Below are 56,922 nucleotides of genomic sequence, written 5' to 3' on the forward strand. Positions count from 1 at the left end.
TCGCCACGCCTGGCCGCCTGCTCGATCATCTGCAAAAAGGCACCGTCTCGCTGGATGCGTTACAAACTCTGGTGATGGATGAGGCAGACAGGATGCTGGATATGGGCTTCAGCGATGCGATTGACGAGGTGATCCGTTTCGCACCTGCCGATCGCCAGACGCTGCTGTTCTCCGCAACCTGGCCGGACGCTATCGCCGCCATCAGTGGCCGCGTGCAGAAAAATCCACTCACCATTGAAATCGACAGTGTAGATGCGCTGCCCGCTATCGAACAGCAGTTCTTTGAAACCTCGCAGCAGGGGAAAATTCCGCTCCTGCAGAAGTTGCTGAGCCAGCATCAGCCGGCCTCCTGCGTGGTGTTCTGTAATACCAAAAAAGACTGTCAGTCGGTCTGTGATACCCTCAATGCCGCCGGGCAGAGCGCACTGTCGCTGCATGGCGATCTGGAACAGCGCGATCGCGATCAGACGCTGGTCCGTTTCGCTAACGGCAGCGCCCGTGTTCTTGTCGCAACCGACGTCGCTGCGCGCGGTCTGGATATTAAATCCCTTGAGCTGGTGGTGAACTTTGAGCTGGCGTGGGATCCTGAAGTGCACGTGCACCGTATTGGCCGTACCGCACGTGCAGGAAACAGCGGTCTGGCGATCAGCCTCTGCGCACCGGAAGAGGCGCAGCGCGCCAATATTCTCTCTGAGATGCTGCAGATGAAGCTGAACTGGATGAATGCCCCTGCTGGCGTCAGCCTGGTGCCGCTGGAAGCCGAAATGGCGACGCTTTGCATTGATGGCGGTAAAAAAGCCAAGATGCGTCCAGGTGACGTATTAGGCGCGCTGACCGGAGATGTGGGACTGGACGGAGCGGATATCGGTAAGATTGCGGTTCATCCGGCGCATGTTTACGTAGCGGTTCGCCAGGCGGTGGCCCATAAGGCATGGAAGCAGCTGCAGAACGGGAAAATTAAGGGTAAAACCTGTCGCGTACGTCTGCTGAAATAAAGCATCAAGCGTCTCAGAAGATGTTTCTGAGACGCTAATCGCTTACTTCACTTCAAGCACGTTCAGACGCAACTCTTCAAACTGATTGTCATCTTCTTCCGGCTGCCAGCCGGCTGGCTGCATGGGAATATCTTCCCGGTCAAACGCCAGATCGCCGCCATTCACCACGTCTGAGTCATGGTTGATGCCTTTGAAGTCGAACAGTTCCACATCCGCGAGATGGGAAGGGACAACGTTCTGCATCGCGCTGAACATAGTTTCGATACGACCCGGATAACGCTTATCCCAGTCGCGCAGCATATCGCCAATCACCTGACGCTGCAGGTTCGGCTGAGAGCCGCAAAGGTTACATGGAATGATCGGGAACCCTTTAGCCTGAGAAAAACGCTCAATGTCTTTTTCACGACAGTAGGCAAGCGGGCGGATCACAATGTGTTTACCGTCATCGCTCATCAGTTTAGGCGGCATGCCTTTCATTTTGCCACCGTAGAACATATTGAGGAACAGCGTTTGCAGGATATCGTCGCGGTGATGGCCCAGCGCAATTTTGGTCGCGCCCAGCTCCGTCGCGGTACGATACAGAATGCCGCGGCGCAGGCGAGAGCACAGAGAGCAGGTAGTTTTCCCTTCCGGGATTTTCTCTTTCACAATACCGTAGGTATTTTCTTCGACGATTTTGTACTCAACGCCCAGCTTCTCGAGGTATTCCGGCAGAATGTGCTCCGGGAAACCCGGCTGCTTCTGATCAAGGTTGACCGCCACCAGGGAAAATTTCACCGGCGCACTTTGCTGAAGATTACGCAGGATCTCCAGCATGGTGTAGCTGTCTTTACCCCCTGACAGGCAAACCATGATGCGATCGCCTTCTTCAATCATGTTGAAGTCTGCAATGGCTTCGCCCACGTTACGGCGCAGTCGCTTTTGCAGTTTATTCAGGTTGTATTGTTCTTTTTTGTTAATCTCTTGATTTTCTTGCATTGAGTACTACCTTCGGAGCCAGCAGGGGCAAAAATTGTATGCCGCGTATGGTACGGATTCCGGCGGCGAATACCAGCACGTTTTGCAGCGAGGTTATATCTGGCGTTGCAACACTGTCAGCGTGCGCTGTGGTTTCAAGGCCTCCTATAGCACATTACTCGTCCTGGTTTTCCATATTTGTTCTATGACGGGAGGAAACTTGTATGGCATAAGAGCGTTAAACGAACATCAAAAGGAATGACGTTATGTCGCTTTATGACCTCAAAACCGAAGCACTTGCATTACCGGAGGCCTGGCACTCTCATGTATTAGGCCGTATTGGAACTGCGAATCTCAAAGTTTTACGCATGGATGAACGCTCAGTGATTGAAGAGGTTCATGAGTATGACGAGGGGTTACTGGTCATTGATGGGCGTCTGGAGCTGAGCGTGAAGGGTAAAAAAATCTCTGTGACGTCTGGACAACTTTATGTAGCCAAAGCTGGCACTCCCCATACTGTCGAAACAGGCAGTTTTGGCACACTGGTTATCATTGATTTACCAGAAACGGAAGTGGCCTCGCTTTAAGCGGCTTGCGATGAAGTGTCAGGGTGTCGTTTTGATCTGGCTCTCAGTCTACCTGAAATTAATGAAAACGTATCAGCAGGGCTGCCATTCGGTGGCCTTTTATCTTTCCCCTTGATGATGTCGTTTATTGCGCCATGGGAGCAGACCAAATATTCGGGTCTGAATGAAAATTTTCGACGCCTGACATGGTAATTATTATGTTATCTACCATGATTAAGACGATGACAATTCAATCACTTCAGCATCGCTGAAGCGGTTACCTCACTCTAATCGAGAACCCTAAATGCGCCATGCATCTATCCCCGTAGCTGCAGCCACGGCAATATTTTTGCTGGGCGTTTTTATTATCAATTTACAGGTTTGGTATTCTGCACGGGCTGACAGCTTTGCAGGGGCGCACTATGTCGTGCGGAACATGAATGTCATTCTTAAAGAAGCTCGTCATGCGACCCAGATTGCAATGCAGCTTGCTGAGAATGAGTGTGATGCTGAAGGACAGTATCGGCTCGGCACTGAAGCGGCATTACAACCACATCTGAGAACGATCGTTATTCTGAAAAAAGATGCGGTCTGGTGCTCCTCCTTACCGGGAAACCGCGTGTTGTTGGTTAACGGCTCGGCGCTGCCTGAAGCAGCATTACTACTCGTTCCCGCGAAAAGTACGGTCAACGGCCTGCCGGTTCTCTTATACCAGACAAACCATGCCGGAAGCCGAATCATGGTGAGCATCAGTGACAGCCATATCCGGGATGCGCTGAATATGCCATTACGCGGCGTGGGATATTCACTGAACGTCGGCGATCGTATCTTAGGCCAATCAGGCGATGTGTTGACGGCAGCCCATTCGAACAAAGATGTACTGACGGTAAAAGATGCTGATTTTCCTTTCGCGATTCAATTTAACGCTCCGCCTCTTTTTAGCCTGACGAGATTATTCGACCAGGCCGGTGGGGTGTTGTTATTTCTGTTGCTCATTTCCTCTCTTCCTGCTTATCTTTTGCAGCGTTATCTCTCTAAGGATATTTCGCCTGAGGAATCTCTGCGTACTGCCATCTACAGAAATGAAATTATTCCCTATTACCAACCCGTCGTGAGCGGAAAAGAGGGCACCTTGCGTGGCGTAGAAGTGCTGGCCAGATGGAAGCATCCGCAATCGGGGTTTATTTCTCCCGCGTCCTTTATTCCTCTCGCTGAAAAATCAGGGTTAATTATTCCGTTAACTCAAAGTTTAATGAGACAGGTTGCAAAGCAGATGAATTCTATTTCAACGTTGCTGCCAGAAGGGTTTCACGTAGGAATGAACTTCAGCGCTTCTCATATCGTTGCGTCCACCTTTGTTGAAGAGTGCCTCCACTACAAACACAGTTTTATTCAACAGGATCTTAATCTTGTCGTTGAGGTGACCGAGCGCGAACCGCTCCACATCGATGAACATCTCGTTAAGACGCTGAATGAGCTGCATAACAACGGATTTGCTATTGCCCTGGATGACTTTGGTACGGGATACTCAGGTCTATCCTATCTGCAAGCGCTGCATATTGATTACATTAAAATCGACCAAAGCTTTGTTGCCAGGGTTAACGCGAACGAGGATTCAACGTTGATCCTGGATTCGGTGCTGGAGTTGGCAAAAAAACTTTCAATTAGTATCGTGGCGGAAGGTGTTGAAACAGAAGAGCAGCTTGATTACCTCACGCGCAATCATATCCGTTTTTTACAGGGTTTTTTCTTCTATAAACCTCTTCCTTTCAAGGAGCTGCTCAAAGTTCTCTTGTCGAAGCCAAAAGTTAAAGTGAGGGTGGAATGAGGTTTAACCCGCAATCAGCGTTTCAGCCTGAAACATTTCTAAGATAGCGTATACTCCCTCTTCCAAAACCGCTCAACAACCCGGTGGCTTGTGCTATGACCCTCAATCGCTTTTGTTACTTACTCCTGATCTTTGCTGCAATCGGTAGCTTTCTGGCCTCGAATCCTGTGGTGATGTGGTTTCTGCTGATCAATGTGCTGACGTTGGCTCTGTATGGCGCTGATAAAATGGCGGCGCGTAAAGGGATGCGCAGGGTACCGGAAGCTACATTGCTGGTATTTGGCGTGACAGGAGGTTGGCCTGGCGCCATTGTGGGCCAGCAGCTTTTTCGCCATAAAACCCAAAAGCAGCCCTTCAAAACCTACTTTTTCTTGAGCGTCGTGGTCAGCATCGGCATGATGGCGGTGCTTTACCATTTCTCTCCTGTTTCTTCTTTATGAACGTATTGACATCAAGTTAACTTGAGCTTTTAAGATGCCAGCACCACGTTGATAAGGGAGTAACATCTTAAAATGAAAGAGATTGATGTAGGTTTCACTCATGTCGCGTTTATGGTCAGAGACCTGGAAAAGAGTATTGCCTTCTATCGTCGCTATGCCGGTATGGAGGTCATTCATTTGCGTGAACCCGATATGCCTGATGCAAGAAAAGTGGCATGGCTTAGCGACCATACTCGTCCTTTTGCACTGGTTCTTGTACAGGCCGATACCGTGACCGATACGCCGCTGGGTAGCTTCGGGCATCTGGGTATTGCCTGCGCGACCCGCGAAGAAATTGACAGAAAAACCGCGATGGCCACCGCTGAAGGCGTGCTAAGGAAAGCGCCTGAGAACGTAGGCGATCCCGTCGGCTACTATGTCTTTTTTGCCGATCCCGATGGCAATACGTTAGAGCTGTCATTTGGACAGCGCGTCGGTCTGGAAGCGATTCGAACGATGAATCGGGATAAATAACGCGGGTAAACGTCCGGAACGAAGAAATGGGGCGCATCGCACGTCGTTAATTAATCCTCCATCACTGCCAATAGTAGTAGGACTATTCTTAAGTGGTTGCTGTTTTTTGCACAATCTGAATAATACGTGCAACAACAAGGAAGACAACATCCCATGAAAATAAATTCTATTATACTGGCAGTGCTGTCTGTCTTTTCTGCGCCTTCCTGGTCTGCTTTTCAGGAACGGGAATATAATACCTGGTATATCAAAAATGCGGTCCTTTATGATATGACACAAACCTCGGAAGGCTTTCCCGTCATGGTGAGTGTTTCTCAGCCAGGGCGAAAATCCGCTAACTTGCTGGTGTCATATATTACTGAAGGCCTTTGTGGTGATAATAACCTTCCGCTAAATGTGAATGGTAAAATCCTGCCCGCCAAATATGATTGTGTTCAGATAGGGCAGAACAGAATTGAACATTTTTCAGTGGTGGATGCGGACAGCGTCAATGGCATGGTGACGCATTTGAAATCTGATTTCACTATTCTCCTGCAAAACGATATCAAAATTTGGGCGGCAAATATCAAAACGCCAAAATACGGGCTGGCACCGAGATTCTAACGATGAAATGTCTGTCTCGCGACAGGTATTACTTCTATCATGGTAATCATTTATGAAATAATAGTGTCGTGGTGTTATTAATCAAAATAAGGAGTAAGTGGCCCTGTTTTTTTACGTATTGAAATGGACTGTATGCTAAACGGTACGAAACCGCACAAATAATCCTTTCTGACATTATGGATAAAGCTCACTACCAGACTTACGCTTGCTAGCGGCGTTTTAGTTGTTCAGCACATCTTTACTGGTAAGGAGCAGAATATGTCGCAACGTAATAGTCTGGATTTACTAAGCCGTAAAGAGGGAATGTGTCTGTTAGAGCAAAGCATGGGTTTTGTCTGGCAGGCAGCACTTCGGGCGGTCGCGGTATTAGGGGTCGCAGATCGTCTGGTTGAAGGAAAAAAATCCGTTACGCAACTGGCGGATGAGCTTAATGTCGATGGCGACTATCTTCATCGGATCATGCGCGTATTGTCCTCTCGCGGGGTGTTCAACGAATTATCTGAAGCTGAATACAGTCTTAGCCATTCAGCACAATTCCTCTGTTCTGAGCATGAATTTTCCTTGCGTGCGGCGGTGCTCATGCTGACAGACCCAACATTCTGGCAGCCAGCGGCTAAAATGGATGAAATATTGCAAGGCAAACCTGTTTTTAATGATTTGTTTGGCAAGCCTTTTTACGACTACTGGCAGCATGATGACACGATGACTGACAGCAACATTTTTCATGCGGGTATGGCCTCTATGTCATCCGTAGAGAATGAAGTCATCGCAGATAGCTATTCGTTCCCTCAAAACGCAGTCGTTGCCGATATCGCCGGTGGGCTGGGTAACTTATTGTTGGCCGTTTTACGTCGAAATCCGACCTTAACGGGGATCCTCTTCGATCAAAAAGACGTGCTTGAGCGGAATCGACTGCACCTGTTAAAGGATAATCGTCGATGGAAGACCGTTGAGGGGAGCTTTTTTGAAGCCTGTCCTGTAGCGGACATTTACCTGCTTAAATATATTTTGATGGACTGGCCTGATGGGAAGGCCAGTCAGATCCTTCAATGCTGCAGAAAGGCTATGAAAGAAAGCTCCCGGCTATTAATTTTTGAGCCGCTTATTAAAAAAGAAAATAATGAGCAGGGACGATTTGAAATTGACCTTCTTCTGTTAACAAGCTTTGATGGTGGACGGGCACGAACAGTGTCTGAGTATCATGCCTTGTTTGAACAGAGCAATCTGAAGTTGAACAAAATAATAGACACCCGTTCGTATCTGTCGATTTTAGAAGTCGTACCTGTCTGAGCTGTTTAAATAACATTCACAGAGCATATGTCCGGCATTCCGTTTTACCGTATTCCTGCTACGCTTGTCTGTTGTACCAGGAGCATGAATATGAAAAACAAAGATGAACAAACCGGATTAGTGGGGCTGGCGATTGGGGCCGCCGTTATTGGGCTGGTTTCAGCGCAGAAACCGATCCATCGCAACAGTATTGTCGATGAGCTGGTCAGGCTAGGCAGGCAAAAAGGCGATGGTGTAGAAGACGAGGTTTTCGTGAAAGCCGCCGAGCTGGTGAGAAAAGGGGTATAGCCTATGGCTGAATGTCGTAATGCGCAGTGCCATTGCGGTGCGGTGGCCTTTACCGTTGCGCTCACGGATGGCCTGAATACCGCGCGGCGCTGCAGCTGTTCTTTTTGTCGCATGCGGGGTGCGGTCGTCGTCTCTGCGCCGCTGTCAGGGATTACCGTGACAAAAGGTGAGGATAAGCTCACGGAGTACCGTTTTAACACGGGAACGGCACGGCACTTCTTCTGCTCGGTGTGCGGGATCTACACGTTCCATCAGCGGCGTTCCAATCCAAACGAATACGGCGTGAATGTTGCCTGCTTTGAAAACGTCTCACCGTTCGATTTCTCTGAGGTGAAGGTAATGGACGGGGTAAACCATCCCTCGGATGGAGACAGCGGGGTGTTTGGCTATCTCTCTTTTCGCAAGAAAGGGACAGTTGAGGCGTAATTGCCGCCTGGCCATTCTTTAATCAGCCTGGCTATAGTGGAGGGTGGTTATCTGAAACAGGAGAGACTATGCTCTGTGTTGAAAAAGACGATCCGCGAGAGGCACCTGAATCAGGTGATAAAAAGCCTCAACCGGTGAAAAAATAACGCGACCTGTGCGTTTATCCGCCACTGGCACTGCTGGTGGCTTTTTATTTTCCAGGAAACCCTGTTAACCGCCATCAAGGTGGGTTAACACAGCGCCGAGGTGCCCGACAATATCAGCAAAATCAAAAATTAACGCCATCCACAGCACGGCTAAAAGGGCAAGTACGGCAAGGGATACACGACCAAACAACGCTGTTATCCTTAGTGACGAAAGGGCTATCACCTGAGTTTAACCCGTTTTCTTTCAACTTACCTTCAACCAACCCTTTTCTGAAACTGTCTTTTGTGACTGACTTCAAAAAAATCGAGCCCGCATCATAATGCGGGCTCTGGCAATCAGAACTGGTAAACCAGACCTAACGCGACGACATCATCCGTGCCGATGCCGTTGTTTTTATAGAAGCTGTCATCTTCATCCAGCAGGTTAATTTTGTAATCAACGTAGGTGGACATGTTTTTATTGAAGTAGTAGGTCGCGCCTACGTCAGCGTATTTAACCAGATCCTGATCGCCCTGACCGTTGCCCAGATCCTTACCTTTAGACTGGAGGTATGAAAGGGTCGGACGCAGGCCGAAGTCGAACTGGTACTGCGCGGTCACTTCGAAGTTCTGGGTTTTGTTCGCCACGGCGTCGGTGTTATCACCGTACGGCGTCATATTGCGGGTTTCAGAATACATTGCCGCCAGATAGATGTTATTGGCGTCATATTTCAGGCCCGCAGTCCATGCATCCGCTTTGTCGCCGCCCGCTGTGGTATGCATCACCTGCTCGTTGGTACGGTCAGAAGAGGTGTAGGCTGCACCCGCAGTAATGCCCATGCCGAAGTCATAGGTAGTAGAGATACCGAAGCCGTCGCCGTTCTCGTGACGCGTGTCGCGACCGTTGTTGGTACCTTCCTGATTGTTGCTGGCGTCTTCATTTTTGCCCTGATACTGCAGCGCAAAATTCAGACCCTGCACCAGACCATAGAAATCGGTGTTACGGTAGGTGGCCACGCCGTTGGCACGGCCGGTCATGAAGTTGTCGGCTTTAGTGTAGGAGTCACCGCCGAACTCAGGCAGCATATCGGTCCAGCCTTCAACGTCGTACAGCACGCCATAGTTACGACCGTAATCAAAGGAACCGTAGTCGCCCACCTTCACACCAACGAAGGCCAGACGCGTCCAGGACTGGTTATCAGACCCTTCGGTGTTATTGGCCTGAATGTTGTATTCCCACTGTGCGTAGCCGGTCATCATGTCGTTGATCTGGGTTTCGCCTTTGAAGCCCAGACGCATATAGGTTTGATCCCCGTCAGCGCCTTTATCATCGGAGAAATAGTGCAGACCATCTACTTTTCCGTACAGATCTAATTTGTTGCCGTCTTTATTATAAATCTCTGCTGCATGAGTTGCGCCAGCCATTAACAGAGCCGGAATCATCAGGGCCAGTACTTTTCTTTGCATTGTGATATTCCTTTGCAGTTGTTTTTATTTAATTACCTGTTGAACTTCCCAAGTGAGAAAGTTGTCTCATGCTAAATCACTCCTGTGTAAGAGTAATAAATTATAATTGTTACGAACTAAGTAAAATCTAAACCGAATAAATCAATGGTAATGGTCATCTGTTTGATGAATGTATTAATGCAAAACATAATAAATTAAAATTATTAATCAGGCATTAGTTAAGCTATTCTTGGCGGCGTTATATGCCTTTAAGATTATTTATCCATAATTCGCGTGAATAATATTTAGGAAACTAAATAGATATTTATTGATTATCTGGATCCGCCCGGCGTGTCCGGGCTTTTTTATGGCAAAAAAAAGCCCGGACACGCCGGGCTGAGAAACTAGTCGCTGGTCGATTTTTCGGCTTTACCCGCCAGCTGCGCCAGGAAATCATAACGTTTTTGCAGATCGGCCGCGGCGTCTTTCCAGAGCTGTTCGGCCACTTCCGGCTGCTGCGCGTTAAGGCGACGGAAGCGTTGTTCCTGCATCAACGTCTCGGCCAGGGCATCTGACGGCGGACGTGAATCCAGCGCCAGCGGTAACTTACCTTCGTCCGCACGGCGCGGGTCGAACCGGTACAGCGGCCAGAAGCCGGTCGCGGTCAGCTGACGCATCTGGTCGTGGCTGAGTGCCAGGTCGTAGCCGTGCTCTTCACAAGGGCTGTAGGCAATGATCAGCGACGGGCCTGGATACGCTTCCGCTTCCTGGATGGCTTTTACCGTCTGGTTAAGCTGGGCACCCAGCGAGATTTGCGCGACGTAAACGTGACCGTACATCATCATGCTCACACCGAGATCTTTGCGCGCCTTGCGTTTTCCGTGTTCACCGAATTTCGTCACAGCGCCTAACGGTGTGGCTTTCGACGCCTGGCCACCGGTATTGGAATAACACTGTGTATCCAGAACCAGGATATTGACGTTTTCGGTCAGGCTCAACACGTGATCCAGTCCGCCAAAACCGATATCGTAAGCCCAGCCGTCACCGCCGATCAGCCAGATCGATTTTTCAACCAGCGCGTCTGCGTCGGTCAGCAGCTGTTCAGCGCCCGCCACGCCCTGAAGCGCCTGACGTAGCTCAGCAACCTGCTCACGACGTTCTTCAGGCGATGCGTCCGCGTGAAGCGCGTCATTGAGCCCGGCAGGGATCTGCCCGGCAAACTGTTCCAGCAGGCGCATCACGCGTGCGCGGTGCTGGTCAACGGTCAGGCGGAAGCCCAGGCCGAATTCGGCGTTATCCTCGAACAGCGAGTTTGCCCACGCGGGACCGCGACCGTTGCCGTCAGTAGTGTACGGTGTGGAGGGCAGGTTACCGCCATAGATAGACGAACAGCCAGTAGCGTTGGCAATCAGCATGCGGTCACCGTACAGCTGAGTAAGCAGCTTGATATACGGCGTCTCACCACAGCCGGAACAGGCCCCGGAATACTCAAACAGCGGCGTAATCAGCTGTGAAGTGCGAATATCAATGCGTTCCAGTTTGCTACGATCGATTTCCGGCAGATTCAGGAAGAAGTCATAATTGACCTTCTCCTCTTCAACGTGCTCCAGACGCGACATCATATTGATGGCTTTGATCTCCGGATCCTGCCTGTCTTTCGCCGGACAGACCTCGACGCAGAGGTTACAGCCGGTGCAGTCTTCCGGCGCGACCTGCAGAACATATTTCTGTCCGCGCATATCGCGAGATTTCACATCCAGCGAATGCAGGCTGGCTGGTGCAGTTTCCATCTCTTCCGGTGCAACCACCTTGGCACGAATGGCAGAGTGCGGGCAGGCCGCCACGCAGTGGTTGCACTGGGTACACAGCTCTTCCTTCCAGATGGGGATCGCTTCGGCGATGTTTCGTTTTTCCCAGCGGGTGGTGCCCATCGGCCAGGTGCCATCTGGCGGCAGCGCAGAGACGGGCAGGGCATCACCCAGCCCGGCCAGCATCGCCGCCGTCACGGTCTTCACGAAATCAGGCGCCGCATCGGACACGACCGGAGGGCGGTTCGGACTTGCGGCATTGACCGGCTGCAGCGGGACTTCGAACAGCGACTCGCGCGCCAGCGCCAGCGCCTGCCAGTTACGTTCGACCAGCTCCTGGCCCTTGCTACTATAGCTTTTAGCAATCGCACCCTGCAGTTCTACCAGCGCGCTGTCGCCCGGGAGGATATTGGTCAGATGGAAGAAGGCCATCTGCATTACGGTATTAATACGTGCAGCAAGGCCACATTCGCGGGCAATTTTTGCAGCGTTAACCACATAGAAACGGGCTTTTTTCTGGTTCAGCACCGCCTGCACTTCCTGCGGCAGGCGCGCCCAGACTTCGTCCGCGCTGTATGGCGTATTCAGGAGGAAAATACCGCCGGGCTTCAGGCGCTCGGCCATCTGGTATTTATCGATAAACTGCAGCTGGTGACAGCCAACAAAATCAGCCTGAGAAATCAGATACGCAGAGCGGATGGGCTGTTCGCTCACGCGCAGGTGGGAAACGGTCAGACCGCCGGCTTTCTTGGAGTCATAGACGAAGTACCCTTGGGCATACCACGGCGTGGAGTTACCGATGATTTTGATGTTGTTTTTGGTTGCGGAGACGCTGCCGTCGCTGCCCAGACCATAGAACAGCGCCTCAAGTTTGGCGGTTGAGGGCAGGGTGTTTTCCGGCAACGACAGGGACAGATTCGTCACATCATCATAAATGCCGACGGTAAAGCGCGGCTTGGGCTTCGCTTCGCTGAGCTCGTTGAATACCGCCAGCACGCAGTCCGGACCAAACTCCTTGGACGATAACCCATAGCGACCCCCGATCACGCGCGGCAGCGTTTCACGTTCGCCGTGATTAAAGGCCTCGGCCAGGGCAGTCATCACATCCAGATACAGCGGTTCCGCCTGGGCGCCCGGCTCCTTGGTGCGATCGAGCACCGCAACGGTACGCGCGGTCTCCGGCAGCGCAGAGAGCAGATGTTTCGCCGAGAACGGGCGATAGAGACGCACTTTAAGCACGCCAACTTTTTCGCCGCGCGTCAGCAGCTCATCAACAACTTCCTCGCAGGTGCCAATGGCCGAGCCCATCAACACAATGACCCGTTCCGCCTGCGGATGGCCGTAGTACTCAAAGGGTTTGTATTCCCGGCCGGTCGCGGCGGCAAAGTCATTCATCGCCTGTTCAACATGGTCGTAAACCGCGTTGTACCACGGGTTCGTGGCCTCGCGGGACTGGAAATAGGTATCGGGGTTCGCCGATGTGCCGCGAATAACCGGGTGTTCAGGGTTAAGGGCCCGGGCGCGATGCGCGTCGATGTCCGTCTGCGGAAGCAGATTCAGGATAGTATCGTCGGCCAGCGGGACGATTTTGTTGATTTCGTGAGAGGTGCGGAAACCGTCAAAGAAGTGAATAAACGGCACGCGGCTTTTGAGCGTGGCAATATGCGAAATTAAGGCAAAGTCCTGAGCTTCCTGAACGCTGCTGGCGCACAGCATCGCGCAGCCGGTCTGGCGTACGGCCATCACGTCAGAGTGATCGCCAAAGATAGAGAGCGCGTGGGTGGCAACGGTACGCGCCGCGACGTGCAGAACGAAGGGGGTCAGTTGCCCGGCGAGTTTGTACAGCGTCGGGATCATTAACAACAATCCCTGAGAAGAGGTAAACGACGTGGAAAGCGCGCCGGTCTGAAGCGCGCCGTGCACCGTGGCAATCGCACCGGCTTCCGACTGCATTTCAACCACTCGCGGGACATCGCCCCAGACGTTTTTTAACCCGTTACCCGCCCAGGCATCCGCCTGCTCAGCCATGGTAGAACTTGGCGTAATTGGGTAGATGGCGATAACTTCACTGGTGCGAAACGCGACTGAGGCAACTGCACCATTACCGTCAATAGTTTGCATAGGACAACACCCTTACATTGCGCAAAAAATAGGGGTCTGTATTACGGCAACAAACCCTGAATATTATCTGTGTATTCTAGCAAATGGGTGATTTTACGATTTTCGCTTTTGTGTCCTCGGTATTCTCGCCATCAATGAGTAGATCAAACTTTTGGCGAAAAAATTGCGAGAAATTGTTTCTGAAGCGCATAAATACGCACTTTCGCTCTCGACGACACGGGATGTGATGCCTATTATGCATAGGTTTCGCTTTATTCATGGGGGAGAGAGCATGCGCTCAGCATTTTGGTTAGGGTGTGCCGCATTATTGTTGTCGGCATGTAGCAGTGAGCCCGTTCAGCAGGCAACGGCAGCCCACGTGGCGCCGGGAATGAAAGCGGCGATGTCCAGCTCGGGTCAGGCTAACTGCGCAATGATTGGCGGTTCGCTGTCGGTTGCCCGTCAGCTGGATGGTTCTGCTATTGGGATGTGCGCCTTGCCAAATGGCAAACGCTGTAGCGAACAGTCGCTTGCCGTTGGTAGCTGCGGTAACTACTGATTATTCTGCACGCTTAAACATCAGCGTTTTATCGGCCGTGGCCAGCGTTAACTGGTCTTCAGTCAGGTCGACCTGCGCCCCTTTGCGCAGCATGTCGCCGATGGCCTGATCCAGCTCATTCAGCTGTGGTTCAGTACATAGCTTGCGCGTCATGGCCAGCGTTTTAACCTTAAGCTCGCCTTCGGACAATTTCCCCTGTCCGTTGAAGCGGTTACACATCTGGCCAGAAATGCTGATGTTATTAACCAAGCTGATATCTGGCAGCGCGCTAAAACCGATCTCAGGTTGCGTTGTCGCACTCTTCACTGCCTTACCGTTTACATTTTCCAGCACAAAGCGGTGGTTCTGAAGTTGCTCCGGCTGAACGGAGGCTTTACCCGGATTAACGCAGCCGGTAAGGACAAGACTAATAACGCTTAACGCAATGAGCTTTTTCATTTTTCTTCTCAAACTATTAACACTGTGAATCTTTTTCCAGTGTAACGATACTCTGCCGTGCGTTAATGGGGTTTATCTGAAAGTGCGGGGGGAGGTACCGGGCAACGCAGCGGTTGCCCGGGATGACGTTAATGCGATTTAAACCCTGCCGCCGTCATCAGCATACGGAAGAGCATACTGACCGCAGCCAGCGCCAGTACGCTGCCGCCCCAGATAATGACCAGCCACAGCAATCTTTTCCAGACCGGTTGTTGCATCAGTGATAACCCTCCCCATGCTGAACTTTGCCGCGAAACACGTAGTAGCTCCAGAAGGTGTAGACCAGAATAACGGGAATGATCAACAGCGCGCCGACCAGCATAAAGCCCTGGCTTTGCGTCGGTGCGGCCGCCTGCCACAGGGTGATCGACGGTGGAATGATATGCGGCCAGATGCTGATCCCCAGCCCGCTAAAGCCGAGGAAGATCAGCCCCAGCGTCAGAATAAACGGACGGCTATGGCTGTCGGGATTATTCAGGCAGCGCCACTGGTACAGACTAAACATCACCACCAGCGCCGGGACGGGCAGCAGATAAAACAGATTCGGCAGCGTAAACCAGCGCGCAGCGATGGCCGGTTGTGCCAGCGGTGTCCAGAGGCTGATCGCCGCAATAAACGCCAGCAGCACGATTAACAGCGTTTTTGACACCTCACGCATCCGCTGCTGCAATGCGTTTTCGCTTTTCATCACCAGCCAGGTCGAGCCTAACAGCGCATAAGCCACCACCAGCCCCGCGCCGCAAAACAGGTTAAACGCGGTAAACCAGTCAAAGGGGCCGCCGGTATAGGCCCGACCGGTGACGGCAAAGCCGTTAATGACGGCGCCTACCGTCACGCCCTGGGTAAACGTCGCCAGAATTGAACCGCCTATAAACGCCTTATCCCAGAAGGGACGGTGAGCCGGGGTGGCTTTAAAGCGAAACTCAAATGCCACCCCGCGGAAAATAAGTCCGATCAGCATTAACGTCAGCGGAATGGTCAGGGCATCAACGATGACCGCATAGGCCAGCGGAAACGCGCCGAACAGGGCGGCTCCGCCGAGCACCAGCCAGGTCTCATTTCCGTCCCAGACCGGCGCGACGCTGTTGACCATCACGTCGCGATCGTCGGCGTTTTGCGTTGCCGGGAACAGAATGCCGATCCCCAGATCAAAACCGTCCATGACGATATACATCAGCGTGGCAAAGACGATGATGACAAACCAGATAATGGAAAGATCGATACCCATTATGGCTGCTCCTTGTGTTCAGTTGTGACGGCAGAAAGCGGGCGCGCCGGACGTCCGTCGGACTCGGTGGCGAAAGATTCATGCGGCTCCGGGCCTTTTCGGATGAGGCGCACCATATAGCTGTAACCCACGCCGAATACCGAGGTATAGACGACGAAGAAGGCCAGCAGGCTCACGCTCATGTGCAGATCGCCATGGGCAGACACCGCATCCTTCGTTCGCTGGAGTCCGTAGACCACCCACGGCTGGCGGCCCACTTCGGTGGTGATCCACCCGGCCAGGATGGCAATCAGTCCGGATGGTCCCATCAACAGCGCAAACCACAGGAAAGGTCGGGAAGAATAAACGCGCTTTTTATAGCGCAGCCAGAGAGCCGTCACCCCAAGCAGCAGCATCAGCATGCCCAGACCCGCCATAATGCGGAACGACCAGAAGACGATGGTGGAGTTCGGGCGGTCTTCCTTTGGAAACTCTTTGAGCGCCGGTACCTGTTTATCCAGACTGTGCGTCAGAATAAGGCTGCCGAGCGCGGGGATCTCCAGCCCAAAGCGGGTGCGCTCCTGCTCCATATCCGGCCAGCCAAACAGCAGCAGCGGGGTTGGCTCACCCGGCGGGTTTTCCCAGTGGCCTTCAATGGCGGCAATCTTGGCGGGCTGGTGCTTTAAGGTGTTCAACCCGTGCATATCGCCAACCATGGCCTGGATGGGGGCGACAATCAGCGTCATCCACAGAGCCATCGAAAACATCGCGCGGATGGCAGGGGTATTATTGCCGCGCAGCAGATGCCATGCCGCCGATGCGCCCACAAACAGGGCGCTGCTCAGGAACGCGGCTATCGACATGTGCAGCAGGCGGTAAGGGAAGGAGGGGTTAAACACCACCGCGAACCAGTCTACCGGTACCACCTGACCGTTGACGATCTCATAGCCCTGCGGGGTCTGCATCCAGCTGTTCGAGGAGAGGATCCAGAAGGTGGAGATGATGGTCCCCAGCGCTACCATGCAGGTAGCGAAGAAGTGCAGTCCCGGCCCGACTTTGTTCCAGCCGAACAGCATTACGCCGAGGAATCCGGCTTCGAGGAAGAAGGCGGTAAGCACTTCATAAGTCAGCAGCGGGCCGGTAATACTGCCCGCAAACTGCGAAAAGCCGCTCCAGTTGGTGCCAAACTGGTAGGCCATCACCAGCCCGGAGACCACGCCCATGCCAAAGTTGACGGCAAAAATCTTCGACCAGAAATGGTACAGGGAGCGCCAGACCGGATTTTTAGTTTTCAACCACAGCCCTTCGAGTACGGCAAGGTAGCTTGCGAGACCAATGGTGATGGCCGGGAAAATAATGTGAAAGGATACGGTAAAGGCAAACTGTATCCGTGCAAGGTGAAAAGCATCTAAACCAAACATGCAAAACTCCGCGATGTAATTATGTCGATGCCATTCTAAGCCGCGCCAGCTCTGGGTTGCAGAAACAGACCCGGCATATTTACCTATAACAGTTTGCCAGTGTATTATTTATAGATGTGCTTAAAGTCCGCTTTCCGTTAATGACTTTGCTCGAGTAATTGCTCCAGCATTAAATATGGGGTGCTCGTAGCGATCGGTTACGTCACTCACGCGGTAAATTTTCCACTTTCCGTCTTCACGACGCATATAGACTTCAAGATTAAGAAACCCGCCGTTCTCAATACCAATCCTGACAGGAAGAACTTCGCCATTGATGAACTGATGCGCCACACCAACCTCAAGCCGCTTCACCCAGGAGGGATCATAATCCTGAATATAAGCGAAATAATCTGACCCCAGGATTTCCTGTTCAGGAATCGACTCTATCTCGTTAAGTCGGGATAGTGTATCTGCCGCAACGTACTCTCTAAGCTGAGGGTATTCACTATCACTTTCCGCAAAAAACGTCAGATATGTGGAATAAAATTCTTCCGCTCGTTCGGCAGCATTCTGCTGAGGTACGCACGTACAAGCTGATAATAATAACGGCAAAGTAATTATAATCCCCCTCATCATCTACTCATCCTGTAAATCTTATAGGTTGGTTGTGCGCGGCGGTAACCCGGCCCGGGGTACATACTGAGCTGGGTAAAATCTGAGATCCACCGGGTGCCGTCGAACATTGTCATATGGCCGCTTGAATTTCCCCCAGGATAGGGCTGTATTACAGCGACATCTCCGCTAAGCAACGTCGAACCGGGAGGAACCTCCCTAAAACCTGCACGCAAAAGTTTTGGTCCATAATCCTTCGCATCATGTGTGCGTTCAAGCGTAATGCCGCCAGCGATTATGGCACGACGTGTAAACTTCGCGCATTCGTTATGAGAGTGTCCAAGCGCATGCGAGCGGAGGTAAGAAACAGCCGCGTTTTTATTCCAACTCATTGATAATTCCTTTCTGTAAGGTAAGGGCGCAATTCCTGCTTGAGCAAGACAAGTATCAGAGTGTTCATTAGCCTGTTGTTAATACTCTGTGGTTGGTGAGATGAGTAGGCAAAAAATGTTATATATTATGTTTATATTTCATGTGGTTATGTATGTATGGTCGAGGATTGTAAAGATCAATATTTAAAAAGCTGGACGAGCATCAGGGAATAAAAACATTCTTTTTATGAATTTTCCGCATTAAACCGCTTGCTTTGTCGTCAGCGCCGTGCGTTAATGGTCTTCTGGTTTTGAGTCCAAATAAATATCTGACGTAGTTTTATAAAGCAGTTCTCATCACGTTGTGCCTCTCCGCAGCCTCTCTTGGGTCTTTATCTACATTCCGATTCGTTTTGTTTAAAACCATTATGCCCAATCGGCCCATTAGTAATTTACGTTTTAACGTTTCAGGAGAATCCTATGACTTCTTATATCCATTTTCGCTGCCCATGCTGCCATGGTTCGCAGTACCGTACCTCAGCCTTTGATGTGTCTGAGAAAAACCCGTTTGGCGCGAAATGCATTTTTTGCAAATCGCCGATGATCACGCTCGACCACCTGGCCGCCGCGCATTCCGCTCAGAGCCACGTGACCGAATACCGTAAGTAATTCATCTTCCAGACTATAACAGTTAGCTAAATCTTCTCTTTTTCTCCTGCTGATATACACTGTCGGTCATAAGGAGAATCTGATGAAAAAATACCAGCGTCTGGCGCAACAAATTATCTCGCAGATTGAGCTTGGCGTATGGCTGCCGGGCGATAAGCTGCCTTCCCTGCGAGAGCAGGTGGCAAGCAGCGGCATGAGTTTTATGACCGTTGGCCACGCGTATCAGATGCTGGAAAGTCAGGGGCGCATTGTCGCCAGACCGCAGTCGGGCTATTACGTTGCCTCGCGCCCGACCGCACACCAGCCTGCGCCACCCGCTCAGGTGATGCGTGACGAAGCGGTGGATATCAATACCTACATCTTCGACGTCTTACAGGCCAGCCGCGACCCGTCCGTTGTTCCTTTTGCCTCCGCGTTTCCCGATCCCCGTCTTTTCCCGCTTCAGCAGCTCAACCGCTCGCTGGCGAACGTCAGTAAAACCGCGACGGCGATGAGTGTGATTGAGAACCTGCCGCCGGGTAACGTCGATCTTCGCCACGCCATTGCCCGTCGCTACGCGCAGCAGGGGATGAACATCTCCCCGGAAGAGATCGTGATCACCGCAGGCGCGCTCGAGGCGCTGAATCTTAGCCTGCAGGCGGTGACCGAGCCGGGTGACTGGGTGATTGTCGAAAACCCCTGTTTCTACGGCGCGCTGCAGGCGCTGGAACGCCTGAAGCTTAAAGCGTTGTCGATTGCGACAGACGTCCGCGAGGGGATCGATCTCAACGCCCTTGAACAGGCGCTGAATGAGTACCCGGTTAAAGCCTGCTGGATCATGACCAACAGCCAAAACCCGCTCGGCTTCACGCTGAGCGCGGAGAAAAAAGCGCAGCTTGTCGCGCTGTTAACACAGCACAACGTCCCGCTGATTGAAGATGACGTCTACAGCGAACTCTATTTTGGCCGCGACAAGCCGCTCCCGGCGAAAGCGTGGGATCGTCAGGACATGACGCTTCACTGCTCGTCCTTTTCAAAATGTCTGGTGGCCGGTTTTCGCATCGGCTGGGTGGCAGCAGGAAAACACGCGCGGCGCATTCAGCAGCTACAGCTGATGAGCACGCTCTCAACCAGTTCTCCCATGCAGCTGGCGCTGGTGGATTACCTGGCGACCAAACGCTACGACGCTCACCTGCGCCGCCTGCGGCGTACGCTGGCCGAGCGAAAGCAGCAGGCCTGGCAGTCACTTCTGCGCCATATGCCTGCCGGCGTCAAAATTCACCATAACGACAGCGGCTATTTTTTGTGGCTGGAGCTTCCGGCACAGTTGGATGCGGGGCTGCTGAGCGAAAAGGCCTTAACGCACCACATCAGCATTGCTCCCGGAAAGATGTTTTCCACCTCTGACGCGTGGACGCCATTCTTTCGTTTTAATACCTCCTGGGCCTGGGGAGAGCGGGAAGAGCAGGCGGTCATTCAGTTAGGAAAATTAATTAGCACGATGCTGGAATAATGCTTTCTCCGTTATTTAAATAATCAATTCTTATCCTGATGACGGCACTGCGAATATTTCGCGGTGACCTGTCATAGGAAATCTGCATACCGTCTCTCGCGCCTAACTCCTTGTCTATAATCCAGTTAACGGGGAATGCGCCCTCGGTCACACCTTGATGAAATTTCCTGAAGCCGTACGGTGCGGCGCATTTGCGCGGTCTACGTTTAATAAGGGAGATATTTTTACGGCACGGCTGCCGCTAAATTTCATTGCGACAGGAGTAACTCTTATGAGCAAAAATTTTGCCCGCAGCAGCCTGTGTGCGCTCGGCATGACTATCATGACAGCGCAAGCCGCAGAACCCCCCAAGGCCATTGGCGATGGGGAAGGTCGACTGGATATTATCGCCTGGCCGGGATACATCGAGCGGGGACAGACGGATAAAAACTACGACTGGGTCACCCAGTTTGAAAAAGAGACCGGGTGTGCGGTCAACGTCAAAACGGCGGCCACGTCGGATGAAATGGTCAGCCTGATGGCGAAGGGGGGATACGATCTGGTCACCGCCTCGGGTGACGCCTCCCTGCGGCTGATCATGGGCAAACGCGTCCAGCCGATTAACCCGGATCTTATTCCCAACTGGAAAACCCTCGACGAACGGATTGTGAAAGGAGAATGGTTTAACGTCGGGGGCAAGGTCTACGGCACGCCGTACCAGTGGGGGCCAAACCTGTTGATGTACAACACCAAAACCTTCCCGACGCCGCCGGACAGCTGGAGCGTGGTCTTTACTAAACAGGATCTGCCTGACGGTAAAACCAATCAGGGACGCGTACAGGCGTATGACGGCCCGATTTATATCGCCGATGCGGCGCTGTTCGTCAAAGCCACGCAGCCGCAGCTGGGTATCAAAGACCCGTACCAGCTCACCGAAGCACAGTATGCCGCCGTGCTTAAGGTGCTTCGCGACCAGCATGCCCTGATCCACCGCTACTGGCACGACACCACCGTCCAGATGAGCGACTTCAAAAATGAAGGCGTCGTGGCCTCCAGCGCCTGGCCGTATCAGGCGAATGCTCTGAAGGCCGAGAACCAGCCCATTGCCACCGTCTTCCCGAAAGAGGGGGTGACAGGCTGGGCGGACACCACCATGCTCCACGCGCAGGCTAAACACCCGATGTGCGCCTACAAATGGATGAACTGGTCGCTGACGCCGAAAGTGCAGGGCGATCTGGCTGCATGGTTTGGTTCCTTGCCTGTGGTTCCGGAAGGGTGTAAAGCCAGCACGCTGCTGGGCGATAAAGGCTGCGAAACAAACGGTTATAATGAGTTCGACAAAATCATGTTCTGGAAAACCCCCATCGCAGAAGGCGGCAAATTTGTCCCTTACAGCCGCTGGACGCAGGATTACATCGCCATCATGGGCGGTCGTTAATTGCCCGGGAGCAGAACATGACGTACGCGGTCGAGTTTAATAATGTTTCCCGCCTGTACGGCGACGTACGGGCGGTGGATGGGGTCACCATTGCGATTCGTGACGGAGAGTTTTTCTCCATGCTGGGGCCTTCGGGCTCCGGCAAAACCACCTGCCTGCGCCTGATAGCCGGTTTTGAACAGCTGTCAGGCGGGACGATCTCTATCTTCGGCAAAGAGGCGAGCGAGCTGCCTCCCTGGGAGCGGGATGTGAACACCGTGTTTCAGGACTACGCGCTGTTCCCGCATATGTCGATCCTCGACAATGTCGCCTACGGGCTAATGGTCAAAGGCGTCGACAAGAAAAAACGCCATGCCCAGGCCCGTGATGCCCTGGAAAAAGTGGGCCTCAGCTTTGCCGTTGCCCGCAAACCTTCTCAACTTTCCGGCGGCCAGCGTCAGCGTGTCGCCATTGCCCGCGCGCTGGTGAATGAACCGCGCGTCCTGCTGCTGGACGAGCCTTTAGGGGCGCTCGATCTCAAGCTGCGGGAACAGATGCAGTTTGAGCTGAAGAAGCTTCAGCAGGAACTTGGTATCACCTTTATTTTTGTCACCCACGATCAGGGCGAGGCCCTTTCCATGTCAGATCGGGTGGCGGTGTTCAATAACGGGCGCATCGAGCAGGTGGATACCCCGCGCGATCTCTACATGCGTCCACGCACGCCGTTTGTTGCCGGTTTTGTCGGCACCTCTAACGTCTTCGATGCGGGCCTTGCGCAGAAAATATGCGGCATGGAAGGCAGCTATTCCCTGCGCCCGGAACATATTCGCCTTAATGAGGGCGGAGACGTTCAGGTTCAGGGCGTCGTGCAGGCCGTTCAGTATCAGGGGGCGGCCACGCGTCTGGAGCTAAAGCTCGCCGATGGTGCCAAACTGCTGGTGAGCCAGGCTAATCTCAGTGAAACCTCGTCGCTGAGCGGCATTGCGCCGGGGCAGGCGGTCATGGCGTCATGGTCACGCGAGGCGATGATTCGCCTGCACGAGGAGAGGTGAAATGGATATGAGTGTCGCGCATCCTCCCGCCTCGCGCGGCCGCTTAAGCCGCATGACCGCACTGTTCTGGCGCAAGCCGTCGCTCGGCCTGTTCCTGCTTCTGCTCGCGCCGCTGATGTGGTTTGGCATCGTCTATTTAGGATCGCTGCTGACGCTGCTGTGGCAGGGGTTTTACACCTTTGACGATTTCACCATGGCCGTCACGCCGGACCTGACCCTGGCGAACATTCTGGCGCTCTTTAACCCGGCAAACTACGACATCATCCTGCGCACGTTAACGATGGCGATTGCGGTGACCATTGCCAGCGCCATCCTCGCATTCCCGATGGCCTGGTACATGGCGCGATACACCAGCGGCAAGTGGAAGGCTTTCTTCTATATCGCCGTGATGCTGCCAATGTGGGCGAGCTACATCGTCAAAGCCTATGCCTGGACGCTGCTGCTGGCTAAGGACGGCGTGGCGCAGTGGTTTCTCAGCCATCTCGGACTGGAGCCGATTCTGACCTCAATCCTGACGCTCCCGGCAGTGGGCGGTAACACCTTGTCCACCTCCGGGCTGGGACGGTTTCTGGTGTTCGTCTATATCTGGCTGCCGTTTATGATCCTGCCGGTTCAGGCGGCGCTGGAACGCCTGCCGGCCTCGCTGCTTCAGGCCTCAGCCGACCTCGGCGCGCGTCCCCGTCAGACGTTCCGCTATGTCGTTCTGCCGCTGGCCATTCCGGGCATTGCGGCGGGCTCAATCTTCACCTTTTCTCTGACGCTGGGAGATTTCATCGTTCCGCAGCTGGTGGGGCCGCCGGGCTACTTCATCGGTAACATGGTCTACTCGCAGCAGGGTGCCATTGGCAACATGCCCATGGCCGCCGCGTTCACGCTGGTGCCCATCGTGCTGATTTCTCTTTATCTGGCGTTCGTGAAACGTCTGGGAGCATTCGATGCACTCTGAACGCGCACCGCTGTTCCTGAAAGTGGCAGCGTGGGGAGGCGTCATCTTCCTGCACTTCCCGCTGCTGATTATCGCGACCTACGCCTTCAACACCGAAGACGCTGCCTTCAGCTTTCCGCCGCAGGGGCTGACGCTGAAGTGGTTTAGCGTGGCGGCGGGGCGCGGCGATATTATTGAATCCGTGACGTTGTCACTTCAAATTGCGGCGCTATCTACCGCAATTGCCCTTGTGCTTGGCACGCTTGCTGCAGCGGCGCTGTGGCGAAGCGAGTTTTTTGGCAAGAATGCGATTTCGCTGTTGCTGCTGTTGCCGATTGCATTACCGGGGATCATCACCGGCCTGGCGCTGCTGACGGCCTTCAAAACGATCAACCTTGAGCCGGGGTTTTTCACCATCGTGGTCGGACACGCCACCTTTTGCGTGGTAGTGGTGTTTAACAACGTGATTGCCCGATTCAGACGCACCTCCTGGAGCCTGGTGGAAGCGTCGATGGATCTCGGGGCCGACGGATGGCAAACCTTCCGCTATGTGGTGCTGCCCAATCTGGGTTCCGCGCTGCTGGCCGGGGGAATGCTGGCGTTTGCCCTGTCGTTTGACGAGATCATCGTCACGACATTTACCGCGGGACACGAGCGCACGTTACCGCTGTGGTTGCTCAATCAGCTCGGGCGTCCACGCGACGTGCCGGTCACCAACGTCGTTGCTCTGCTGGTGATGCTGGTGACAACTCTCCCCATTCTGGGAGCCTGGTGGCTCACCCGCGACGGCGAGAACATCGCTGGTGGCGGGAAATAACTTCGATTTAAACAGGACAACGCTATGCAAAACCAACTGCTGATTAATGGTGAACTGATTACTGGCGAAGGGGAAAAGCAGCCGGTTTACAATCCCGCCACCGGAGAAGTGCTGCTGGACATCGCTGAAGCCTCTGCCGCGCAGGTCGATGCTGCCGTTCGGGCTGCCGATCGTGCCTTTATCGAGTGGGGGCAAACCACCCCGAAAGCCCGTGCAGAGTGCTTACTGAAACTGGCTGACGCCATCGAAGAACATGCCGACACTTTCGCGAAGCTGGAATCCCTCAACTGCGGCAAGCCACTGCACTGCGCTCTGGGTGATGAAATTCCGGCGGTGGTGGACGTTTTCCGCTTCTTTGCCGGGGCGGCCCGCTGCCTGAACGGCCTGGCAGCGGGGGAATACCTCGAAGGACACACCTCGATGATTCGCCGTGACCCGGTGGGCGTGGTTGCCTCTATTGCACCATGGAACTATCCGCTGATGATGGCGGCGTGGAAGCTCGCGCCCGCGCTGGCGGCAGGAAACTGCGTGGTGATTAAGCCCTCAGAGATCACCCCGCTGACCGCGCTGAAGCTGGGAGAACTGGCAAAAGATATCTTCCCCGCAGGCGTTCTGAACGTGCTGTTTGGGCGGGGGAAAACGGTCGGCGATCCGCTGACCGGGCATGAAAAAGTCCGCATGGTTTCGCTGACCGGTTCGATTGCGACCGGGGAACATATCATCGGCCATACGGCGTCCTCCATTAAACGCACCCACATGGAGCTGGGCGGTAAAGCGCCGGTTATTGTCTTTGATGATGCCGACCTGGATGCGGTTGTCGAAGGGGTGCGGACGTTTGGTTTCTACAATGCCGGACAGGACTGTACGGCGGCCTGTCGTATTTATGCCCAGAAAGGCATTTATGCCGCGCTGGTGGAAAAGCTGGGCGCAGCGGTCGCCAGCCTTAAAATGGGGGCACCGGAGGATTCCTCTACCGAACTGGGACCGCTCAGCTCGGCCGCCCATCTTTCTCGCGTCTGTCAGGCCGTCGATGACGCGAAAGCGCTCGGCCATATCCGGGTTGTCACCGGCGGGAGCAAAAAAGAGGGGGCAGGCTACTACTTCCAGCCAACCCTGCTGGCGGGGGCAAAACAGGACGATGCCATCGTTCAGCGCGAGGTGTTTGGCCCGGTGGTGAGCGTCACCGAGTTTGACGATGAGGCGCAGGTGCTGGCCTGGGCGAACGATTCGCAATACGGCCTGGCGTCATCGGTCTGGACCAAAGACGTGGGGCGCGCCCATCGCCTGAGCGCGCGCCTGCAGTACGGCTGCACCTGGGTGAATACCCATTTTATGCTGGTGAGCGAAATGCCGCACGGCGGCATGAAATTATCCGGCTACGGCAAAGATATGTCGGTCTACGGGCTTGAGGATTATACGGTCGTGCGGCATGTTATGATTAAACACTGAGCCCGTCATGCCTGGTCGTATTTGCGGCCAGGCGCTCTCCTTGCCCGCCACCCGTGTTACGTAAGATACTCAATTGTTATTAGCCATAGTTTTTAAGTGGTTATTCTGTAACGAAAAAACTTGATCTGTGTCAACATATGACGCATATTGCGTGCGGTTATTTTTTCGGCTCTGGTATACAGAATGACGTTGTATCAAAAGATGTTGGTTTTTTACGCAATCATGGCTTCCATCTGCGCATTAATTACCTGGTTCCTCTCCAAAGACCGCAAACGTATCCGCCTGCTCAGCGCTTTCCTGGTGGGGTCAACCTGGCCAATGAGCTTTCCCGTTGCGCTGCTGGTATCGCTTTTCTGAAGCACGCTTCCAGTTTTAAAAGATGAACATAGCATTCCTGATGTGATAACTGTATAAATACACAGTGCATCATAAAAGGAGTGCTTATGAACAGTTTTTACTCGCAGCAGGCCGGTTGCACCGTGCGCTGGCACGACTTGCCCGGTACCGGCGATCCCGTGGTGTTCATTCACGGACTGGGCTGCGCCTCTTCCTATGAATATCCCCGCGTCGTTCGTGACCCGCTGTTTGGCGCGCGCAGAGCGATTCTCATCGACTTGCCCGGCAGCGGCTACAGCGATAAGCCTCTGCACTACAGCTATAAAACCACTGACCAGGCCCACGTCGTCGCGGAGCTGATTGACCATCTTGAGCTGGATGCCTTCTGGTTATACGGCCACAGCATGGGCGGCAGTATTGCTATCGAAACGGCGGGGCTGCTGGCAACGCGCGTGAAGGGACTGATGGTGTCAGAGCCCAATTTTCACGCGGGTGGGGGCATGTTCAGCCGGTCTATAGCGGCGCAAACCGAGCAACAGTTTCTGGAGCAAGGTTATGACGCCATGCTCAGCGCAGAAAAAACGGCGTGGGCAGGGTGCCTGCAGAGCAATGCCGCTTATGCCGTCTGGCGCGGTGCATCCAGTCTGGTGGCGGGCGTTGAACCGGAATGGGAAGCGCAGTTTCTGTCACTCCCTTGCCCGGTGACGCTGATTTTCGGCGAGCTCTCTCTGCCGGATGACGATGTGGAAAATCTAGAGCAGAAAGGTGTTGAGGTAAAAATTATCCCTGCGGCGGGGCATTCAATGTCGTGGGAAAACCCGTCTGCGCTGGCACAGACGTTAGCTGAGTGTATGGCGGTGTGATCGTTGTGCAATTTATTATCGTTGCAAAATGTAGGCCGGGTAAGCGCAGCGCCACCCGGCAAGAAGGGCGGCTACTTTATTAATGCCCGCAGTGCCTGACGTGCGTCAGGCTGAACATCATGCGGATGCTGGTAATCAATGTTCTCTATCGCGCGGCTATAGAGGGCGACCAGCCAGTCGTAAACGTACGCGGTGGCCGCATGCACAGGCTGTTCTCCCAGGCGCGTCAGACGAGGCTCGGCGCTACTGACCACTGGCGTGACGAAGATGGCCTGGCCCTTGCGGATGCGGCTTGCCGGACGCGTCGCCACGGGCGTCTGGTCGTAACCCAGCCAGCCAATGAAATTGCCCATCACGGCATGCAGTTGCGCAGCGCTACTTTTATCCGCTTCGACGATGCGCTGAAGCTGTTGAGGCAGATCAAGCCGGTAGCTGGTGGTCACCAGCACATCCGCGATTTGCTGTAACACCGCAGGTTCCAGCCCCAGACGGGCGGCCGCGGCCTCATTGCGGCTCCACTGGCGCAGATGATTTATCCACACTCTGTGCGCCAGTCGCGCTTTGTCTTTTGTCTGGAACAGGCCGTTGCTTTCCTGTGCATTCTCGGCAAACAGGTCAATGGTGTCCGTAAACAACCCGTTCACCTGCTCCTCGCGAGGCTGCTGAACGGCGAGCAGCGTTTCAAAGGCCTTCAGCGGCGGCAGCAGGCCTTCAAGCAGTTCGCCGTGGCGGGCGGCGCTGCTTTGCAGCGTGCGCACCATGTTTTCGGCCTGAGCACGTCTTGTCCCCGGCTCCTCAACCAGCGGCGTCAGATAGCTTTGCATCAGCGATGAGAGCTCCTGTCGCAGCAGGCCTTTCAGCGTGCTGAGACGCTTCTGTCGCTGCGCGGACAGCGTGGCCTGAGACAGCCACTCGATGACGCGCTGCATGCTGTGGCTGTCCAGGGCCTGCAGCGTGCCCCAGCGTAAGCCCGGCTTACCGAGCAGATGCTGTACGGCTTCGTCGAGGTTCTGCCGGGTAGTAAAGCGGGCGTCATGCGGGGTGATCGCCCACACCAGACCTGGAAGGGCTGACTCTTCAGCAGGCTGCGTCTCCTTCACCCAGTTCATCAACACTTTTGCTTTTTTGGCCGTCTGTTCGTGCTGCGCCGTCGCGTTACAAATCACCAGCACATCAGGTTGAAGCTGTTGACGGTAATGCTCGAGCAGCCACTGGGATTTCGCCTGGCGTAGCGGGTCGGCACGGTTATCTTCAAAAACCGGAATATCAATAATATCGACGTTGTCCAGCGCGCCGTTCTCAACCGGCAACACCAGCTCGCGGGTCAGGAAGGCCAGCACATCGACGGGGATACTGATGGCGTTAAGCATTTCACCGCCATTCAGCGGATGAAGCAGCGTCTCCTGCGCGTCCTGAAGGTCTAACGTGCCGTCGTGCGTCAGGAATCCTTCACCCGGCAGCCCAAAGCTGTCCACCAGCAGGCTAAGCGGGGCAGCAAGATCGCTGACATGGCTGGTCTGGTGCAGCACGTGGGCCAGTTTTAACCACTGCTGGGTCAACTCCTGCTGCTCGCCCCACAGCAGGGACCAGACGCTGGCCCGCGTGCTGAGATCGAGCGATGGCACCAGCTGGGCAAACTCATACCAGAGGGCATCATCAATTTGCTGTTTCGCTGCGGGTACGGTGCTTTGCCAGAAGCGGGCAATCGCTCCCACCTCCTGAGCAGTGATACCGGGCACGCCCTGCGGCTGGCGCAGCCCGCGCCATTTCTCCAGACGTGTCTCAATGACCGCCTTATCCACTGCGCGCATCTGCGGGTGCAGGGTCGTGCGGGCAATAAACAGCTGTACCAGCTCGGCCTCGGTGACCAGACGCAGACGCAGCGGGAACGCCTCATCAGCCACCTCCGGGGTTTCCCGGGTGAAGCGGACGGCCATGTTGGTCAGGGCATGTCCCGGATTGATATGCGAAAAATAGTCAAAGGTGCGCTGGCCTGGCGTTACGTTAAGGCGTCCATTGCCGCTGCCGCACAGAGACAGCAGCAGGTGCGCTTTCGCGCTCTGCGAATGACCGTAAAGCCCAATGCTGCTCTGGCGAGTCATGGCGCGTTCAATGGCCTGCTCCCGCGCCTGCACCGCGTTGATGCGAGCAAGCAGGGCGTCAGCATCGTTATCCAGCACTGGGGCGTTCAGGCGCGTCTCATTAATCCACCCGATTAAGGCCTGAGTGGTGGTCGTGGTCGCTGTCATTTCAGGTATACGCTCCCGCTGTCGATCCAGTAGTGGCTGCCGCTGTGTCGGCGGTCGGCCAAAGTATTCAGTTTGAAGGTTAGTGCGTCAGGCGCAACCGGCGTGCCGTCCTGCAGCCAGGCATCGCTCAGCTCGAAGGCCTCCGGGCCTTCCTGCTTGCTGCCGCCGCAGAGTTTCAGCCGCACGTTCAGCACGCCGTCACCGGCAATGGCTTTGGCCAGTTCAGCCGAGTTAATGCTGAGCGTGTAGAGCGGCGTGGCAGGCCAGCGCGCGTTCGCCAGTTGGCGGAAGCCGAGGGTGACGTTACCGCGCAGCGGGAAGTGCAGACGCGCGTCAAGCTTAGCGCCGGGCTTATCGAGATCGATATCCTGATACCAGACGTTTTCCTCGCGCAGGGTATTGACGGTGTTATCCAGCACGCCGAGATAGCGCACGGTGGAATACGCGCCAATGTCCGCGGCTTTAAAGTTGAAGCGCGGCAGACGCAGATCGAGCGCCAGGCTGCAGAGCATGGCGCCCACCGCGGCTGTCGATTTAGGGTTGCCAATGCGCCCCTGCTGGCTGAACGGATACCACTCGTGCACCTGGTATTTATCCAGCCAGACGATGCGATTGACCGGCACCGGCTGCAGGTGGCGAATGAGCGCCTGAACCCCAGGCAGGCAGCCGGGGCGTCCGGTGATCAGCAGAATATCGCAGCTGTAATGGGAAATCGCCTCACACACCGCGTGGAGCGGGGAGGCCAGCGTAAACTGCCCAGCCAGCATCGCATCCTGCATTTCGCGGAAGTTCACATGCAGCGGCACCGCGAACAGATCGAAAGCGTCTGAACCCGCAGGCAGGGCATGATCGATCGCCTGCTGCAGGTAATTCATCACGTTGCGGGTCGGCTTCTGAGGCAGCAGATCGCCAAAGGTGGCATGCAGACCGGCCAGCGGATCGTCAACGTCGCTGGATTCCCATCCGGCAAGAATAGCATGGCCAATTGGCATAAAGAGCTGCAGCGCCGTTTGCTGGCGCAGCACGGCCTGGGTATCAATGCGCCCGGAGTCACCGAACAGCGAGGCCATCAGCAGCGAGGCATCCGCGATACCGGATTTCTGCAGCTGCGTTTGCAGAGCGGGCAACACGTAGCGCTGAATCACGTCCAGAAGCGTATCGTCACCCGCGACCTTAAAGCCTTCACGGAACAGCAGCTGCGGGGTGATTTTGACGTTATTGCCGGAACCGTCGTCCAGCTGGTAATGGGTGATCGCCATATCCGTTGTCCCGCCGCCGATGTCGATGGACGCGACGCGCAGCGCGCGTCCCGGCTGGCTACCCGGCTCAGGCTCACGGTCCGGGCGGGCCAGGGAGGCGAAGAAGGCTTCGGTCTGACCGCCAAAGCGGGAGATGGCTTCGTTATACAGCCAGACCAGCTGACCGCAGCTGGCTTCATCCCACTCCATCTGGATTTCAGGTACCGGCACCACGCTTTTTTCCTGCTGTTTGCGGGTGACAAAATCCTCATCCTGCGGGTGCCAGCCCATCGCTTTCCAGACGATGGCGATGGCTTCAAACATGCGGCGACGGAAAATCTCGCGCTCCTGCTTTGGCATGGCCGAGGGCAGAGTCAGGATCAGGGTGCGCAGCTGGCGCGGCGACGCCGGGAAGCCCAGACGCAAGCGTGTGGCGACGCTGTTGATCTGTCCCAGCGCCTGCGCCAGCAGCTCGCACAGCATGTGCGTCATCAGGGTGCTGCGGCTGTACTGCGGCGAGAAGACTGGCAGGCGCTCGTCCTGCGGCAGCGTGAAGAGCGGCTCGCCGTCATCGTTCATCAGGTTCATCAGCGGGAATGCGGTGGCAAGCGGTTCACGCTGGGTTTTGCTGTTCATCTGGCTAAAGCGCCAGTCCTGCACGACCGGGGTTTCATCCCACAGGTAGCGACGCGGGCTGGAGATACCGCTGTTGCCTTCGGTTCCCAGACGCTGCATCGCCAGTTTGCGGGCTTCATCACCGACGCGCACAATCGACGGCCAGACAAAGGCATCTTCGCGACCGCTTTCAACCGAGAAGTGCTGCTTGCCAAAACGCGCTTCCGAAAACTCGAGACGGCTGGTGAACAGCGGCTCGTTCAGGAATTGCGGCTCGCTGAGCGAGCGAACCTGCAGCTCGGCGGTCTGGCGCAGCCCATCGTTCGCATCGCCGTGGTCTTCAATAATGACGCCGCAGGTGTGGGTATTACCCACGTCAAGGATCAGGTCAACCGGAATGGCTGGCGTGCTGAGCGTATGGGTAACAAATTTCACTTCCGGTACGGTGAGCTGTTCACCGAGCATGGTCAGCACGTTGAGCCAGTGGGCCTGATACTCAAATCCGCGCATCGCCTGCTGGAGATCGCGTTCTGAGCGGTTTTCAGCGCCGTCGGCATACTGGGTAAAGGCCTCGCGCAGCCAGCCGTCAATCCAGGTCTGATCGAGGAAACTTTCTACCTCGTTATCGCGCCAGGCCAGCGCGAAACGGGTCCCGTTGAGAATATCGTTTTCAACCGGGGACAGGGCTGACGTGGCGTGTTCAGCGATCTGGCTGTCAAGGGCGAGAGTGACGCGGTGCGTATTGCCTGCCGTATCGGGTGTATCAAGCCTGCGCACCTGAACGCGTGCCCAGTTATCCGGCCCCTCGACAAAGGTTCTCGGTGGGTTAAAGCGCAGGAACGGAACCGGAAGCCAGACGCCGTCCAGCACCGTCAGAGACTGATGCAGCGGGATGGTGGTTTCCGGTTTGACCACTTCAGGCTGGCCGCCGTTCGTTCCCGGCAGGGTATAGCGACCGTTGACCAGGTCGAAGTCGAGGCGCAAAAGCGGGCCGTTCGCGGTTTTACGTACGAAGCGCCCGTTGCTGGCGGTGTCCTGCGGCGTCAGACCGAAATCAAGGAACTGCACGCCGCTGTTGGCAATAAGCGTGACGCTTTGTTTATAGTCGCAAAGATTAACCAGCATAGGATCAGGCACCTGCTTTCTTGAACGTCAGTGGGACGACGGTGTTGGCATCATAACGGGCGCGACATTCCGCGATATCGCTGGTGCCGGCTTTACAGGCAACCTCCGGCATCGGGTAGCGGGAACCGTCGGTGCAGCGGGCGGTTCCGCGACTTTTAATCATCAGCTCGCCATTGCTGTGCAGCCCGGAAAAGACCTCCGCACGGCAGACCACGTTATCGCCATGGACAACCCGGGCGAAACCTTTATTGTTCTGGATTTGATAGCGCATTGATGGCGGCTTGCCGGTGACCGGATCTTTCACGTCGAGAACCGCACGCCAGGTGCCGTTCAGGAAACGCGTCGATCCCGCTTTTACCTGATTCGCTTCCATCACCATGGCATCTTTCGGGATGGCGACAATCACCACCGGAGCGGCTGTTTGTGCAGGCGCCGGAACTGCTTCTTTTTCTTTGCTGGCCACGACCTCTGCCTGATGCAGCGGTAATTTCATCGCCAGTGGCTCAACCGCTTTGATCGGTTTTGGCGCAATCTCGACGGGCTCTGGTGCAGGCGCTGGAGCGGGCTCAGCGGAAGGCGACTGTTTTGGCCACAGCAGTGGAGCGGCAATGGCGGCGACGATCACGGCGGCAACCGGCAGCGTCCACAGGGGGACGCGGCGCTTTTTCGCGACAATCGCCGGGGGCGTTTCCTGAACGACTTGCGCCACGACCGGGGCCGGTTCAGGCTCATACAGATCTTCCGGCGTAATGCGCACCACCGTGGAAGGGGCGATCAGCGGCTCGTCAGCCTGTTCAAAGGTCACCAGCGGTTCTGGCTCAGGTTCCGGTTCAGGATCTTCAATGACAACGGGAGCAGGCTCAGGGACCAGCGATTCACGCAGGCAGTCGAGGACATCGTCACGCGCACTCTCGTTCAGGTTTACAAACCCCCAGAAGCTGATGACCGGCTTTCCGTCTACCAGGAAGAGGAAGTTTTCACCCGGGAACTGAAACGCCTTCGACAGCAGAGAACCAAAAAGCTGCTGCGCGGTTTTGGGCGACTGCAGGCATTTCTTGCTCAACGACTCGACGCTGGCGAGCGTGTTTTCCAGATAGCGCAGGGCGCGATAACGGTCATCTTCATCGGCCGCTTTCCAGCTGGTTACGCTCCCTTCGACAGGGGAATACCAGTCCACGCGGTCACCGCTGTCGTTGACCTGAGGAATTGCCAGACAGTCGACGATGGCCTGTTGTTTGCGCAACCGGAGCGCTTCCCGGATTTGTAACGCTGATTCGAAAACGGCTTGTCCGCCGCCGCCAACGGCCTGAAAGTCATCCAGATTACCGCTGCGTAAAAGAGTTTTTGCCACGATTTGATCCCATATACTTCTTCACACCGTTACTTTAACGAAACGAGGAAGCAAACAAACGGAGGAAGAGACGCTAAAAGCGCCGATTTCTTGCGGCATAGAAAGTGACGGTTGTGCTTGACGAATAATGGCCCTTAAGGCAAATCACCTTTTTGGACGCTGGCGGTTAAAACAGCAAAAAACGCGGCTTTAGAATAACCTGATAGTGTTTCGTTATTTGCCAGGTCAAAACGCCTGTGCTGTTATTACTGTCCTATATAATAAAACTGTCAGGGTTATAACCATGTCTACAGGGAAAACACTGCTCGCCCTTGCGCTGAGCGCGCTGTTACCAGCCGGTGCCGCATGGGCGGCAAACAACGACACGCTTATTTACTGTTCTGAAGCGTCCCCCGAGTCCTTCAACCCGCAAATCGCCAGCTCTGGCCCATCTTTTGTGGCCAGCTCTCAGGTACTGTACAACCGCCTGATCAATTTCGACCCGGTGAAAAACACTCCGGTGCCGTCGCTGGCGGAGTCCTGGACGATTTCACCGGACGGCAAGACCTATACCTTTACCCTGCGTAAAGGGGTGAAGTTCAACAGCAACAAATACTTCAAACCGACGCGCGACTTTAATGCCGATGACGTTATTTTCTCGGTCATGCGTCAGAAAGACCCTAAACACCCGTACCACAACGTGTCGCAGGGCAACTACGAATACTTTAACGATGTGGGTCTCGATAAGCTGATCCAGGACGTTAAAAAGGTCGATGATTACCACGTTCAGTTCACCCTGAGCGAGCCCAACGCCGCGTTCCTGGCCGACTGGGGGATGGATTTCGCCTCGATTCTCTCCGCTGAATACGCCGACGCGATGCTGAAAAAAGGCACGCCTGAAAACGTAGACACCTGGCCGATTGGTACCGGGCCTTACGTGCTGCAGCAGTACAAAGTGGATTCGCTGATCCGCTACGTTGCGAACCCGAACTACTGGGAAGGTGAAGTGCCGACGAAGCATCTCATCTTCTCCATTACGCCAAACGTGGAAACCCGCCTGGCGAAGCTGCAGACCAACGAGTGCCAGATTATTCCTGCGCCGTCCCCGGTTCAGTTTGACGCCATCAAGAACAACAAAGACCTGACGCTGCACTCGGTCGATGCGCTTAACGTCGGTTATCTGGCGTTTAACACCGAGAAAAAGCCGTTTGATAACGTGCTGGTGCGTCAGGCGCTTAACTATGCGACCGACAAGAAGGCCATCGTTAATGCGGTCTTTATGGGATCGGGCGCGGTGGCAAAATCGCCGATCCCGCCAAATATGCTGGGCTTCAATAAAGACCTGAAGGACTACAGCTACGATCCTGAAAAAGCGAAAGCCCTGCTGAAGCAGGCGGGCCTGGAGAAGGGCGCGGAAGTCACGCTGTGGTCAATGCCGGTTCAGCGTCCGTATAACCCGAACTCGCGTCGTATTGCGGAGATGATCCAGAGCGACTGGGCCAAAGTTGGCGTGAAGGCCAAAATTGTCTCCTACGAGTGGGGCGAATATCTCTCCGGAATGCGTAAAGGTGAACATGACTCCGCGCTGTTTGGCTGGATGTCCGACAACGGCGACCCGGACAACTTTGCCGACGTGCTGCTCGGCTGCAACAGCATTAAAACCGGCTCAAACGCCGCGCGCTGGTGCGATAAGGGGTATGATTCCCTGGTACAAAAAGCGAAGCTGACCAGCAGCCCGGCCGAGCGCGCGAAGCTCTATAGCCAGGCGCAGGAGATTTTCTACCAGCAGGCGCCGTGGATCGCGCTGGCCAACGGGAAAACGTTCTACGCGACCCGCAGCAACGTGACCGGGTACAGCGTAAGCCTGATGGGCAGCGATTTCTCGAAAGCGAAGCTGAACTGATCGTGTGCCCGGTGGCGCTGCGCTTACCGGGCCTACGGTTCCCCCTGTAGGCCGGGTAAGGCGTAGACGCCACCCGGCAATTCACAAGGAGTGACAATGTCACATTTAAACGAAGTTACTGCCCGCGTCGATGCCGCCATCGAAGAGAGCGTCATCACCCACATGAACGAACTGCTGATTGAATTAAGCGATGATGCAGAGCTAAGCCGTGAAGATCGCTACACTCAGCAGCAGCGTCTGCGCACCGCGATTTCGCATCACGGTAAGCAGCATAAAGAAGAGATGGACGCGCGTGAGGAACAGCTGACGAAAGGCGGTACCATACTGTAACGATCAAAACTGGCGTCGCGCCACCAGCCAGGCCCCCACGACCAGCATCACCGCGCCGCACACCGGGCCAATCAGGGCGCGAAGCGGAATACCATGGCTCCTCAGCACGTCCAGCACCAACCCGCCAATCAGCTGGCTTGCGACCAGCACGGCGATGGTCGTCGCCGCGCCAACATTCTGATAGCCGCTGATGCTGGCAAACACGAAAAACGACCCCAGCAGCCCCGGGATAAGCGTCCACCAGCGCACCGTTGCGGCCAGCTCGCTGAATCCGGCCACGCCCTGTTTCAGCAGCAGAATACTGACAAACAGCACAATGCCGACCAGCGAATTCAGCAGCATCGCGATGAGAATGGTGGAGGAGGACTGGGTGATACGCACCATCAGGGTGTTTTGCACCACCAGACCGATGCCCGCCGCCACCAGAAACGCCAGCGTCAGTGACTGATTCATGGGATAGCGTCCGGATCGCTGCGCTCGTCCAGCTGCAGCTGCATAAAGGTTAAGTCCAGCCAGCGGCCAAACTTGGTTCCCACCTGCGGCATTTGTCCGGTCGTCACAAAGCCGAGCGTCTCATGGAGATGAATCGAGGCATGGTTTTGCGCTTCAATGCCGGCCACCATCACGTGTTTACCGATAGCGCGGGCCTCGTTAATCAGCGCCTTCATTAGCGTGCGGCCAATCCCTTTACCCTGATGGGCCGGGTGGACGTAGACCGAATGCTCAACCGTATGACGGAAACCGTCGAAGGCGCGCCAGTCGCCGAAAGAGGCGTAACCGGTGATGACACCGTCTTCTTCGCTCACCAGAACCGGATAACCCGCCAACGTGCGCGCCTCAAACCACGCGATTCGGTTATCGGTATCGACGGTTTTATCGTTCCAGATCGCGGCAGTATGCAGCACCGCGTGGTTGTAAATCTCGCCTATCGCAGCGCAGTCTTCTTTGCAGGCATGACGAACGATCATGATGAAGCCTCTGTGTGTTGTTCACTATAGTATTACGTTATCGCTACGATATTACACAACTGTATCCCCCGATCGCTACGGCATAAGCCATATTTTTTTGTTATCAAAAGCCCATTGAAATGCCGTTCATACACTATAGTATGACGTCATGAACACCATAACAGACACGATGAATCAACGGATTAGCGCAAGAATTCGCCTTGAACGCGAGTCTCGCGGGTGGTCCCTCAGCGAGCTGGCGGACCGGGCAGGGGTCTCACGCGCGATGATCCACAAGATAGAGCGCGGAGACAGTAGCCCGACGGCCACCTTGCTTGCCCGCCTGTCTGGCGCGTTTGGCATCAGCATGTCAACGCTGATTGCCCGGGCCGAAATGCAGGAGGGCAAGCTGCTGCGCCTGGCAAACCAGCCCGTCTGGCGCGATCCGCAGACGCACTACCTCCGCCGCCATGTTTCTCCCCGTACCGATCTGCCCATCGACCTGGTTCAGGTGGAACTGCCTGCGGGCAGCGATGTTCCTATGCCTGCCTCTTCTTACGCGCTGGCACGTCAGCTTATCTGGCTGCAGTCCGGTGAGCTGGTGTTCCAGGAGGGCGATACGCGCCACGAGATGCACGCCGGAGACTGTCTCGAGCTGGGGCCGCCGAATGACTGCCGGTTCATCAACGAGACGAATGAAACCTGCATCTATCTGGTTGTACGCCTCAACCAGTCTGGCTCGTAATGCTAATGCGATAACGCTGAACGTGAGCCAGGCTGTAATGACATTTGTACCAGAAGGAGATCCTGATGAATCACTCTGTTTCGCATAACCGCCGCTGGGTGCTGGCCTCTCGTCCACAGGGCGCACCGGTCGCGGAAAATTTTCGTCTGGAAACGCAGCCTGTTCCGGAACCGGGTGCGGGGCAGCTTCTGCTTCGTACCGTCTGGCTGTCGCTGGATCCTTATATGCGGGGTCGCATGAGCGACGCGCCATCCTATTCACCGCCGGTTGAGCTCGGTGCGGTGATGGTGGGGGGAACGGTCAGCCGCGTTGAACAGTCAAACCATCCAGAATTCAAAGCCGGTGAATGGGTGCTGGGCTACAGCGGCTGGCAGGAGTATGAACTTTCGGACGGCAGTGGCCTGGTGAAGCTGGGCGAAAATCCGTCTCATCCTTCCTGGTCGCTGGGCGTACTGGGCATGCCGGGCTTTACCGCCTATATGGGGCTGCTGGATATCGGGCAACCGAAAGCGGGTGAAACGCTGGTGGTGGCTGCGGCGACCGGCCCGGTTGGCGCGACAGTAGGGCAGATCGGCAAAATCAAAGGTTGCCGGGTGGTCGGCGTGGCTGGTGGCCCAGAGAAATGCCGCCATGCCGTTGAGGTTCTCGGCTTTGACCTGTGTCTGGATCACCATGCGGCGGATTTTGCCGACCAGCTGAAACACGCCTGTCCGAACGGTATTGATGTCTATTATGAAAACGTCGGCGGGAAAGTGTTTGATGCCGTGCTGCCCCTGCTGAACACCTCCGCGCGCGTGCCGGTGTGTGGCCTGGTGAGCGGCTATAACGCGACGGGCCTGCCTGACGGGCCGGACCGCCTGCCGCTCCTGATGGCGACCCTTCTCAAGAAACGCATTCGTATGCAGGGCTTTATTATCGGCCAGGATTATGGACACCGCATTCATGAGTTCCAGGAAGAGATGGGGCGCTGGGTGCAAGAGGGGAAAATCCACTATCGCGAACAGGTGACGGACGGGCTGGAAAACGCCCCCGAGGCGCTGATTGGCCTGCTGGAAGGACGAAACTTCGGCAAAGTCGTGATTCGCGTCGCGAGTGACAATAAATAAAGCGCACAATGGCGGGGTTTCCCGCCATATTTATTTGTGAAGATACGATATATTGTCTTTAATTACTGGACAGGGTTTTTCGCGCCATCATCCCGGATGAGGCCGAAAACGATAAAAAAATGATGTTTGCTTTTTTTGGCTGTTTTACGTACTTCCCACCACCAGGCATGACGATACAGGATATATCGTACCGGCGCCGTTTTATTAAAACTGGCGTTTAAAAATAGCATTAAGTTTTAGCTACAGGAATTCCACATGCTTGATTTGGATCACTTAGAAAAAGCCCAAAGGGTTAGCCTTACCATGCAGGTTGAACACAGTTTGAAAGGGGCGTTAATTACAGGCTCCCTCAAACCAGGAGCACGACTGATTACGAAAGAGATTGCTGATAAATTAGGCACCAGTATTACGCCGGTCCGCGAAGCGCTGCTACGTCTGGTCTCCTCAGGCGCGCTTCACGCCACGCCAGCGCAGGCATTTCTGGTCCCTGAGGTGACGCTGGAGCGTTATAACGAGATTAACGCCATCAGAAAACAGCTTGAGCCGATGGCGGTTGCTGCTGCATGCCAGAATATGTCAGACGGCAAGCTGGAGGCGTTGCGCAAAATGTCAGAGGCCTTCCATGAGGCTATGCGCAATGGAAACGTTCAGCAGGCATTGCATGCAAATCGCATCTTCCGGTTTACGCTTTATCAATATGCGGAAATGCCTACGCTTAATGCCTTAATTGAACAGTTATGGGTGCGCATCGGACCCTGTATGAACTACCTGCATCAGGAACTTAACGACATCAAAACGTCAACGTATCACTATGATGAGCTTCTTTCAGCCCTTGAGCGGAGAGATGTGGATGCCAGCCAGAAGGCAATTGATAAGTTGATTGATGAAGCGGATTTTCTTTTACAGCGACAATATTTTAACTGAGAGATTATTTAACAGAGCGACTATATACTGCGCCTAATTATTTATTTGGTGAATAACTCCTGATGGCTTATTGCCATCAGGAGGGTTATTTCATTAATAAAATAAACTTTTCTTTTTCTTACTCGAAGCGATAAGAGACCGACAGCCCGACGCCATAGTTACGGCCTGGTGCAGGTTCGTAATAACGGCCGTTGGACTCGTTGACAATAACCGAGCCCGCGTACTCTTTATCGAACAGGTTATCGACGCGGCCAAAGACATCCATTCCCCAGTTGCCGTAGTTAAACTTATACCCGGTATTCAACCCGACTACCGTGTACGACGGCGCTTTCGCGGTGTTTTCGTCGTCGGCCATGATGTCGCTCATGTAACGCACGTCCGTGCCCGCGTACCAGCCTTCCTCCGGCTGCCAGCCAAACGAGGCAAAGCCCATGTTGCGCGCAATCCCCGGCATGCGGTTACCGTTACAGTCTGCGTCACTGCAGACGTTAGTCCGGTAGGTGGCATCCAGGTACGTCCACGCCATCTTCAGCTTCCAGTTCTCAGCGAACTGCTGATCCAGAGAAACTTCAACACCCTGACGGCGTGTTTTCCCGGCATTTTTATAGGTTGTGCGGCCGCCGGAACTGGAGTCCACCACGATCTCATCATCCGTATCGGTGCGGAACAACGCCGCCGTCAGCAGGCCGTTGCCGATGCGGGTTTTGCTGCCCACTTCATAGGTGTTGTTCGTGGATGGCTTCAGGCCAATATTCAGACCGCCCTGATTATCGGCACGGTAGGAGAGTTCGTTGATGGTTGGCGTTTCAAATCCACGCCCTGCGGCAGCGTAGAGGTTCCACCCGTCAGTCACCGCATACTTAACGGCGCCCGCCGGGAGCCACTTGTGATAGCTCGCGTCACCGCTGTCGTCGCCGTTGCCCGGCGTAACGTAATGGTCGTTGGAATCAAACCAGACCGAACTGTAGCGGACACCCGCATCGACAGAGAGTTTCTGCGTCAGCTGCCAGCTGCTCTGCAAATAAGGATCGACGTTCCACATCAGGTTACGTTCGTCACGACGTTTATCGCCTTTGACGCCGTAGTCCGGCACGCCGTTGCTCATCACAAAGTTCTCGTAGCCGCGACGATCTTCACTCAGGTTTTCGTAGTTCAGACCGGTGGTAAAGGTCACCGGAACCAGCAGCTCGCCGCGGTGCGTCCAGCGGGTATCCACGCCCTGATAGTGGCGCTGCATATCAATCACCCCGCCGGAGTGAGTGGCTTTTAGCTGCGGCTGATACGGAATCGACTGGTACTGCGTCATTTCACGCTCGCCGGCGTACATCATTACGCTGAGGTCGTCCTGAGCGCTGAGCTGGCGATCGTAGCGCAGGCCGGCCTGGGTCTGTTTGATGGTCTTACGGGTGTTGTACTGATCGCCACGCGGAGACTGACGCGGATTATTCTGCCACTCCTGATAGCTCAGACCGCCCGGATCGTTGGCCTTCATGTCTACGCTGTTGAAGATTAGCGTCAGCTTGCTGACGTCATCAATACGCACGCCCAGCTTGGCGTTGGCCAGATTCTTCCGCGCGCCGCTGTGGTCGCGATAGCCCTGGGTGGTGAAACGGGTGGTGGAAACGGTGTAGTCCACATCGCCTGCGTGGGTGCCGTCGCCCATCGCGCCGGTGGCCTTCATGCCGTAGCGCCAGGTACCGTAACTGCCGTAATAGCTGCTGGCTTCAATGGTTGGCGGCTGCTGCCCGGTCTGGGTGTTGATGTTAATCACGCCGCCAGAGGCGTTGCCATACAGGGCAGAGAAGGGGCCGCGCAGCACTTCAACGCTCTCCACGCTGGAGAGATCGATGTTGGAGGTCTGGCCCTGTCCGTCCGGCATGGTGGCAGGGATACCGTCGACGTACATACGGATACCGCGCACGCCAAACGTTGAGCGGGCGCCAAACCCACGCATCGAAAGCTGGAGATCCTGAGCATAGTTCTGGCGGTTCTGAATTTGCAGTCCCGGGACGCTGCCGAGGGATTCAGACAGGTTGATGCGAGGCGCGGCGTGGCGCATGTCATCGCCATTGACGACGCTGACCGCGGCCGGGGTATCCAGCTCCGATACGGTTTGCGGCGTGGCGCTGACGATCATGGTCTGTTCCTCCGCGCTCATAGCGGTGAGCGGCGCGAAAGTAACGGGAACCAGCAGCAGCGGGAGAGAGGCCTTACGGGCAGAAATGATTTTCATGAATAAAACCGGTTGTGGTGTATAAACGAACCAAATGGAACATGTCCATACATGTTAAAGGTTTTGTAAATGTTTTGAAAACTATAACCGCACATTGCGTTAATGAAAGGTGGTGTGGGAAAGAAAAACTCCACATTCAGTTGATTAATGATTACTATTCTCATTATCAAAAGGCGATGCCATGACGTTGCCTGCCGGAAGTGATGTCAGCCCAAACCCCTCTTTTCAGAAAAGGAATTGTTATGTCTTTACGTCATCTGTGCTCGCCGCGTCTGAGCCTGTCACTGCTGTCTGCCACTTTACTGCTCGCCGGGACGTTCCAGGCGCATGCCGCCGAAGAGATGCTGCGTAAAGCGGTGGGCAAAGGGGCGTATGAAATGGCCGTGAGCCAGCAGGAGAATGCGCTGTGGGTGGCGACCTCGCAAAGCCGCAAAACCGATAAGGGCGGGGTTGTTTACCGTCTTGATCCGGTCACGCTGGACGTGACGCAGGCGATTCACAGCGATCTGAAACCCTTTGGTGCCACTCTCGACAGCGCGACGCAAACCTTGTGGTTTGGCAACACCATCAACGGCGCGGTAACCGCGATTGATGCAAAAACGGGCGACGTAAAAGGACGTCTGGTGCTGGACGGGCGTCAACGCAGCGAAACCGTCAAACCGCTGCAGCCGCGCCAGCTGGTGGCGGATGACGCGAGCAACACGATTTACATCACTGGTGTCGGCAAAGAGAGCGTGATTTGGGTCGTGGATGGCGCAACGCTGAAGCTGAAAGAGACCATTGCCAATACTGGCACCTACAGCACCGGTCTGGCGCTGGATGCGCAGGCGAAACGTCTCTATACCACGAATGCGGACGGTGAACTGGTGACGATTGATACGGCCAGCAACAAGATTATCAGCCGTAAAAAAGTGCAGGACGACGGGAAAGAGCACTTCTATCTGAACCTGAGCCTCGACGCTGCCGGTCAGCGTGCGTTCCTGACTGATTCAAAACAGCCGGAAGTGCTGGTAGTGAGCCTGAAAGACGGCAGCGTGATCGAGAAAATCGCCGCGCCGGAATCCCTGGCGGTCCTGTTTAACCCGGCCCGCAACGAAGCCTACGTGACCCACCGTGAAGCCGGCAAGGTGAGCGTGATTGATGCGAAAACGTATAAGGTGACTAAAACGTTCGACACGCCGGTCTACCCGAACAGCCTGGCGCTTTCTGCCGATGGTAAAACGCTGTATGTGACGGTGAAACAAAAATCCACCCGCCAGCAGGAAGCCACCCAGCCTGACGATGTCATTAGTATCGCGCTGTAAGATAAAAAAAGGGAAGGCATTTGCCTTCCCTTTTTAATGCTTTCTGGATGCTTAACGCGAGGTTTCTTCCACCAGCGGTGCGTCGTGTTTTTCATCGTCGTGATGAACCGGCGCGGTGCTGTGGATCTCGTGAACGCGCTTACGCACGCCGAACCAGCCGGCAATCAGCAGTACCGCCAGCAGCGGAATCGTCGCGATGGTGTAGGTACCGTTCGGATAGTCGAACGCCATCAGCACCAGCACGCTGAACAGGAAGAGCAGGGTGAGCCAGGAGGTCACCGGTGCGCCCGGCATCTTGAAGCTCACATCAGCCGCTTTGCCTTCTTTAATCGCCTTGCGCAGACGCATCTGGCAGACCACGATAAAGCCCCAGGAAGCGATAATCCCCAGTGCAGCCACGTTCAGAACGATCTCAAATACGCGGGACGGCACCAGATAGTTCAGGAACACGCCAAAGACGTAAACCACCAGCGTGGCCAGAATCCCTGCATAGGGAACCTGCTGCTTGCTCATCTTCGACATGAACTTCGGCGCGGAACCGCCCATCGACATGGAGCGCAGGATACGACCGGTAGAGTAAAGGCCGGAGTTCAGGCTGGAGAGCGCCGCCGTCAGGACCACGATGTTCATGATGCTGCCCACGTAAGGCACGCCCAGCTTAGAGAAGAAGGTCACGAACGGACTCTGGCCCGCCTGATAGGCAGTCCATGGCAGCAGCAGAACCAGCAGCACCACGGAACCGACGTAGAACAGACCGATACGCCAGATCACGCTGTTGATGGCTTTTGGCACCATCGTCTGCGGATCTTTACATTCACCTGCCGCGGTGCCCACCAGTTCGATAGAGGCGAAGGCGAACACGACGCCCTGAACCAGTACCAGCGCAGGCAGCAGACCGTGCGGGAAGAATCCGCCGTTATCGGTTATCAGGTGGAAGCCGGTGGCATTGCCATCCAGCGGCTTACCGCTGCCGAGGAAGACGGTACCCACGACCAGGAACACCACGATGGCCAGCACTTTTACCAGCGCAAACCAGAACTCCATCTCCGCGAACCACTTCACGCCGATCATGTTCATGGTGCCGACAATCGCCAGCGCACCAAGCGCAAACACCCACTGAGGCACATCACCAAACGCGCCCCAGTAGTGCATATACAGCGCAACGGCGGTGATATCGACAATACCCGTCATCGCCCAGTTGACGAAGTACATCCAGCCCGCAACGTAAGCCGCTTTTTCACCGAGGAATTCACGGGCGTAAGAGACGAAGCTTCCGCTGGAAGGGCGATGCAGTACCAGTTCGCCCAGCGCGCGGAGAATGAAGAAAGAGAAGATCCCGCACACCAGATAGACCAGGGCGAGAGCCGGGCCAGCCATCTGCAGGCGTGCACCAGCACCTAAAAACAGACCCGTTCCGATAGCGCCGCCGATGGCGATCATTTGAACCTGACGGTTGCCCATCGCTTTGTGGTAGCCCTCTTCGTGAGAGTTCAACCAGCGACGTTTAGCAGCATGATGATCGGCTGCGCTTTTATTGCTTGTTTTCATTGAGTTACCTGTTTGCCTGTCTGAACCATTATCGTGATAGTCCTGCCTGGCAGAAAGCAATACAAACGATTGCTTCTGCGCAAACACATGTCGCCTTCCCAGTCATTCTGCGTATGGATAAGGCGAAACATGGCGAGGCATCCTACCTGCAATTCATAAGCGACGCAAAATATAACCGTGCCGAAAGTGATGCACGTCGAAGGAAATCGTGTGGTCAGAGCAGACGGGGATCACAACACGCTGAATCGTGATGAGTTTTTAGTCAAAACAATGGCGAGGTTGATTATTTAATCATCAGATTCTCTTAATTATTACCAGATGGTATAAATTTTTGCTGCTGCAGGGCATCGAGAAGTAACCTGAACGCGGTTGTGTGCTGCCGACGGCTCGGATAATAGAGGTGATATCCTTCAAACGTGGGGCACCACGATTCAAGGACCCTGACCAGCCGTCCCTGATTTAGAGCGTCCAGGACCGAGGACTCGGGCACGTAGGCTAATCCGAGGCCATTTTCCGCGGCGTCGATACGCTGCGACAGGTTATTCAGCGTAAGCTGTCCGTCAACCCGCACGCGAAGCTCGCGCCCGTCGCGCTCAAATTCCCAGTCATATAATCCCCCTCGGGTGGGCAGGCGGAGATTGATACAGCGGTGTTCACCCAGCTGCTCCGGCACGAGCGGCACGCCAAAACGAGCCAGGTAATCCGGGGAGCCGACGACCGCCATGCGCATGTCCGGCGCAATCCGCACCGCAATCATATCTTTTGCCACCTGTTCACCCAGGCGAACCCCCGCGTCGAAGCGGCCATCTACGATATCTGTCAGGCCATTGTCGATCGTCACTTCAACGTTAATGTCAGGATACTGCAGCATAAAAGGCTTCAGTACCGGCCAGAGCACGGCGTCCATCGCGTGCTCGCCGGCGACGATGCGGATAGCGCCTGCGGGTTTGTCGCGGGTGCTGCGAAGTGCCGTGAGTTCCTGTTCGATCTCCAGCAGATGCGGGCTGAGGCGCGAAAAAAGCTGCTCACCCGCGGGTGTCGGAACCACGCTGCGGGTTGTGCGGGTTAACAGGCGAACGTCTAATCGCGCCTCAAGCTTGCGCATCGCATGGCTCAGTGCCGATTGCGAGACGCCCAGCTGCGCCGCTGCGCGCGTAAAGCTACGCTCGCGGGCCACCACCATAAAGGAGAGCAGATCGTTGAAATTATCTTTTAGCATCGTGGTTCTATTTATGAGTTTCAGTCATGTGTCCTATCTGATTATGCACCCTAATGCTCCCGAGTGCTTTGCGCTACTGTTAACGCAACAGTCAACGAGGAGCAAAAGATGAAAATTATCCGCAGCGGTTCAATACCTTCAGTACGAGGACCGGAAGCCTGGTTTACCGGGACTGTTCGGATTGACGCACCCTTTCAGGCGACCGAACCTGCCAGCGTCGGCGGGGCAACCGTAACCTTTGAGCCGGGCGCGCGCACGGCCTGGCATACGCATCCCCTGGGACAAACGCTGATTGTGACGCAGGGTCGTGGCTGGTTACAGGAGTGGGGCAAAGAGGCGGAAATCCTGAATCAGGGCGATATCGCCTGGATCCCACCCGGCGTGAAGCACTGGCACGGCGCAAATGCGCAAACGGCGATGACGCATCTTGCCATCGCCGAAGCGGTAAACGGCAGCCCGGTAACATGGCTGGAAAAAGTGACTGACGAGCAGTACCCGAACGGCTAACCGCCAAAAACGGAAATTGCCTGCTGCAGGCGCGTCGTCCGCTGCGTCAGGTGATTCGCAGCGTGAGTGACGTTATCCACCATCCCCGTATTGCTCTGGGTCATTGCGCCGATACGGGAGAGGGAGGCGTTGATCAGCGTCAGCGCCTGGGTTTGTTCCTGCGTGGCGTGGCCGATCTCCTTAATCAAGGTGGAAACCTGCAGAACATGGTCGATCATGACCGTCAGCTGTGATTCGGTTTGTACCACCTTCTCCACGCCAGCGTTGACGCTGGCAACGTTTTTCTCGATCAGCGCTTTTATCTCTTTCGCCGCCGTCGCGGAGTGTTGCGCAAGATTGCGCACCTCCGCCGCCACCACGGCAAAGCCGCGGCCGGCTTCACCCGCGCGAGCCGCTTCCACGGCGGCATTCAGCGCAAGAATATTGGTCTGGAAGGCAATGCGATCGATAACGCTGATAATATCGACGATCTGGCCGTTATCCTGCGACACGGACTGCATCATACCGATGGTCTCTTTCATCATCGCTTCACCGCAGTGGGCGCTGTCGCTGGTGCGATCCGCCATCTGGATCGCTTCATTCGCGGTTTCTGCCGTCTGCTTCACCGCGCTGGCGATCTCTTCCACCGCAGATGCGGTTTGCTGCAGAAAGTCTGCGGTTTCTTCAGAGCGCGTTTGCAGCGCCGCACCTTCTTTCGCGACCTGCTGGCTGATGGTGCCAATCCCGCTGATTTGCGCCCCGACATCGTCAACCAGCGAATTCAGGTTCAAACCTGATTGATTCACCAGGCGCATCATCAGCCCGATGTCATCGATCCTGTCAAAATGGTAATAGTCCGTTTTACGTCCTGAAACCACGCGCTGCATCTGTTGAACAATAGATTTTACCGGCCGTGCGATCTGCGCGTGAAGATAACAGGCAAGGGCAGAAAAGAGCAGCGCCAGACTCCCCGACTGCACAAGTTTATCAGGGAAGAAATACACCGCCAGGCAGGAGAGTAACGCTGTTGTCGCAATACCAAGATGGATTCGTTTACAGGTGCTGAGACATTTAAAAAGCGACATAAAGGAAAATAAACCGCGTCGAACCAACAGTCCTTTATAAAAACGATAATGTTTTAATTCGTTATTACGCACTTTTGCATACAGTCTTTCACTGGCTGCGATCTCTTCCCGTGCGGGGATATTTCGCACCGAAATATAGCCCGTCAGGGATCCACCCTGCCAGACCGGCGTCACGTTGGCCCGCACCCAGTAGTGATCGCCATTATGACGACGGTTCTTCACCAGCCCTGTCCAGGTCTCGCCCTGCTGCAGGGTAAACCACATGTCGCCAAACGCTTCGGCAGGCATGTCGGGATGGCGGATGAGGTTATGCGGCTCACCAAGAAGATGTTCTTCTTTATATCCGCTGGCTTCAATAAAAGCGGAATTAGCATAGGTAATATGACTTTTTGTATCGGTGGTCGACATTAACGTCGAACCATCGTTAAGCAAATACTCGTTTTGTGTAACGGGAGTGTTACGCCTCATGAGTAACTCCATGATGTTGTGCAAGAATAAAAAAACGTCCGGAAAGCACTCCGGCAAGATTAATGAGATTATTTTTATAACTGTCTGCTGCTTATTCTCTCTGAAATTTTGGCTGTCTGAAATACTCGCTACATATTATTTTTAAACGGTTAACGCTATCGAATGTAATAAAAATGAAAACATTTTCAGGGGCGTTTTTGGGAGGCGCTGTAAATAAATGACATAAGCCAAACTGTAAGAGGGAGATCGCTTCCCGGGAAAAATTGTCATGCTGAAATAGCGTTTCGTTAACAGGATGAAAACGCTATGATTTGGTCTCATTTTCGTAAATACAGGGAGGCTGAGGTGAAAATTAACGTCATAGGAACCAGCGGAAGTGGAAAAAGCACGCTGGCGAAGCAGATTGCGACCGAACTGGCTATTCCCTGTATCGAGATGGACAGACTCTACTGGCAGGCTGACTGGCAGGGCACGCCGGACGACGAGTTTCAGGCAAAGCTGGAGCAGGCGCTACAGGCGTCGCCAGACTGGGTGCTGGACGGTAACTACAACCGCACGCGGCCTGTGAAATGGCGCGATGTAGATGTGGTGGTGTGGGTGGATTATGGGTTTATCCGCACCCTCTGGCAGGCCGTCACCCGAGCAATAAAGCGGGCCTGGCATAAGCACGAGCTCTGGCCGGGAACGGGGAATAAAGAGAGTTTCCGGCGCGCGTTCTTCAGCAGAGAATCGATTATCATCTGGACGATTAAAACCTGGCGTAACAACCGCAAGCGCTATGAAGCCGATCTGCAAAACCCGCAATATAGCCATATTCGCTTCGTCCGCATTACCCGTCGGGAGCAGGTGGAAACGCTGATTGCCTCCTTAAAGTCTTATTCTTAGCGGGGTTTTATATATCTGTTTTCCGGCAAACTAAATGTAAATTAATTGTTTCTCAGTGGTGAAATGCGCCTTTAATAATGACGACATGTTAAGTCAAACGAGAACGCAACATGTCATGGCGAATCAGCATTCTGGATAAAAGCCCCATCGCTGAAAACGAAACGGCTGCCGATGCACTGGCGCGTACCCTGGCGCTGGCGCAGCAGGCAGAAAATCTGGGGTATCACCGCTTCTGGATTGCCGAACACCACAACACCCCACAGCTTGCCAGCCCTTCCCCGGAGCTGCTGATTGCCTGGATCCTCGGGCAAACCACGCGCATTCGCGTCGGGTCCGGCGGCGTAATGCTTCAGCACTACAGCCCCTATAAAGTCGCCGAGAACTTCAACGTCCTGACCGCGCTGGCGCCTGGCCGCGTGGATCTCGGCGTCGGGAAAGCCCCCGGCGGATTACCGCTCTCAACCCGCGCGCTGCAGCAGGGCCTGAATCAACAGGAAAAGGGCAGCTTTGCCGAACAGCTGGCCCAGCTCGACGGCTGGATCCGTCCTGAGCATCACGCTACTGAAGAAGCCGTCCGCGCCACGCCGCTGCCGCCGCTGCCTGCTGAAGGTTTCCTGCTGGGCGCGAGTACCGAAAGCGCGCTGCTGGCCGCCAGGCTCGACTGGCACTTTGTGTTTGCCGCACACCTGAACGGTGACCCGGATCTGCTGCGCGAGGTGGTATCGACCTGGCGTGAGAACAGCGCGCGGGACGTGATAGTGGCAGTACAGGCGATTGTCGCGCCGACGCAGACCGAGGCAGACGCGCTGGCGCAGAAGGTCGAAGTGTGGGGCGTTGAGCTGGCAAACGGGCAGCGCGTCACCGTGGCCAGCGAAGAGCAGGCCTACGCTTTTGCGCGTCAGGCGGGCAGTGAGCCGGTGCGCATTGCACGCCGGGCGCAGTCGCTGCTGGCGGGCACCGCGGAGTCGGTAGTGGAACAGCTCAACGCGCTGCATCAGCAGTGGGGCATTGACGAATTTATCATCGACACGCCGGTAGCAGAGGGAGCAACGCGCGTCGCGTCGCTGCGTCTGCTTGCCGAGGCGCGTCTTAACAAGGAGGTCACCGTATGAGCTTTGGCGAACAGCTGATTGCCTGGCGTCGCGAACTGCACCAGAACCCGGAGCTCTCCGGCCAGGAAGTGGAGACCACGACGCGCCTGCGCCAGTGGCTGACGAATGCCGGGATTACCCCGCAGCCTTACGACCTGTCTACCGGGCTGGTGGCGGAAATCGGCTCGGGCAGCAAACTGATTGCGCTGCGGGCGGATATTGATGCCCTGCCGATTGAAGAGCGCAGCGGCGTGCCGTTTAGCTCGCAGCATGCAGGCGTAATGCATGCCTGCGGACACGATATCCACACCAGCGTCATCCTCGGTGCCGCGTTAAAGCTGAAAGAGCGAGAGGCCTCGCTTAACGGCCGGGTGCGGATCCTGTTTCAGCCTGCCGAAGAGAACTTTGGCGGTGCGAAGAGCATGGTGCGCGCCGGTGCCCTGCGCGATGTCAGCGCGATTTTCGGTATGCACAACGAGCCCGGCCTGCCGGTCGGTGAGTTCGCCACCCGCGGCGGGCCGTTCTACGCCAACGTTGACCGCTTCGTGATCCGCATTACCGGCAAAGGCGCGCACGCCGCACGTCCTCATGAAGGCAACGACGCGATTGTGCTGGCGAGTCAGCTGGTAACGGCGCTGCAAAGCGTCGCCAGCCGCAACGTCAACACGCTGGATTCCGTGGTGCTGAGCGTGACGCGCATTGCGGGCGGTAACACCTGGAACGTGCTGCCGGAAAGCGTCGAGCTGGAAGGCACGCTGCGTACCCATCGCACGGAAGTGCAGCAGAATGTGAAAGCCCGCGTGGGCGAAATCGCTGCCGGGTTTGCCAGCGCCTTTAGCGCGCAGATTGATATCACCTGGTATGCCGGGCCCACCGCGCTGGTGAATGACGAACGCTGGGCCGATTTCGCCACCTCGGTCGCCCGGGACGCCGGATACGAAACCCGGCACGCCGAGCTGCATATGGGCGGGGAAGATTTTGCGGTCTATCTGCAGCAGATCCCGGGGGCGTTTGTCAGCATCGGCAGCAACAGCCCGTATGGTTTACATCATCCGGCATTTAATCCGGATGAAGCCTTAATTGAGCCCGCTGCCCGCTATTTTGCACAGCTTGCGGAAAAAGCCCTGCAACACGTTTAATTCTTAAGAGGTGAATATGTCTGCACATCGTCAACTGCGGCTGGGGACCATTTTGCATGGTGCATCCGGAAATATGTCCGCCTGGCGTCACCCTGAGGCCGTCGCCGATGCCAGTATCAATTTTGATTTCGTCAAAGCGACGGCGTTAAAGGCGGAGGAGGGCAAACTCGATTTTTTATTCGTTGCCGACGGTCTCTATATAAACGAGAAATCGATCCCGCATTTTTTAAACCGCTTTGAACCGCTGACGGTGTTATCCGCTCTCGCCAGCATCACCTCGCGCCTGGGGCTGGTGGGAACCTTATCCACCTCCTACAGCGAGCCCTTCACCACGGCGCGCCAGTTCGCCAGCCTCGACCATCTGAGCAACGGACGCGCGGGCTGGAACGTGGTGACCTCGCCGCTGGAAGGGTCGGCGAAGAACTTTTCCCGCGAAAAACACCCCGAGCATGCGCTGCGCTACCGGATCGCCGATGAGTATCTCGACGTGGTGAAAGGGCTGTGGGATTCCTGGGAAGGTGATGCGTTCGTACGTAATAAAGAGAGCGGACAATTCTTTGACGCGTCAAAGCTTCACACCCTGGATCATCACGGTGATTTCTTCCAGGTCGCCGGGCCGCTGAATATTGGCCGCACCCCGCAGGGGCGTCCGATTGTCTTTCAGGCCGGGGCGTCGGACGACGGGAAAAAGCTGGCGGCGAAACATGCCGACGCCATTTTTACCCATCACGAGACGCTCGACGAGGCAAAAGCCTTTTACCGCGACGTGAAGCAGCAGCTGGAAACAAACGGTCGCCGCGCGTCTGACTTGCATATATTCCAGGGCGTCAGCGTGATTGTGGGAAAAGACGCCGAAGACGTGGAAAACCAGTACCAGACCACGGCGGCGCTGGTGTCGATTAACGATGCCCTCAATTACCTGGGGCGCTATTTCGAACATCATGATTTCAGCCAGTATCCGCTCGACGAGCCGTTCCCGGATATCGGCGATTTAGGCAAAAACAGCTTCCGCAGTACCACCGATGAAATTAAGCGTAACGCCCGCGAGCGCAGCTTAACCCTGCGTCAGGTAGCCCTTGAAGCTGCATCACCGCGCCCGCGCTTTTCCGGTACGCCGGAAGAGGTGGCTGACGGTCTGCAGGCCTGGTTTGAAGGCTATGCCGCTGACGGCTTCATCATTCAGGGCGGTACGCCGGATACCTTCCCGCGCTTTGTTGACCAGGTGGTGCCCATTCTTCAGGCCCGCGGCCTGTTCCGTACCGACTATCCGGGCACCACGCTGCGCGAAAGCCTGGGTTTAGACCAACCGAAAAACCAGTTCACACAACAATAAAAGAGAACCCCGCTATGCAGAAATCATCGCTTGTTCTGGCGCTCGCGCTGGCCTTTACCCCTGCCGTCTGGGCAGAGAATGTGAATATTAACGGCACCGGCGTGAGCATCGAGGCCAATAAAACGCCGGTTAACACTGCCAAAAACAATGATGCGGTGGCACAGCTGCCGAAAGACTATCGCTTTGCCGTGCCGGGGAAATTTACCGTGGCGGTTGCGGGGCTCAATCAACCGCCGCTGACGGTCTTCTCCGACGACAACAAAACGCTGCTGGGGAGCGAGGTTGACGTCGCCCGTCTGGTCGCCGACAGCCTCGGGCTGGAGCTGAACGTGGTGCCCACCTCCTGGGAAGACTGGCCGCTGGGCGTGGCCTCCGGGAAATACGATGCCGCCATCAGCAACATCACCGTCACTAAAGAGCGCAAACAGAAGTTTGATTTTGCCACCTACCGAAAAGATTCCCTCGGGTTCTACGTGAAATCAACCAGCCCGATCAAGTCGCTTGAGAAGGCTGAGGACATCGCCGGGCTGAGGATTATCGTCGGCTCCGGCACCAACCAGGAGGCCATTCTGCTCGCATGGAATGCCGAAAACCTGAAGAAGGGGCTGAAGCCCTTTACCCCGATCTACACCAAAGACGATGCGGCCCAAACCCTGGCGCTGCAGTCCGGGCGCGCGGATGCCTACTTCGGTCCGAACGTGATTGGCGCCTGGAAAGCGGCGCTGAACGGGAAAACCAAACTGGTGGGCAGCGTCGACGGCGGCTGGCCGAAGGCGGCACACATCGCGGTGACGCTGAAAAAAGGCAGCGGACTGGTTGAGCCGGTGCAAACCGCGCTGAACGGCGTCATCAAAAACGGCGATTACGACAAAGTGCTCAACCGCTGGGGGGAAGGGGTTGAGCGCATTCCTCAGTCCGAAGTGAACCCGGCTGGCCTGGGCGATTAAGGAGGCGTGATGAGCGAACGATTTCGTGATGTATCACCGGAAGATGCCGAACTTCAGCCCATTATCGAGGGGCTGTTCGGTGAATATGCCGCCCGCTACGGGGACTACTTCTCTAAAGACGCGGAAGTGGAGCTCACCGAGTGGTATTTAGCGCCGCAGGGGTTGTTTATCGTCCTGGAGCGCGACGGGAAGATTATCGCCACCGGCGCGTACAAACCGTTCGACGAACGCACCGCGGAAATCAAACGCATCTGGACGGACAAAACCCTGCGTCAGCAGGGGCTTGCCGGGCGCGTGGTGCAGGAGCTGGAGCGCAGGGCGGTGCTGGCAGGGTACAGTCAGATCTACCTGACAACCGGCTTTCGTCAGCCGGAGGCGGTCAGGCTCTATCTTAGCCAGGGCTATCAGCCGCAGTTCGATCTGAACCGCGATCCGGAAGAGTACAGCCAGCCGCCGTTTGACGGTCGGCTGCGTTTCACCAAAACGCTGGTACGTGAAGCGTTCAGTAAAACCGCATGAGGAACGACGATGAGCAACGTTGAAACCATTAAGGTGGTCCCGGCGCGTTATCCGCTGCGGGCCGTCGGCGCCGCGGTGGCGCTGTTTGTCCTGGCGGTCGTGATTCAGTCCGTGGCCTTTAACCCGCGCTGGGAGTGGGCGGTGTTCGCCCGCTGGTTCTTCGACCCGGTGATCCTCGAAGGTGTCGGACAGACCCTGCTGCTGACGCTGATCGGCACCGCGCTGAGCGTGGTGTTTGGCGGCATGCTGGCCCTGGCGAGACTCTCTTCATCCTGGCTGCTCAGCAGCCTGGCGTGGGCGTACATCTGGCTGTTTCGGTCGCTGCCGCTGATTGTGGTGCTGATCATTCTGTACAACTTTTCATATCTCTACGACACGCTCTCGCTCGGCGTGCCTTTCACCGGCATCACCTGGGGCAGCTTTGAAACCATCAACGTGCTGGGGCAATTTTCTACCGCCGTGGTGGGGCTAACCCTGGTGCAGAGCGCCTATACCGCCGAGATCATTCGCGGGGGCTTCCTCGGGGTCGATCACGGCCAGTATGAGGCCGCCGCCGCGCTCGGCCTGCCGGCCTGGCGCCGCACGGTGCGCATCATTTTGCCTCAGGCGCTGCGCACCATTCTGCCGTCGGGGTTCAATGAAATCATCAGCCTCGCCAAGGGCACGGCGATGGTGTACGTCCTGGCGATGCCGGAGCTGTTTTATACCATCCAGATGATCTACAACCGCACGCAGGAGGTGATCCCGCTGCTGATGGTCGGTGCCGCCTGGTACCTGGCGATCACCACCGTCCTGTCCGCTATCCAGTACGGTGTTGAACGCGCACTTGCCCGCAGCGAACGCCGCTCTGCCGTTAATCAGAACCGTGCCGCTCGTCGTACCCGTTCTGTCACCACCACGCCAGCACAGGAGCCTATCCATGCAAGCCTCTCCTGAAGGACATATTTCGATTACCGGCGTCAGCAAATTTTTTGGCCGCCATAAGGCGCTCGACAACGTTTCGCTTGAGATCCCGCCCGGGTCCGTGACGGTCATTCTCGGGCCGTCCGGGTCAGGCAAATCAACCTTGCTGCGCACCATTAATCACCTGGAGCGCGTCGATGAAGGCTTTATTCAGATCGACGGGGATTACATTGGCTACCGTCGTCAGGGAGACAGGCTCTACGAGCTGAAGGAGAAGGAGATCCTCAAACAGCGCGTCAACGTGGGCTATGTGTTCCAGAACTTCAATCTCTTTCCGCATCTCACGGTGCTGGAAAACCTGATTGAGGCGCCCATCGCGCATAAAAAGCTCAGCAAAAAAGAGGCGGTAGAAAGGGCGTACAGCCTGCTGGACGTGGTCGGGCTGCGGGATAAAGCCGATGCCTGGTCGCGGCATCTCTCCGGCGGGCAACAGCAGCGTATTGCCATTGCCCGTGCGCTGGCGTTACGTCCTCGCGTGATGCTGTTTGATGAACCCACCTCGGCGCTGGATCCGGAGCTGGTAGGGGAAGTGCTGGACGTAATCAAAAAACTGGCCCGGTCCGGGACTACGCTGGTGGTGGTCACTCACGAGATCGGCTTTGCCCGGGAAGTGGCGGATCAGGTGGTATTTATGGTCGACGGAAAAATTGTCGAGCAGGGAAGCAGTGACGAGGTATTAAACCGTCCGTCACATGCGCGAACGCGCCAGTTTCTCTCCAAAGTCTTATAAGGAGTGCCAATGAAATACGGACTTCTGGCGGGGCTGGTCTTCACGACGGCGAGCCACGCCAGCATCGATCTGAAAGCCAACGAGCAGCCGCTGCCGGTGACGGTGGATCGTCAGGCCGTGGCAAAGATCCCCGCCAGTTACAAATTCGTGGAGCCGGGTACGCTGACGGTCGCCGTCTCAATGCTGAACTCCCCGCCGCTGGCGCTGCTGGCCAGCGATAACCGTACGCGCATTGGCAGCGACCCGGATATCGCCCGCCTGCTGGCGGGCAGCCTGGGGCTGAAGCTGAAGCTGGTGCCGACGGCGTGGGAAGACTGGCCGCTGGGGATCGCCTCAGGGCGCTACGACGTGGCGCTGGTGAACATTGCGGTGACCGAACAGCGTAAAGAGAAGTTTGATTTTGCGACCTACCGCGTCGACTCGCTGGCGTTTTCGGTGAAATCCACGAGCGAGATCCAGTCAATCAAAAGCGCGGAAGATCTGGCCGGGAAAAGGGTGATTGTCGGCTCCGGTACGAATCAGGAACGCATTCTGCTGGGCTGGAACGAAGAGAACAAAAAGGCGGGGCGCGAGCCTGCGCTGCCGGTTTATCTCCACGATGATGCCTCGGGCAATCTCTATATCCAGTCCGGAAGGGCGGATGTGTTCTTCGGGCCGCAGTCGGTTTCAGCCTATAAAGCGGCGCTCACAGGTAAAACCCGCGTGGTCGGTTTAGGGCCGAAAAAAGCCTATGTCGCGACCACGACCAAAAAAGGCAATGAGCTGGTGTACGCGTTACAGGCGGCGCTGGACGGCGCGATCAAGCGGGGAGATTACCAGAAGGTGCTGGCGCGCTGGGGCGAACAGGGCGAAGCGGTGGCACAGTCGGAGGTCAACCCGCCTGGGATAACCTACTAATGGTGCTCTACACTTAGGATTTTCACTCCTGAGGGGGCAACATGATTAAACTCTATGGCGTACCCGGCTGGGGCTCGGCGATCGGTGAAGTGATGCTAACCCTGGCTGATATCCCTTATCAATTTATCAACGTGGACGGGTTTGACCAGCCCGGCCAGCAGCGTGAGCTGCTGCAAAAGCTCAACCCGCTGTGTCAGGTGCCGACGCTGGCGCTGGAAAATGGTGCCATCATGACCGAAACGGCGGCGATTGCCCTGATGGTGCTCGACAGATGTCCCGACCTTGCTCCGCCCGTGGGGCAGGCCGAACGCCAGCAGTTTCAGCGTCTGCTGATCTGGTTTGTGGCCAACGTCTATCCCACATTTACGTATGCAGACTATCCGGAACGCTGGGTGCCGGATGCGCCGGAACAGCTGCAAAAAAACTGCATCGCATACCGGAAATCCCTCTATTTGTGGTTCGAAAGCCAGCTTATGGCCGCCCCGTTTGCGCTGGGGGAACGGCTGACGCTGCTGGATGTGTATATTGCGGTGGCGCGCACCTGGGGGCCTCG

General features: G+C 55.5%; 54 protein-coding genes and 2 pseudogenes (2 of these 56 running past the window's edge). 36 read left to right on the top strand and 20 right to left on the bottom strand.

Annotation, left to right across the window (positions count from 1 at the left end; all coding sequences use genetic code 11):
* On the top strand, nt 1–995 hold the 3' portion of the coding sequence (gene dbpA, locus BM007_RS00560) for an ATP-dependent RNA helicase DbpA (RefSeq protein WP_090416731.1). Its footprint begins 379 nt before the window's first position; only the last 995 of its 1,374 coding nucleotides appear in the window; its start codon lies off the left edge, out of view; its stop codon occupies nt 993–995.
* A 42-nt stretch (nt 996–1,037) separates the two neighbouring features.
* Here the strand turns inward: dbpA and ttcA are convergent, their stop codons facing one another.
* Complete coding sequence (gene ttcA / locus BM007_RS00565) at nt 1,038–1,973, bottom strand: tRNA 2-thiocytidine(32) synthetase TtcA (RefSeq protein ID WP_061715008.1); 936 nt, start codon at nt 1,971–1,973, stop codon at nt 1,038–1,040.
* Between the two features lie 35 nt (nt 1,974–2,008).
* A pseudogene (locus BM007_RS23315) lies at nt 2,009–2,077 on the bottom strand (hypothetical protein); the annotation flags it as partial.
* A gap of 141 nt (nt 2,078–2,218) precedes the next feature.
* On the opposite strand from BM007_RS23315, the gene BM007_RS00570 reads away from it, so the two are divergent.
* From BM007_RS00570 to BM007_RS23320, 9 genes are all read left to right on the top strand, one after another.
* A complete protein-coding gene (locus BM007_RS00570; protein WP_090416733.1) occupies nt 2,219–2,539 on the top strand; it encodes a cupin domain-containing protein in 321 nt (106 codons plus the stop codon).
* Between the two features lie 283 nt (nt 2,540–2,822).
* Complete coding sequence (locus BM007_RS00575) at nt 2,823–4,346, top strand: EAL domain-containing protein (protein ID WP_090416734.1); 1,524 nt, start codon at nt 2,823–2,825, stop codon at nt 4,344–4,346.
* A 95-nt stretch (nt 4,347–4,441) separates the two neighbouring features.
* Nucleotides 4,442–4,786 (top strand): DUF1294 domain-containing protein, encoded by a 345-nt coding sequence (locus BM007_RS00580; protein ID WP_048991959.1) that lies wholly within the window; start codon nt 4,442–4,444, stop codon nt 4,784–4,786.
* 72 nt (nt 4,787–4,858) lie between these two features.
* The gene (locus BM007_RS00585) at nt 4,859–5,299 is read left to right on the top strand and encodes a VOC family protein (RefSeq protein WP_024907226.1); all 441 of its coding nucleotides are present in this window, start codon (nt 4,859–4,861) and stop codon (nt 5,297–5,299) included.
* Nucleotides 5,300–5,452: 153 nt separating this feature from the next.
* Complete coding sequence (locus BM007_RS00590; RefSeq protein ID WP_090416736.1) at nt 5,453–5,902, top strand: hypothetical protein; 450 nt, start codon at nt 5,453–5,455, stop codon at nt 5,900–5,902.
* Between the two features lie 258 nt (nt 5,903–6,160).
* Nucleotides 6,161–7,192, top strand: a complete 1,032-nt coding sequence (locus tag BM007_RS00595; protein WP_090416737.1) for a methyltransferase — start codon at nt 6,161–6,163, stop codon at nt 7,190–7,192.
* 90 nt (nt 7,193–7,282) lie between these two features.
* On the top strand, nt 7,283–7,480 hold the full coding sequence (locus BM007_RS00600; RefSeq protein ID WP_023312007.1) for a hypothetical protein: 198 nt from the start codon (nt 7,283–7,285) through the stop codon (nt 7,478–7,480).
* A gap of 3 nt (nt 7,481–7,483) precedes the next feature.
* Nucleotides 7,484–7,906 (top strand): GFA family protein, encoded by a 423-nt coding sequence (locus BM007_RS00605; RefSeq protein WP_032647497.1) that lies wholly within the window; start codon nt 7,484–7,486, stop codon nt 7,904–7,906.
* Nucleotides 7,907–7,974: 68 nt separating this feature from the next.
* Nucleotides 7,975–8,052 carry a hypothetical protein gene (locus BM007_RS23320; RefSeq protein WP_223239581.1) on the top strand — a complete coding sequence of 26 codons (78 nt, stop codon included), beginning with the start codon at nt 7,975–7,977 and terminating at the stop codon, nt 8,050–8,052.
* A gap of 64 nt (nt 8,053–8,116) precedes the next feature.
* On the opposite strand, the gene BM007_RS23510 is transcribed toward BM007_RS23320, so the two are convergent.
* The 3 genes from BM007_RS23510 to nifJ form a co-directional block, all read right to left on the bottom strand.
* Entirely contained in the window at nt 8,117–8,242 is a 126-nt protein-coding gene (locus BM007_RS23510) for a hypothetical protein (protein ID WP_268987792.1), read from the bottom strand.
* A gap of 146 nt (nt 8,243–8,388) precedes the next feature.
* On the bottom strand, nt 8,389–9,498 hold the full coding sequence (ompC, locus tag BM007_RS00610; protein ID WP_090416739.1) for a porin OmpC: 1,110 nt from the start codon (nt 9,496–9,498) through the stop codon (nt 8,389–8,391).
* A 383-nt stretch (nt 9,499–9,881) separates the two neighbouring features.
* Nucleotides 9,882–13,406, bottom strand: coding sequence for a pyruvate:ferredoxin (flavodoxin) oxidoreductase (gene nifJ / locus BM007_RS00615; RefSeq protein ID WP_090416740.1), 3,525 nt, complete (start codon nt 13,404–13,406; stop codon nt 9,882–9,884).
* Between the two features lie 271 nt (nt 13,407–13,677).
* On the opposite strand from nifJ, the gene BM007_RS00620 reads away from it, so the two are divergent.
* Entirely contained in the window at nt 13,678–13,944 is a 267-nt protein-coding gene (locus BM007_RS00620) for a putative hemolysin (protein WP_024907232.1), read from the top strand.
* Here the strand turns inward: BM007_RS00620 and hslJ are convergent, their stop codons facing one another.
* From hslJ to BM007_RS23325, 6 genes are all read right to left on the bottom strand, one after another.
* A complete protein-coding gene (gene hslJ / locus BM007_RS00625; protein ID WP_024907233.1) occupies nt 13,945–14,382 on the bottom strand; it encodes a heat shock protein HslJ in 438 nt (145 codons plus the stop codon).
* 128 nt (nt 14,383–14,510) lie between these two features.
* On the bottom strand, nt 14,511–14,639 hold the full coding sequence (locus BM007_RS00630; RefSeq protein ID WP_090416742.1) for a DUF2474 domain-containing protein: 129 nt from the start codon (nt 14,637–14,639) through the stop codon (nt 14,511–14,513).
* Nucleotides 14,639–15,649 (bottom strand): cytochrome d ubiquinol oxidase subunit II, encoded by a 1,011-nt coding sequence (cydB, locus tag BM007_RS00635; RefSeq protein WP_090416744.1) that lies wholly within the window; start codon nt 15,647–15,649, stop codon nt 14,639–14,641. The genes BM007_RS00630 and cydB overlap by 1 nt, the downstream gene beginning before the upstream one ends.
* A complete protein-coding gene (locus tag BM007_RS00640; protein WP_090416746.1) occupies nt 15,649–17,049 on the bottom strand; it encodes a cytochrome ubiquinol oxidase subunit I in 1,401 nt (466 codons plus the stop codon). The genes cydB and BM007_RS00640 overlap by 1 nt, the downstream gene beginning before the upstream one ends.
* Before the next feature lie 120 nt (nt 17,050–17,169).
* Nucleotides 17,170–17,664: a YqhG/Tai3 family protein gene (locus BM007_RS00645; protein ID WP_244319914.1), complete on the bottom strand. Its 495-nt coding sequence runs from the start codon at nt 17,662–17,664 to the stop codon at nt 17,170–17,172.
* The gene (locus tag BM007_RS23325; RefSeq protein ID WP_090416748.1) at nt 17,661–18,032 is read right to left on the bottom strand and encodes a hypothetical protein; all 372 of its coding nucleotides are present in this window, start codon (nt 18,030–18,032) and stop codon (nt 17,661–17,663) included. The genes BM007_RS00645 and BM007_RS23325 overlap by 4 nt, the downstream gene beginning before the upstream one ends.
* A 459-nt stretch (nt 18,033–18,491) precedes the next feature.
* Here BM007_RS23325 and BM007_RS00655 point away from each other — a divergent pair, with 459 nt between their 5' ends.
* The 9 genes from BM007_RS00655 (at nt 18,492) to BM007_RS00695 (ending at nt 27,010) form a co-directional block, all read left to right on the top strand.
* On the top strand, nt 18,492–18,680 hold the full coding sequence (locus BM007_RS00655) for a cold shock small protein YmcF (protein ID WP_032645155.1): 189 nt from the start codon (nt 18,492–18,494) through the stop codon (nt 18,678–18,680).
* A gap of 82 nt (nt 18,681–18,762) precedes the next feature.
* On the top strand, nt 18,763–20,172 hold the full coding sequence (locus BM007_RS00660) for an aminotransferase-like domain-containing protein (protein WP_090416750.1): 1,410 nt from the start codon (nt 18,763–18,765) through the stop codon (nt 20,170–20,172).
* A 271-nt stretch (nt 20,173–20,443) separates the two neighbouring features.
* Nucleotides 20,444–21,589 (top strand): putative ABC transporter substrate-binding protein YdcS, encoded by a 1,146-nt coding sequence (gene ydcS / locus BM007_RS00665; protein ID WP_024907240.1) that lies wholly within the window; start codon nt 20,444–20,446, stop codon nt 21,587–21,589.
* A 17-nt stretch (nt 21,590–21,606) separates the two neighbouring features.
* Nucleotides 21,607–22,620 carry an ABC transporter ATP-binding protein gene (locus BM007_RS00670; RefSeq protein WP_090416751.1) on the top strand — a complete coding sequence of 338 codons (1,014 nt, stop codon included), beginning with the start codon at nt 21,607–21,609 and terminating at the stop codon, nt 22,618–22,620.
* A gap of 1 nt (nt 22,621) precedes the next feature.
* A complete protein-coding gene (locus BM007_RS00675) occupies nt 22,622–23,566 on the top strand; it encodes an ABC transporter permease (protein ID WP_090416754.1) in 945 nt (314 codons plus the stop codon).
* Complete coding sequence (locus BM007_RS00680; RefSeq protein ID WP_024907243.1) at nt 23,556–24,362, top strand: ABC transporter permease; 807 nt, start codon at nt 23,556–23,558, stop codon at nt 24,360–24,362. The genes BM007_RS00675 and BM007_RS00680 overlap by 11 nt, the downstream gene beginning before the upstream one ends.
* Before the next feature lie 24 nt (nt 24,363–24,386).
* On the top strand, nt 24,387–25,811 hold the full coding sequence (patD, locus tag BM007_RS00685) for an aminobutyraldehyde dehydrogenase (RefSeq protein WP_048991980.1): 1,425 nt from the start codon (nt 24,387–24,389) through the stop codon (nt 25,809–25,811).
* 183 nt (nt 25,812–25,994) lie between these two features.
* The gene (locus BM007_RS00690) at nt 25,995–26,168 is read left to right on the top strand and encodes a GhoT/OrtT family toxin (RefSeq protein ID WP_013096478.1); all 174 of its coding nucleotides are present in this window, start codon (nt 25,995–25,997) and stop codon (nt 26,166–26,168) included.
* An 86-nt stretch (nt 26,169–26,254) separates the two neighbouring features.
* Nucleotides 26,255–27,010 carry an alpha/beta fold hydrolase gene (locus BM007_RS00695; RefSeq protein WP_090416756.1) on the top strand — a complete coding sequence of 252 codons (756 nt, stop codon included), beginning with the start codon at nt 26,255–26,257 and terminating at the stop codon, nt 27,008–27,010.
* A 71-nt stretch (nt 27,011–27,081) separates the two neighbouring features.
* Here BM007_RS00695 and BM007_RS00700 read toward each other — a convergent pair whose 3' ends face one another.
* Genes BM007_RS00700 through BM007_RS00710 form a run of 3 tightly spaced genes read right to left on the bottom strand, consistent with a single transcriptional unit; the run spans nt 27,082 to nt 33,588 of the window.
* The gene (locus BM007_RS00700; RefSeq protein WP_090416758.1) at nt 27,082–29,259 is read right to left on the bottom strand and encodes a virulence factor SrfC family protein; all 2,178 of its coding nucleotides are present in this window, start codon (nt 29,257–29,259) and stop codon (nt 27,082–27,084) included.
* A complete protein-coding gene (locus tag BM007_RS00705; protein WP_090416760.1) occupies nt 29,256–32,237 on the bottom strand; it encodes a virulence factor SrfB in 2,982 nt (993 codons plus the stop codon). Before BM007_RS00705 ends, BM007_RS00700 begins: the two co-directional genes overlap by 4 nt.
* Before the next feature lie 4 nt (nt 32,238–32,241).
* On the bottom strand, nt 32,242–33,588 hold the full coding sequence (locus BM007_RS00710; RefSeq protein ID WP_061715043.1) for an SrfA family protein: 1,347 nt from the start codon (nt 33,586–33,588) through the stop codon (nt 32,242–32,244).
* 283 nt (nt 33,589–33,871) lie between these two features.
* Here BM007_RS00710 and BM007_RS00715 point away from each other — a divergent pair, with 283 nt between their 5' ends.
* Nucleotides 33,872–35,470 carry an ABC transporter substrate-binding protein gene (locus BM007_RS00715; RefSeq protein WP_090416762.1) on the top strand — a complete coding sequence of 533 codons (1,599 nt, stop codon included), beginning with the start codon at nt 33,872–33,874 and terminating at the stop codon, nt 35,468–35,470.
* A gap of 96 nt (nt 35,471–35,566) precedes the next feature.
* Nucleotides 35,567–35,800, top strand: a complete 234-nt coding sequence (locus tag BM007_RS00720; RefSeq protein WP_032647472.1) for a YdcY family protein — start codon at nt 35,567–35,569, stop codon at nt 35,798–35,800.
* A gap of 3 nt (nt 35,801–35,803) precedes the next feature.
* On the opposite strand, the gene BM007_RS00725 is transcribed toward BM007_RS00720, so the two are convergent.
* On the bottom strand, nt 35,804–36,253 hold the full coding sequence (locus tag BM007_RS00725) for a DMT family transporter (RefSeq protein ID WP_008501299.1): 450 nt from the start codon (nt 36,251–36,253) through the stop codon (nt 35,804–35,806).
* Nucleotides 36,250–36,768, bottom strand: coding sequence for a GNAT family N-acetyltransferase (locus BM007_RS00730; protein ID WP_032647470.1), 519 nt, complete (start codon nt 36,766–36,768; stop codon nt 36,250–36,252). The genes BM007_RS00725 and BM007_RS00730 overlap by 4 nt, the downstream gene beginning before the upstream one ends.
* Before the next feature lie 148 nt (nt 36,769–36,916).
* On the opposite strand from BM007_RS00730, the gene BM007_RS00735 reads away from it, so the two are divergent.
* The 3 genes from BM007_RS00735 to BM007_RS00745 all read left to right on the top strand — a co-directional run bounded on the left by BM007_RS00735 (nt 36,917) and on the right by BM007_RS00745 (nt 39,522).
* Nucleotides 36,917–37,492: a helix-turn-helix domain-containing protein gene (locus BM007_RS00735; RefSeq protein ID WP_008501301.1), complete on the top strand. Its 576-nt coding sequence runs from the start codon at nt 36,917–36,919 to the stop codon at nt 37,490–37,492.
* 65 nt (nt 37,493–37,557) lie between these two features.
* Nucleotides 37,558–38,598 carry an NADP-dependent oxidoreductase gene (locus BM007_RS00740; RefSeq protein ID WP_090416764.1) on the top strand — a complete coding sequence of 347 codons (1,041 nt, stop codon included), beginning with the start codon at nt 37,558–37,560 and terminating at the stop codon, nt 38,596–38,598.
* Between the two features lie 255 nt (nt 38,599–38,853).
* Nucleotides 38,854–39,522: a GntR family transcriptional regulator gene (locus BM007_RS00745; protein ID WP_024909654.1), complete on the top strand. Its 669-nt coding sequence runs from the start codon at nt 38,854–38,856 to the stop codon at nt 39,520–39,522.
* Between the two features lie 118 nt (nt 39,523–39,640).
* On the opposite strand, the gene pqqU is transcribed toward BM007_RS00745, so the two are convergent.
* Nucleotides 39,641–41,755, bottom strand: coding sequence for a TonB-dependent receptor PqqU (pqqU, locus tag BM007_RS00750; RefSeq protein WP_024909653.1), 2,115 nt, complete (start codon nt 41,753–41,755; stop codon nt 39,641–39,643).
* A gap of 242 nt (nt 41,756–41,997) precedes the next feature.
* On the opposite strand from pqqU, the gene BM007_RS00755 reads away from it, so the two are divergent.
* The gene (locus tag BM007_RS00755; RefSeq protein WP_090416766.1) at nt 41,998–43,059 is read left to right on the top strand and encodes a 7-bladed beta-propeller protein YncE; all 1,062 of its coding nucleotides are present in this window, start codon (nt 41,998–42,000) and stop codon (nt 43,057–43,059) included.
* Nucleotides 43,060–43,110: 51 nt separating this feature from the next.
* On the opposite strand, the gene ansP is transcribed toward BM007_RS00755, so the two are convergent.
* A complete protein-coding gene (gene ansP / locus BM007_RS00760) occupies nt 43,111–44,607 on the bottom strand; it encodes an L-asparagine permease (RefSeq protein WP_024909651.1) in 1,497 nt (498 codons plus the stop codon).
* Between the two features lie 304 nt (nt 44,608–44,911).
* Nucleotides 44,912–45,826, bottom strand: coding sequence for a LysR family transcriptional regulator (locus BM007_RS00765; RefSeq protein ID WP_063621792.1), 915 nt, complete (start codon nt 45,824–45,826; stop codon nt 44,912–44,914).
* Nucleotides 45,827–45,934: 108 nt separating this feature from the next.
* Here BM007_RS00765 and BM007_RS00770 point away from each other — a divergent pair, with 108 nt between their 5' ends.
* Entirely contained in the window at nt 45,935–46,333 is a 399-nt protein-coding gene (locus tag BM007_RS00770; RefSeq protein WP_024909649.1) for a (R)-mandelonitrile lyase, read from the top strand.
* Here BM007_RS00770 and BM007_RS00775 read toward each other — a convergent pair.
* The gene (locus BM007_RS00775; protein WP_061715049.1) at nt 46,330–47,865 is read right to left on the bottom strand and encodes a methyl-accepting chemotaxis protein; all 1,536 of its coding nucleotides are present in this window, start codon (nt 47,863–47,865) and stop codon (nt 46,330–46,332) included. The two genes, BM007_RS00770 and BM007_RS00775, sit on opposite strands and share 4 nt — an antisense overlap.
* Before the next feature lie 345 nt (nt 47,866–48,210).
* Here BM007_RS00775 and BM007_RS00780 point away from each other — a divergent pair, with 345 nt between their 5' ends.
* From BM007_RS00780 to BM007_RS00825, 9 genes and pseudogenes are all read left to right on the top strand, one after another.
* The gene (locus tag BM007_RS00780) at nt 48,211–48,750 is read left to right on the top strand and encodes an AAA family ATPase (protein WP_090418162.1); all 540 of its coding nucleotides are present in this window, start codon (nt 48,211–48,213) and stop codon (nt 48,748–48,750) included.
* A 110-nt stretch (nt 48,751–48,860) separates the two neighbouring features.
* Nucleotides 48,861–49,862, top strand: a complete 1,002-nt coding sequence (locus BM007_RS00785) for an LLM class flavin-dependent oxidoreductase (protein ID WP_090416767.1) — start codon at nt 48,861–48,863, stop codon at nt 49,860–49,862.
* The gene (locus tag BM007_RS00790) at nt 49,859–50,980 is read left to right on the top strand and encodes a M20 peptidase aminoacylase family protein (RefSeq protein ID WP_090416769.1); all 1,122 of its coding nucleotides are present in this window, start codon (nt 49,859–49,861) and stop codon (nt 50,978–50,980) included. Before BM007_RS00785 ends, BM007_RS00790 begins: the two co-directional genes overlap by 4 nt.
* A 16-nt stretch (nt 50,981–50,996) precedes the next feature.
* A pseudogene (locus BM007_RS23330) lies at nt 50,997–53,260 on the top strand (NtaA/DmoA family FMN-dependent monooxygenase).
* Between the two features lie 9 nt (nt 53,261–53,269).
* Nucleotides 53,270–53,779 (top strand): GNAT family N-acetyltransferase, encoded by a 510-nt coding sequence (locus BM007_RS00805; protein ID WP_008501765.1) that lies wholly within the window; start codon nt 53,270–53,272, stop codon nt 53,777–53,779.
* A gap of 9 nt (nt 53,780–53,788) precedes the next feature.
* The gene (locus tag BM007_RS00810; RefSeq protein WP_023327573.1) at nt 53,789–54,715 is read left to right on the top strand and encodes an amino acid ABC transporter permease; all 927 of its coding nucleotides are present in this window, start codon (nt 53,789–53,791) and stop codon (nt 54,713–54,715) included.
* Entirely contained in the window at nt 54,699–55,472 is a 774-nt protein-coding gene (locus BM007_RS00815; RefSeq protein ID WP_024909602.1) for an amino acid ABC transporter ATP-binding protein, read from the top strand. Before BM007_RS00810 ends, BM007_RS00815 begins: the two co-directional genes overlap by 17 nt.
* A 9-nt stretch (nt 55,473–55,481) precedes the next feature.
* Entirely contained in the window at nt 55,482–56,369 is an 888-nt protein-coding gene (locus tag BM007_RS00820) for an ABC transporter substrate-binding protein (protein ID WP_032647448.1), read from the top strand.
* A gap of 41 nt (nt 56,370–56,410) precedes the next feature.
* On the top strand, nt 56,411–56,922 hold the 5' portion of the coding sequence (locus BM007_RS00825; RefSeq protein ID WP_090416774.1) for a glutathione S-transferase family protein. The gene runs 106 nt beyond the window's last position; 512 of the gene's 618 nt are visible here — the first part of the coding sequence; the start codon lies at nt 56,411–56,413; its stop codon lies beyond the right edge, outside the window.

The sequence above is a fragment of the Enterobacter sp. NFIX59 genome (genome assembly GCF_900113755.1).
GTDB lineage: Bacteria > Pseudomonadota > Gammaproteobacteria > Enterobacterales > Enterobacteriaceae > Enterobacter > Enterobacter pseudoroggenkampii.

Excerpts from the sequence above, each read along its gene's own strand:
- ttcA (WP_061715008.1), bottom strand. The coding sequence starts at position 1,973 with ATGCAAGAAAATCAAGAGATTAACAAAAAAGAACAATACAACCTGAAT.
- BM007_RS00570 (WP_090416733.1), top strand. The coding sequence starts at position 2,219 with ATGTCGCTTTATGACCTCAAAACCGAAGCACTTGCATTACCGGAGGCC.
- BM007_RS00575 (WP_090416734.1), top strand. The coding sequence starts at position 2,823 with ATGCGCCATGCATCTATCCCCGTAGCTGCAGCCACGGCAATATTTTTG.
- BM007_RS00580 (WP_048991959.1), top strand. The coding sequence starts at position 4,442 with ATGACCCTCAATCGCTTTTGTTACTTACTCCTGATCTTTGCTGCAATC.
- BM007_RS00585 (WP_024907226.1), top strand. The coding sequence starts at position 4,859 with ATGAAAGAGATTGATGTAGGTTTCACTCATGTCGCGTTTATGGTCAGA.
- BM007_RS00590 (WP_090416736.1), top strand. The coding sequence starts at position 5,453 with ATGAAAATAAATTCTATTATACTGGCAGTGCTGTCTGTCTTTTCTGCG.
- BM007_RS00595 (WP_090416737.1), top strand. The coding sequence starts at position 6,161 with ATGTCGCAACGTAATAGTCTGGATTTACTAAGCCGTAAAGAGGGAATG.
- BM007_RS00600 (WP_023312007.1), top strand. The coding sequence starts at position 7,283 with ATGAAAAACAAAGATGAACAAACCGGATTAGTGGGGCTGGCGATTGGG.
- BM007_RS00605 (WP_032647497.1), top strand. The coding sequence starts at position 7,484 with ATGGCTGAATGTCGTAATGCGCAGTGCCATTGCGGTGCGGTGGCCTTT.
- BM007_RS23320 (WP_223239581.1), top strand. The coding sequence starts at position 7,975 with ATGCTCTGTGTTGAAAAAGACGATCCGCGAGAGGCACCTGAATCAGGT.
- ompC (WP_090416739.1), bottom strand. The coding sequence starts at position 9,498 with ATGCAAAGAAAAGTACTGGCCCTGATGATTCCGGCTCTGTTAATGGCT.
- nifJ (WP_090416740.1), bottom strand. The coding sequence starts at position 13,406 with ATGCAAACTATTGACGGTAATGGTGCAGTTGCCTCAGTCGCGTTTCGC.
- BM007_RS00620 (WP_024907232.1), top strand. The coding sequence starts at position 13,678 with ATGCGCTCAGCATTTTGGTTAGGGTGTGCCGCATTATTGTTGTCGGCA.
- hslJ (WP_024907233.1), bottom strand. The coding sequence starts at position 14,382 with ATGAAAAAGCTCATTGCGTTAAGCGTTATTAGTCTTGTCCTTACCGGC.
- BM007_RS00630 (WP_090416742.1), bottom strand. The coding sequence starts at position 14,639 with ATGCAACAACCGGTCTGGAAAAGATTGCTGTGGCTGGTCATTATCTGG.
- cydB (WP_090416744.1), bottom strand. The coding sequence starts at position 15,649 with ATGGGTATCGATCTTTCCATTATCTGGTTTGTCATCATCGTCTTTGCC.
- BM007_RS00640 (WP_090416746.1), bottom strand. The coding sequence starts at position 17,049 with ATGTTTGGTTTAGATGCTTTTCACCTTGCACGGATACAGTTTGCCTTT.
- BM007_RS00645 (WP_244319914.1), bottom strand. The coding sequence starts at position 17,664 with ATGATGAGGGGGATTATAATTACTTTGCCGTTATTATTATCAGCTTGT.
- BM007_RS23325 (WP_090416748.1), bottom strand. The coding sequence starts at position 18,032 with ATGAGTTGGAATAAAAACGCGGCTGTTTCTTACCTCCGCTCGCATGCG.
- BM007_RS00655 (WP_032645155.1), top strand. The coding sequence starts at position 18,492 with ATGACTTCTTATATCCATTTTCGCTGCCCATGCTGCCATGGTTCGCAG.
- BM007_RS00660 (WP_090416750.1), top strand. The coding sequence starts at position 18,763 with ATGAAAAAATACCAGCGTCTGGCGCAACAAATTATCTCGCAGATTGAG.
- ydcS (WP_024907240.1), top strand. The coding sequence starts at position 20,444 with ATGAGCAAAAATTTTGCCCGCAGCAGCCTGTGTGCGCTCGGCATGACT.
- BM007_RS00670 (WP_090416751.1), top strand. The coding sequence starts at position 21,607 with ATGACGTACGCGGTCGAGTTTAATAATGTTTCCCGCCTGTACGGCGAC.
- BM007_RS00675 (WP_090416754.1), top strand. The coding sequence starts at position 22,622 with ATGGATATGAGTGTCGCGCATCCTCCCGCCTCGCGCGGCCGCTTAAGC.
- BM007_RS00680 (WP_024907243.1), top strand. The coding sequence starts at position 23,556 with ATGCACTCTGAACGCGCACCGCTGTTCCTGAAAGTGGCAGCGTGGGGA.
- patD (WP_048991980.1), top strand. The coding sequence starts at position 24,387 with ATGCAAAACCAACTGCTGATTAATGGTGAACTGATTACTGGCGAAGGG.
- BM007_RS00690 (WP_013096478.1), top strand. The coding sequence starts at position 25,995 with ATGACGTTGTATCAAAAGATGTTGGTTTTTTACGCAATCATGGCTTCC.
- BM007_RS00695 (WP_090416756.1), top strand. The coding sequence starts at position 26,255 with ATGAACAGTTTTTACTCGCAGCAGGCCGGTTGCACCGTGCGCTGGCAC.
- BM007_RS00700 (WP_090416758.1), bottom strand. The coding sequence starts at position 29,259 with ATGACAGCGACCACGACCACCACTCAGGCCTTAATCGGGTGGATTAAT.
- BM007_RS00705 (WP_090416760.1), bottom strand. The coding sequence starts at position 32,237 with ATGCTGGTTAATCTTTGCGACTATAAACAAAGCGTCACGCTTATTGCC.
- BM007_RS00715 (WP_090416762.1), top strand. The coding sequence starts at position 33,872 with ATGTCTACAGGGAAAACACTGCTCGCCCTTGCGCTGAGCGCGCTGTTA.
- BM007_RS00720 (WP_032647472.1), top strand. The coding sequence starts at position 35,567 with ATGTCACATTTAAACGAAGTTACTGCCCGCGTCGATGCCGCCATCGAA.
- BM007_RS00725 (WP_008501299.1), bottom strand. The coding sequence starts at position 36,253 with ATGAATCAGTCACTGACGCTGGCGTTTCTGGTGGCGGCGGGCATCGGT.
- BM007_RS00730 (WP_032647470.1), bottom strand. The coding sequence starts at position 36,768 with ATGATCGTTCGTCATGCCTGCAAAGAAGACTGCGCTGCGATAGGCGAG.
- BM007_RS00735 (WP_008501301.1), top strand. The coding sequence starts at position 36,917 with ATGAACACCATAACAGACACGATGAATCAACGGATTAGCGCAAGAATT.
- BM007_RS00740 (WP_090416764.1), top strand. The coding sequence starts at position 37,558 with ATGAATCACTCTGTTTCGCATAACCGCCGCTGGGTGCTGGCCTCTCGT.
- BM007_RS00745 (WP_024909654.1), top strand. The coding sequence starts at position 38,854 with ATGCTTGATTTGGATCACTTAGAAAAAGCCCAAAGGGTTAGCCTTACC.
- pqqU (WP_024909653.1), bottom strand. The coding sequence starts at position 41,755 with ATGAAAATCATTTCTGCCCGTAAGGCCTCTCTCCCGCTGCTGCTGGTT.
- BM007_RS00755 (WP_090416766.1), top strand. The coding sequence starts at position 41,998 with ATGTCTTTACGTCATCTGTGCTCGCCGCGTCTGAGCCTGTCACTGCTG.
- ansP (WP_024909651.1), bottom strand. The coding sequence starts at position 44,607 with ATGAAAACAAGCAATAAAAGCGCAGCCGATCATCATGCTGCTAAACGT.
- BM007_RS00765 (WP_063621792.1), bottom strand. The coding sequence starts at position 45,826 with ATGCTAAAAGATAATTTCAACGATCTGCTCTCCTTTATGGTGGTGGCC.
- BM007_RS00770 (WP_024909649.1), top strand. The coding sequence starts at position 45,935 with ATGAAAATTATCCGCAGCGGTTCAATACCTTCAGTACGAGGACCGGAA.
- BM007_RS00775 (WP_061715049.1), bottom strand. The coding sequence starts at position 47,865 with ATGAGGCGTAACACTCCCGTTACACAAAACGAGTATTTGCTTAACGAT.
- BM007_RS00785 (WP_090416767.1), top strand. The coding sequence starts at position 48,861 with ATGTCATGGCGAATCAGCATTCTGGATAAAAGCCCCATCGCTGAAAAC.
- BM007_RS00790 (WP_090416769.1), top strand. The coding sequence starts at position 49,859 with ATGAGCTTTGGCGAACAGCTGATTGCCTGGCGTCGCGAACTGCACCAG.
- BM007_RS00805 (WP_008501765.1), top strand. The coding sequence starts at position 53,270 with ATGAGCGAACGATTTCGTGATGTATCACCGGAAGATGCCGAACTTCAG.
- BM007_RS00810 (WP_023327573.1), top strand. The coding sequence starts at position 53,789 with ATGAGCAACGTTGAAACCATTAAGGTGGTCCCGGCGCGTTATCCGCTG.
- BM007_RS00815 (WP_024909602.1), top strand. The coding sequence starts at position 54,699 with ATGCAAGCCTCTCCTGAAGGACATATTTCGATTACCGGCGTCAGCAAA.
- BM007_RS00820 (WP_032647448.1), top strand. The coding sequence starts at position 55,482 with ATGAAATACGGACTTCTGGCGGGGCTGGTCTTCACGACGGCGAGCCAC.